Origin of the sequence: Aeromonas sp. R2-1 (genome assembly GCF_040908425.1) — a bacterium.
GTDB lineage: Bacteria > Pseudomonadota > Gammaproteobacteria > Enterobacterales > Aeromonadaceae > Aeromonas > Aeromonas caviae.
This window is the reverse complement of record NZ_JBFODR010000037.1, coordinates 1-57046: the sequence shown is the minus strand read 5'-3', so window position 1 is coordinate 57046 and position 57046 is coordinate 1. Positions and strand designations below refer to the sequence as shown.

Below are 57046 nucleotides of genomic sequence, written 5' to 3'. Positions count from 1 at the left end.
GCGGTCTCAAGACCGGTCTCGACATCATCAAGGCGGCCATCCTCGGCGCCGAGAGCTTTGGCTTCGGTACCGGCCCCATGGTGGCGCTCGGTTGCAAATACCTGCGTATCTGCCACCTGAACAACTGCGCCACCGGCGTCGCCACCCAGGATGAGAAGCTGCGCCGCGAACACTTCACCGGCCTGCCGGAGATGGTGATGAACTACTTCAAGTTCATCGCCGAGGAGACGCGCGAGCTGATGGCTGAGCTTGGCGTCACCCAGCTCACCGACCTCATCGGTCGTACCGACCTGCTGGAAGCCCTGCCCGGCCTCACCGCCCGTCAGGCCAAGCTGGACTTGTCCGGCATCCTGGCGGCCCCGGTTGCACCGGCAGGCTCCAGTCTGTTCAGCCAGCAGCACAACCCCACCTTCGACAAGGGGCCCTTGAACCTCAAGATGGTGGAAGACCTGCTGGAGGCGGTGGAAAACATGAGTGGCGGCGAGTTCCGCTACGACATCCGCAACACCGACCGCTCCGTGGGTGCACGTCTGTCCGGCGAAATCGTCAAACGCCACGGCAACCAGGGCATGGCGGCCGATCCGGTCAAGGTGCACTTCAACGGCACCGCCGGCCAGAGCTTCGGCGTCTGGAACGCCGGTGGCCTTGAGATGATCCTCACCGGGGATGCCAACGACTACGTGGGCAAGGGGATGACCGGCGGCAAGCTGGTGATCAAACCCCACGTCGGCGTGGCGTTCAAATCCCACGAGGCGGCCATCATCGGCAACACCTGCCTCTATGGCGCCACCGGCGGCAAGCTCTATGCCGCAGGGACCGCCGGCGAGCGGTTCGCGGTGCGCAACTCAGGGGCCTTGGCGGTGGTCGAGGGGATTGGCGACAACGGCTGTGAATACATGACAGGCGGCATCGTCACCGTGCTCGGCAAGACCGGTGTCAACTTCGCGGCGGGCATGACAGGTGGTTTCGCCTACGTGCTCGACGAGTGCGGCAACTTTTCCAAGCGCACCAACCCCGAGCTGGTCGAACTGCTGGAGGTGGCGGATCTGGCCATCCACCAGGAGCACCTGCGCGGTATCATCACGGCGCACCTCAACGAGACAGGCAGCTCGCGTGCCGAGGAGATCCTGGCCAACTTCGACTCCTATGTGCCCAAGTTCAGGCTGATCAAACCCAAGTCCAGCGACGTCAAATCGCTGCTTGGCCACACCAGCCGTTCCAGTGCAGAACTCAGAATCCAGGCGCAATAAGGAGGGAACCCTATGAGCCAGAACGTATTCCAGTTTATCGATGTCCAGCGGGTCGACCCGCCCAAGAAGCCGCTCAAGATCCGCAAGATCCAGTTCGTGGAGATCTACGAGCCCTTCAACCAGGCCCAGGTCGGCATGCAGGCGGATCGCTGCCTCGACTGCGGCAACCCCTATTGCGAGTGGAAGTGCCCGGTACACAACTACATCCCCAACTGGCTGAAGCTGGCCAACGAGGGACGCATCCTGGAGGCGGTGGAGCTCTCCCACCAGACCAACAGCCTGCCGGAGGTGTGTGGCCGCGTTTGCCCACAAGACAGACTGTGTGAGGGTGCCTGCACCCTCAACGACAGATTCGGCGCCGTGACCATCGGCAACATCGAAAAATACATCACCGACAAGGCGTTCGAGATGGGCTGGCGCCCGGATCTCTCCAAGGTGGTCAAGACCGGCAAGCGGGTCGCCGTCATTGGCGCGGGCCCCGCGGGCCTTGCCTGTGCCGACGTGCTGGCACGCAATGGCGTCACCCCTGTGGTGTTCGACAAGTACCCGGAGATCGGCGGCCTGCTCACCTTCGGCATCCCCTCCTTCAAGCTGGAGAAAGAGGTGATGCAACGCCGCCGCGAGATCTTCGAGGGGATGGGGGTGGAGTTTCGCCTCGAGACCGAAGTGGGCCGTGACGTCACCTTCGCCGACCTGCTCGGTGAGTTCGATGCGGTCTTCCTCGGGGTCGGCACCTACAAGTACATGAAGGGCGGCTTTGCCAACGAGGAGGCGCCGGGGGTCTACGACGCCCTGCCCTACCTCATCTCCAACGCCAACCGGCTGCTGGGCTTTGAGAAGGCGCAAGCTGACTACATCGACTTCGCCGGCAAGCAGGTAGTGGTGCTGGGGGGCGGCGACACCGCCATGGACTGCGTGCGCACCGCCATCCGCCAGGGGGCCGATCGGGTGATCTGCGCCTACCGCCGGGATGCCGAGAATATGCCAGGCTCCAAGCGGGAGGTGAAAAACGCCCAGGAGGAAGGGGTGGAATTCATGTTCAACCTGCAACCTGTCGGGGTCGAACTGGACGCCCACGGCCGCACCTGCGGCATCAAGGTGGTGAGCACCGAGCTCGGCGCCCCCGATGCCAATGGCCGCCGCAATCCGGTAGTCATTGAAGGCTCCGAGCAGGTGCTGCCCGCCGATGCGGTGGTGATGGCGTTCGGCTTCCAGCCCAACCCCCAGCCCTGGATGGCAGAGCACGGCGTCGAGCTCGACGGCCGGGATCGCATCAAAGCGCCCGAGAAGGCCGAGTACGCCTTCCAGACCAGCAACCCCAAGGTGTTCGCCGGTGGTGACGCGGTGCGCGGCTCGGATCTGGTGGTGACCGCCATTTATGAGGGTCGCAAGGCGGCCGAAGGGATCATGGACTACCTGGCCGTGTGATCTGCCGCCATAACCAAGCAGCCATGCAAACAGCCCCGCTCCTGCGGGGCTGTTTTTTTTATCTCGCTCTCAATCCGCCAGAACCGGCTAGATACTCCAGCTCTCCGGCAGCCGTTCGGTGAGGGTGGAGATGTATTCGAAGGTACGTGCCCGCTTGGGGGTGGTGAACATCTGGCGCGCACTGCCCGCCTCCACCACCTCCCCGGCCTCCAGGAAGATCACCTGCTGCGCAATCTGGGCTGCAAGACGCAAGTCATGGGTGGCGATCAGCATGGTGGTCCCCTCACTGGCCAGCTGGCGCAGCACGGCCACCACCTCCTGGGCAAGCTCGGGATCCAGTGCCGAGGTAGGCTCGTCACAGAGCAGCACCTTGGGAGATGGCGCCAGCGCCCGGGCAATGGCGACCCGCTGCTGCTGACCGCCGGAGAGGGTGGCAGGCACCGCCTCGGCCTTGTGCCTGAGCCCCACCTTGTCGAGCAGTTGCAGGGCGCGCGCCACTGCCCTCTCCCTGGGCCACTTCAACACGGTCACCAACCCTTCCATCACGTTCTCCAGCACCGTCATGTGCGGGAACAGCTGGAAATTCTGGAACACCATGCCGGTCTGCTGGCGCAGGGCCAACACGCTTTGCCGTGACAGATGCCGGGTAAAGTCGAGTTCGTTGCCCCCCAGCACCAACTGGCCTGCATCGGGTCGCTCCAGCAGGTTCACACAGCGCAGCAAGGTACTCTTGCCGCTGCCGGAGGGACCGATCAGGGCGGTGACGCTGCCCGCGGCCATCGCCAGCCCCACCCCTTTCAACACGCGCTGCCCCGCAAACTGTTTCTCGATGCCACTCAAGCGGATCATAGGGCGACCTCCCGGGTCTCTTTGTGAGCCAGTCGCTGCTCCAGCCTGTCTTGCAGGGTGGAGAGCACCGAGCTGAACATCAGGTAGATGAGGGCCGTCTCGATATAGAGGATGAGCGGCTCATAGGTGACGGAGGCGAGCCGCTGGGCCGCCTGAAACAGCTCGGGCACGGTCACCGCCGCCGCCAGCGACGTGTCTTTGACCAGGGAGATGAAGGTGTTGGAGAGCGGTGGCACCGCGATGCGCGCCGCCTGCGGCAGGATCACCCGCCACATGACCTGGGGCCAGTTCATGCCGATGGAGTAGGCTGCCTCCCACTGCCCCTTGGGGATGGCCGCCAGGGTGGCACGAATGATCTCCGAGCTGTAGGCACCGATGTTGAGGGTGAAACCGATGACGGCGGCGGTGAAGGCGTCCAGCACGATGCCGGCGCTCGGCAGACCGTAAAAGATCAGAAACAGCTGCACCAGCAGGGGCGTGCCCCGAATAAGCCAGACATAGAAGCGGACCAGCATCACCAGCGGGGCCGGACCATATAATCTGGCCAGCGCCACCGACAAGCCGAGCACGATTCCCAGCACGAAGGTAATCAGAGTGAGTGGCACGGTAAAAATAAGCCCCGCACTGAGCAGGGGCCAAAAAGAGTCGATCATTAACTGCAACCATGCCGGCACGTTAATATCCTCAGTTGTTATTATGTTGCCACGATATTATTGCGAGACGTCGGTGCCGAAATATTTCTGCGATATTTTCTGATATGCGCCATCCTGCTTGGCATTGCGCAGCGCCTGATTGATGGCAGCCAGCAACTCGGGTTGCCCCTTGGCGAGCAGGGCGGCAGATTGATCCCCCTTGGCCTCGCTGGCCGCCACCTTCAATTTGGCGTCCGGCTTCTGTTTCTTGAAGTCGAGGAAGGAGAGGCTGTCGTTGATGGTGGCATCCACCCGCCCGGTCAGCACCAGTTCGAGTGACTGGTTGAATCCCTCGGTGGCTACCACCTCGGCGCCCGATGATTTCGCCAGCTGGGCGAAGTTGCTAGTCAGGGACTGGGAGGATTTCTTGCCCTTCAGATCGGCAAAACTCTTGATGCTGTGGTTGTCGCTGTGCACCACGATCACCGCCTTGGAGGTGATGTAGGGGTCTGAAAAATCATATTTTTTCAGCCGTTCAGGGGTAATGGCCACTTCGTTGAGCACCAGGTCGTAGCGCTTGGCGTCCACCCCGGCGATGAGCCCGTCCCACTTGCCCTCGACGAACTGCGGCTTCACGCCCAGACCGCTTGCAATCAGCTCGCCTATCTCCACGTCAAAGCCCACCAGCTTGCCGCTCTTGTCGTGGTAGGTGAAGGGAGGATAGGTCCCTTCGGTGCCGATCTTGATCACTCCAGCCCGCTGGATCTCGGCGAGGCTTGACTGTGCCTGTACCGATGTCATCAGTGCCAGCGGAAGTGCCGCCATTAAAAACAGGGAGTGCCGTTTTTTCATTATTCACCTCGTTATATTTATGAACATCCAGAGCGCTTGCCAACCACCACAAAATAAAACCAGCCGGTTATCATGTTTAATTTAAATTAATTATCGGCAGAGATAACCTTCATAGTGCTTGCTGGCGGTATGGATGAAACATAACGTGGCTCATGGCATGACCCAACCATGAAATACGGGGATATTTAGCGAAATAATGAATAACGAATAAATAATGGCCGGGCTGGCCGAGGAATTGCCCCGCTGGCGGCGCTCAGCCAGCGGAAACCATATCAGGCGGGTTGCAGCTCCCGCGGGATGGCAGAGTGGCCCAATCACGACACAACGTATCAATCGGGCCAAAATTCAGTCTGATGGCAAATGGGATTGCCACGCACCACGTGGAAGGTAAAGGCGCGATGGCGCGCGCCTTGACGTCACCGTCGATGATCACCCCTTCGGTCACCACCTCCCGCCCTGCTCCAGCAGGCGGACGATGTCGACATTCCAAGGCCCGGCCGCCGGGTAGCGCCGATGGATCTCGACGAAGTTGACCCGCCCCTCGCGCCGCTCCCCCGACGTTGGCCAGTCACAGAGAAAGTCATCGCTCAGCCACCTGGGGGTCTTGACGAAATCGTTGCTTTGCATGGCCTGCCAGTAGGCCTCCACAACTGCTTTTGGTTCCATGGTCTTGTTTTCCATGCCTTTCCCCTACAACCGCACCACCAGCCACTCCCCCTTGCCCACCGGCACCAGGGAAGTCAGGAAATCGGGGTCACGCCGCACCTGTGCCATCCACTCCCTCATCTCGTCTTCATGGGAGATGGCATTGTCCACCACCAGCAGGCCACGAGGGGCAAGCAGGCGCTGGATATCGGGCCACCAGGCCTGGTAGTGGCGGCGCTCGGAGTCGAGGAAGATGAGCTGATAGCCCGCCGTCGGCAGGCAGGGCAACAGGCTGCCGGCCTCCCCCGCCAACTGCTCAATCCAGGGAGTAAGCCCGGCCCGCTCAAAGTTGGTCGCCGCCATGGTCCGTTTGCCCTCGTCCAGCTCGATGGTGGTAACCCGGCCCCCCAGCCGTTTCACTGCCTCAGCCAGCCAGAGGGTGGAGTAACCGTTGGAGGTACCGATCTCCAGCACAGCCTGCGCCCCCCTCGTCTGCACCAGCACCGCCAGCAGTTCGCCGGTGTCGCGGGTAATGTTGAGCATCTTGCTGCCACGGGAGTGTTGCGCGCCGTCATTCTGCTCGCCAAAGTGCTCCAGCTCCCGTTTCAGTTGTTCCAGTGCCATGTCTCCTCCTTGACGGTGTAAACGAGTCGGCCCGGTGCATGGCATGGCTGGACCGCCCCTCATGTTCATCATTTTGCTATCGACCCACTCGGTGGCCCATCCCCTGTGCCATCCGGATAAAGACCATACCCATGGATGACCATGTGATCACGCTGGTGCACTGCTGCTGGCGGGAAAGCCAATCGTCACGCGGTCTGGCGGTGGCCCCCGCGCCGTCGGGCTGCTGGATACCAAGGGCAAGCAGCAGATCGCCTAGGGGGCCACCCGGGTAAAGTCGACGGCGGGGCAGCTGGGCGCCACGCCCTTGGTCAGCGTCAGGGGCTGGGCACGATAGCTGAGCCGGTAGCGGCCCGGTTGGGACAGATCGTAGGCCTGCGCCAGGTCCGCATCGGCCTGGCTCTGCTCCCCCGCCCCCAGGTGCAGGAAGTCGCCGTCCCCGGGGGTACCTCGCTTGGCAAGCGGCCCTCGATAGTCCAGCGGCTGCCCATCGCGGGTCAGGTCGATGGCATCGGCAAACCACCCCTCGAAGGGGGTGAACCAGGTCAATACCTCGAGGGGCGTCTCCCCCCGGTTGGTCAGGGTCATCACCAGGGGCAGGGGTTCGTTCACCCCGCTCTCTGCGCTGACCGACAGCTCGCACTGCAAGGGCGCCAGTGCCAGGGTGGTGAGCAAGAGTGTCATCATGGTGCCTCCGTCAAAAAAGGGGCCATCCGGCCCCTGTTTGCAACTCAATTTTCGCTCGGGGTATTCTCGGCGAAATATTCGTGGTTGTCGGCGTTGTTCAGGGCCTTCTGGGGATCCGTGCTCGCCAGATTGCGCGCATTGGCCTGACCGTATCCCAGATCGTCGGTGCCCGCCACCACGTTGAAGTGGCTCAGCTCGTGGACAATGGTGCCGGCGCGGGAATCGGTCCCGGTGACCGGCGCAGTCCAGAAGCTCTTGCACAGATAGACCTTGTAGGGCTGGTCCGGATAGACATAGGCAAAGTAGCTCTGCTTGCAACCGCAGTCGAAGGTGAGCGGCTTGTTGTCGATGGCATCCTTGATCTTGCTGAAGTTGGTCTCGGCCTGGTTCCAGCGGGTGGCGTCATAGGCGCCAAACCAGCTGCGGTAGCGCTGCCCATTCGGCTTGTCCACCGCGAGGTAGCTGCTGGAGTTGTTGGCGATGCCACTCGCGGCATCGAGCGCCGCCAGGATGTCGCTCTTCTGGGTGTTGGTACAACGGCCGCTGAAGCTGACCGAGGCGCTCACTGCCTGGGGCTCGGCCACCGCCGCCTTGGCCAGCACCCGATCGTCGCTCACCCCGTCCACCCAGAGGGTCACGGCATTGGACTCGCTCGCCTGGGCATGTTTGGCCTTGGCCGCTTTCCCCTCCTGCGCCACGGTCGGCAGCAGGTAACGGATGCTGTACTGGCCCTGGGCGCTCATGTCGTAGAGACCGGAGACCTCCGCCTGGACTGTCAGGCTCTGGCCTGCCTTGAGCAGTTGGTAGTCCTTGTCACTCGGGGCGGCCCGCTTGATCAGGGCCCCTTCGTAATCCACCGGCTGGCCGTCACGCTCCACCTGGAACAGGGGAGCATCCTCGCTGCCTGGCAGTTGCCATTTGAGCAGACGAACCGGCTTCTCCCCGGTGTTGGTCAGGGTCAGGTTGACGCGCACATCGTCTGTGCTGCCCTCCACCAGGGTGAGCCGGGCATCGAGCCCGGCGGCGCAGAGCGGGGACGCCAGCACGCCGGCCAGCAACAGGGCAATTGGAGTCGCTTTCATCATGTTTCCTCATTCATTGAGTGTCGCCTTGTCAGGCGGTCTGCTTCCTTTAAGGCCCTCTTTGGGGCCCATCCACCCTAGAGCAGAAGCACCACCCCACCATCCCTCCATATGGGGGACGCCCCCCATCAGAGGGGGAGCCCCTTGGCTGCGACAAAGATTGCCCGCCCGGCCCCGGGCGTGCAGGCAACCCCGTGGGGTGCATTTGCCATAAAAAAACCCGGCGCAGGGCCGGGTGACGGAATGAGAAGGCGGGATCAGGAGGACAGCAGCGCCAGGGCAGGCTGCGCGTTGCCCGGCATCAGCCGATAGGCCTTGTGGTGCTTGACCAGGGTGGTTTTCTTGTTGCCCTGGCTCAGCAGCAGGCCCCGGGCAAATGCCGCCTCGGCCAGTACCTGCTCGTCCCCGCGCACATAGAGGGTGAGGGGCTTGACCAGCTCACCCCCCTCGATATGGCCCTGATACTCGCTGGCCGAGATGATCAGGCTGGATTGCCCCTGGCTCAGCAGCCGCTGCCGGGTGTTCAGTTCGCTGTCGGTGAACACCAGCCAGCCCGCCCCCTCCAGCGCCAAAAGCAGATCGGCAAGGCGCGCCCCCAGCTGTACCGGCTCATGCATGGCACGCTCATACTGGCGCTGCACCCGCTCAAGCAGCCCCTTGAGATCGGCCCCCGCCCCCAGCGTCCGCCCCAGTTGCACCCAGGTCTTGAGATCCTCCATCACCAGCCGGGAGAAGCGTTTCTCCTTGAGAGAATCCGCCATCCAGGTACAGAGAAAGTGGCTCTCCTGGGCGGGGGTGCGTTTGCCCGTCTTCTGGGCAGCGGTGCGCTCCAGCTCCGCCAGGCTCTGGCGGGCCATCTCGAGCAGGGCCTGATTGTAAGCAGGAAGGGTCATCTCGGATCCTCTGAAACGGGGCGGCCAGGGGCCGCGTCATCGACAGCACAAAGGCGCCAGTGGCGCCTTTGGAGAGTAAACGCCCCTCCCCGACCGGGAGGGTGCGACGTTGCCTTATTTCGGCTGACGGGGCTTCTTGGCCGCCGCCAGACGCTTGAGGCGCTGACCTTGCAGTTTCGCCTCGGCCATGGCCTGGGCGGCGGCATTGTCTTCACGCTGCGGGCGCTTGCCGAAGCGGCGGCGCTCCTGCAACTGCTTGATGAGGTCGTCACGGCTGCTCACCTCGTAACCCGGCACCATGATGCGGCGGATCTTCTGGCCGATGAGGGCCTCGATCTCCAGCAGGGTGCGCTCCTCCTCGCGACTGACGAAGGAGATGGCCATGCCGCTCTTGCCAGCGCGACCGGTTCGGCCGATACGGTGCACGTAATCTTCCGCGAGGAACGGCAGATCATAGTTGACCACGTATTCCAGGCTCGGAATGTCCAGGCCGCGGGCGGCCACCTCGGTGGCCACCAGCACCCGCAGCTTGCCTTCGGTGAATTCACGCAAGGCGCGGCGACGGCTCCCCTGGGCCTTGTCACCGTGCACCACGGCAGACTTGATGCCGTCGAGGTTGAGCTCCTCCACCAGTTCATCGCAGCTCTCGCGGGTGCTGGCAAACACCAGCACCTGCTGCCAGTTCTGCTTGCCGATAAGCTCGGAGAGCAGCTCGCGCTTGCGCTTCTGTTCCACCGGATAAACGGTGTGGCTCACGGTGTCGGCAGTGGAGTTCTGCTTGTCGACGGCCACCACCTGGGGTTTGTCCAGCATGAGGTTGGCCAGCTTTTTCACCGCCTCGGAGAAGGTGGCGGAGAAGAGCAGGTTCTGGCGGGTCTTGTTGACCGCCTGCAGGATCTGCTGCACATCGGCGCTAAAGCCCATGTCGAGGATGCGATCCGCCTCGTCCAGCACCAGGGTCTCGACCCCGGAGAGGCTCAGGTTGCAGGCGGTGAGGTGCTCGAGCAGACGGCCAGGGGTGGCCACTATGATGTGTGCGCCCGCTTTGAGCTTCTTGGCCTGCACATCCTGTTTGCCGCCACCCACGATGGTGAGGGTAGTGATATCAAGATACTTGGCGAAATCGTTGATATTGCTCGCCACCTGGGCTGCCAGCTCGCGGGTCGGGGTCAGGATCAGCACGCGGGCATTGGAAGGCTGCACCGGCGCCGGGTTGTCTACCAGACGTTGCAGGATGGGCAACGCAAAGGCGGCGGTCTTGCCGGTACCGGTCTGGGCACTGGCCAGCACATCGCGACCACGGCGAATGGCCGGGATGGCCTGGCTCTGCACAGGGGTCATCTCCTGATAACCGCAATCTGAGATGGCGCGCAAAATCTCGGGGGCAAAATCGAACGATTCAAATCTCATGTTGGGTTCCTGTGTTCCAGCGGAGCTGTAGTTGGCGTGGGTGGCCTGGGCCGGCGTGTGGCCTGGCATCGGCGAGGCATGAAGCCAAGGACGGCTGGGTCTGACATCAGATCAGAAGATGAGCCGGAAAATGGCGGGCGCGAAGTGTAACAGATAGGCGACAGGAATGCCGCCTCAAATGGCCTGTATTTTTCCGGGGGCTGCGCCCGCCACACGCGGCAGCAGGCGCAGCCCGGGCAGTGAGATCAGCGCACCCGCTTGCTCGGACGCTTGAGCAGCCGCATGCCGATGGCCGCCACCGCAATGACGAACAGCCCGAAAGAGGTGACAAGCAGGCACTTGGTCAGCAGCTCCTGATGATGGGCAAAGACCGGGGTCGCCATCACCATCTTGCCCACCATGCTCAATACCAGGGACCAGAGGAAGGCGCTGGCAAAACTCGCCACGGCCACCCGCAGCAGGTGCAGGCGGGAGACTCCCATCAACATGGGGGTCAACACTCTCACGAAGGGGATGAAACGGGACACGAACATGGCCCAGAAGCCGTAACGATCCAGCAGTCGGGAGGCCCTGGGCAGGCTCCCTTCCGGGATCATTCGCTCCACATGGCCCATGAAACGGGTGCCATGCAGTGCCTGCCCCTGCCAGTAGGCGAGCACGCTCCCTATCCCGGCCGCGAGCGGCAGATAGAGCAAGGTCACCTCGGGTCCCAGCACCCCCATGCCCACCAGACCGCCCGCCAGCAGCACCAGGCTGTCACCGGGCAGGGGCAGAAAGACGAAGCTCGATTCAAGGAAGAGGATCACCACCAGACAGGTGACGAGCAGACCGATTGCCTGCATTTGTATAAGCTGATCAAAATCCTGATGCCATATGGCAAGCAGCATGTCCTGCATCTGGTGTGACTCCCATCAACGTAATGCGCATTCGTCATGATGACCCGAAGGCCCCGTCTGGTAATCCATCCCTGCTACCACCCCAATGTTCGTATGGGAGGCCTCTTATACACCCGGGGAACTGAACAATAAATTAATGTCTGTGATTTCTGCCCAGCGGTTCACCCTTCTCGCGGCCCCCAGCCCCCGCCAAAGCGAGGGCAGCTTGGCCCATCAGGCCAATGCGCACACCCCAAAACAGGACGGGCCAGCCCTTGCCAGGCTGCCAAGCCAGATGAAACCCGTTACAGTGTGAACATGCCCCAATGGACGGGGTACTCATGGAGCCAGGTATGGCAAGACAGCTCTCTTCTCACACACTTTCCTTGCTGGCGGTGCTTGCCGGCGTCTCTGCCGGTCTTGTGACAAAGGCCCGTGCCAGCGACGAGAGCCTGGTGCAACAGCGCGCCAACGCCGTCGTCTCCCTCATGAGCTACGCCGTGGTGCCGGATATCACCGCCAGCAACCTTGATATCGGCAGCGGCACCAACGACACCTCCGCCCTCACCATCACCCAGCTCGGGGGTGGCGCCACCCTGAGCGAGGATGTTCCCCTCTATCTGGAGGGCACCCTGGGTTACAGCCGCTACGATCCCCAGTTTGTGTTCACCGATGGCAACGAGACCCGCACCATACCCACCAAATGGAACAGCCTGAGCGCCACCGGCGGCATCGGCTGGGATATCGGCGTCCACCGGGATCGCTTTGGTGGCAATCTGGTGCTGCGGCCCATCGCCAATGTCACCCTGGGCACGGTGGCCAGCGACCTTCGCATCGGGGCCGCCCTGCTCGAGCACAGGAGTGGCCAGAATCTGGACTTCCTCGACGGCGGCACCCTCAATGTCTACGGCCTCGGCGGCTCATTGATGCTGGACTATGAGCTCTTCTCCGCCGCCCAGGACATCGATGCCGAGCTGCGCTACTCCTACCAGCATCTGCAAAGCTTCACCGGCACCGCCGAGAGCGTCAGCGGTCAGGCCGATGCGGAAAACCTCGGGCTTTACCTGCGCCGCCGCGCCCCCCTGTGGCACTGGACCCTGCTGGACAGGCCCCTTCGCTACGTGCTGGAAGGGGCCAGAACCGAATACCTGGGGCAGCAACGGGGGCTGCTCGGTTTCAACAGCCTCAACTCCCTGGGACTTGGCCTCGAACTCGACAGCAGCAAGTACGACATCTTCATCACCCGCACCCGGCTGGTGGCCCGCTATATGTTCAGCAACAGTACCAGCGGCTACTCCATCGGACTGGCGATGAGTTTCTAATCGGATCAAAGGGGTACGCCACTCGGCACAGCTCAGTCAACCCAAAACAAGATTCAATTTGAACCTTCCAGAATGCTATCCTGACCGTCCCAATGCTTCTGGAAACCTCTAATGTTCATCACAACACTATTGGCCTCTGCACTCGGCTCGTTTACTGAAGGGCTCTCTTTTCAACACAAGGACTGGGAACTGGCCTGTGACAACACGCGCACATGCCGAGCGGCAGGTTACAGCGCGGAATTGGGTGGACTTTCGGTTCTGCTCACCCGAGAGGCTGGCGCCAAGGGCACACTGCATGCCGAGCTTGCCATCGCAGAGGTTGATCAGCGGGCTCCGGCGGCCCCCGCTGATGGTTTGATCACACTGCGCATCAATGGCGAGGTGCTCGGCATCGTAAAAGAGCGGACTCCGTTCACCCAGCCCCAAACTGCAGCGCTCGTCCGAGCAATCAAAGGGACTGGCAAGGTGGTATTTGAATGGAGCAAGCACCAAGAACCGTTATCCGGTGCCGGTGCCTATGCCATTTTTCTCAAAATGGATGAGTTCCAAGGCCGTCTCAATACCAGTACAGCCCTGACCAAACAGGGCTCGTTACCCACCACAACTATTCCCCCGGCCTTGGTGGCCCCCGTGATCCATGCAGGTGCCGTTGCCGCAGACAACCTATCTCGCCCACTCACCAAGCCTGAGCTACAGAGCATAAGGGCTTGGCTGAAACAACACGTCAATGAAGATGTCTGTCCCAGCGCATATGAGAATCAGGAAGATGGCCAGATCTATCCCCTGAACCAGGAACGAGCCTTGATCCGGCTACCCTGCTGGCTCGCCGCTTACAACGACGGTTCGGCATTTATTCTGATTGATACGGACCTTGATACCAGCAGTGCAACCCTCATCAGCACTTACGCAAACGGTTATGGAGAGGGCGAACTGAGTGCCTCGCACAAAGGAAGAGGAATAGGAGATTGTTTTTCTTTCGAAAGCTGGGTATGGGACGGCCAAACCTTCGTGCAGAGTGAGAAAAGCACCACTGGTAGCTGTCGCATGATCACTCTGGGGGGAACCTGGGAGCTACCGACCATGACCAGCCAGGTGGTCAAATCACAATAAACAAGGGCGGCCCATTGGCCGCCCTGGTTGTCTCTGGCTATCAGCGAATGGTCGCCATCTTTCTGACGCAGGATTGCTCCCTGTCATCCACCCGCTTGGCAAACCAGGCGGTGGTGAGGTTGCGGGTGATCTTGGGGCTCTTTAGCTGGATACCGGGCAAGATGGCGCGGGGTTGCCGTGTCCCGGCCTGTTTGTCGGCCAGGGCGAAGACCCTGTGGTAGAGATCGCTTTTGGCAAAGTCGCTGCTGTCCCCGAGCTTCAGGCTCTGGTGAATGGCCTGCTTGCTCATGTTGACGCGGCTGGCGATGCTGTGCACTGCGAGCTCGGTCTTGCCGGGCAGATCCGAGTCGTAGCGGATGAGATCCCCGTCCAGGGCCAGGGGCTTGCCACTCACCCGGCTTACCGCCGCCTGGAAGGCCGCATTGCGGCTCGCGTACCAGCCCGCATTGAAGTCGGCGAAGCGATAGAGGGTATCCGGGTAGTCCGCGGGATAGCCGAAGATGTGTTTGGTGCCAAACCAGATGCCGCCGCGACGAGTGAACACCTCGTAGCGAATGGACTCCTTCACGGGATAGGGGTACCCACGGGCGTTGGCTTCGGCAAAGGCGACGCTCACCTGCATGGGGCCGCCGGTGCGTACCGGGTTGAGATTGCCAAAGAGCTGCTTGCCCATGGGGACGCTGCCTATCATGTCTTCGAAGATCTCGCTCATCTCCCGCTCGGTGCGAAGTTTGTCGATGCGCTCGGCATAGCTCTTGCCGGTGGGGGATTGGATGGAGAGGGCCGTGCGCACCATGAACTCGGGGATGAGCAGCTTGCCGGCCCGGGCATTGATCTCCTTCCAGGCAATCTTGTTGAGGTTGGGCACCACGGGGTCCGCCTGATAGGTCGCCTCCTGCTCCGCCACCGCCAGCACGCTGCAGACGTTGTGATCGCTCACCGTCAGCCCCTGGGTGGTGAGCGCCGTCACCACGTCATTGGCCCAGCCTGGCTTGTCCACCACGTTGCGCGGCAGGAAGCGCACGATGCGGCTCTTCATGTCGGCCGGTTTTTGCGGCTGCATCGCCTTGGGAATGGGGCGCCCCGCCGGCGTCGCCGGGCTGGTCGGGGCGGGAGGCTCGCTGGCACAACCCGACAGCAGGGCAAGGGAAAGCAGTGACAGCCAGCGCCAATGGGCATCAAACAAGGAGTGAGAGGGGATCATGAAGGCTTCCTGAAGAGCGGGACCTGCCCCTCATCGCGAATGAGAGGGCTCGAATGCATGGAGGCGGACATTGTAGGGAACAAGTCTGACAAGATGAAGGCGGATGAACCTGCTGGCCCGCTGGCTGCGGCATTCCCTGGCGTCATCACGCCAGCTCCACCCGGTTGCGTCCCAGGTGCTTGGCCTGATAGAGGGCGAGATCGGTGCGCTGGAGCAGAGCATCCACCCCCTCCCCGCTCTGGCTGATACCCAGGGCAAGGCTCACGGTGAATCTTACCCCGTCACCTGAGACCAGCTCTTCGGTCGCGCACCTTATCTGCTCCGCCAGCGCACGGGCCTTGTCGCCCGTCATGCCGGGCAGCCAGATGGCAAACTCCTCTCCCCCAAGGCGTGCCACCACCCCATCCAATGGGCAGAGCTGGCGCAGCAGGGTGCTGAATTCACGCAGTACATTGTCGCCGATGGCGTGGCCATAGCGATCGTTGATCAGCTTGAAGTGATCGAGATCCAGCAGCAGGAGCGGCGTCCCCTCCTCTCCGTGCGCCTCCAGCACGGCGCGAAACGCCCGGCGATTGGAGAGCCCGGTCAGCTCGTCTGACATGGCGAGAGAGGAGAGCCGCATCTGGGTGCCATACATCTGTTGCACCATCAGCAGCACACCCCAGGCCGAGGCCAGCATGCCGATCGTGCGCAGGCTGTCTTCCACCGTGGAGAGCCACCAGGGCTGGAAATAGACCTCATCCATCAGATCGATGACGCCGGAGACGAGCCAGAGGGTCAGCCCGCCGGTGAGGGAGAGATAGGTTCTCAAGGTGATCTGGGCACACTGCACCACCCAGAACATGAACAGCAGGGTCAGCACGTTGAGCGCTTCGGCCAGAGCCCCGACGGTATAGAGGTTGTGCTCTGCCAGGGGATCAAAGCTGACCCCGGCCAGGATCCCCGTCAGCAGCAGCAGACAGGGCAGGCTCACCAGCGCGAGACGACGGCAGGGAGGAAGCGAGAAGAACCGGGCGGGGTGAACGGATAACCTGAGGGGAGTCTTCATCATGTTTTGGGCTCCAAGCGCGCATGTCTTCTATCCCGAATGGCAGCCGTTGGCTGCCATCGCCAGCGAACCCCGACGGCATTCCTGGTGGCAAATCACTGATATTGTGGGCCGATTTTTCCATAAAAAACAATCCCCTCACCATATGGGTCAGGGGATTGTTGCAACGGGGACGGCGCGATCTGCCGTGAATCCGGGCGGGCGGCCTTCCCTGCTCGCCCTCACGGCAAGCGGGCAGTGCCGCCTCAGGCGCTCTGGCGCAGGGCCTGATGCTGGGCGGCGCCGTTGATCACCGCCTGCAGGGAGGCGTTGACCACGTCGCGACCGACGGCGACGCCACACATCCGGGTGCCCTCGACGCTCAGCAGCACATAGGCGGCGGCGCGGGATTCGGTGCCGGCGGTGAGCGCATGCTCGGAGTAATCCAGCACATCGATGTGCATGCCGGTCTGACGCTGCCAGCCGTTGACCAGGGCGGTGATGGCTCCCTCCCCTTCACCGCACAGTTGCAGGGTGCCGTGGGGGGTCTGCAACTCCAGGCGCAGGCTCTCCTGACTGTCATGACCGAGCTGGAAGCGCCCGATGCGATAGCCGTGGGCAGGCTCGAGATAGTGCTGCTCGAACAGGGTGCGGATCTGCTCCGGGCTGATTTCGCTGCTGCTCGCCTCAGCCTCGGCCTGCACCCGGCGGCTGAAGTCGATTTGCAGCCAGCGCGGCAGTTGCAGACCGAGGTCACGCTCCAGCAGATAGGTCACCCCTCCCTTGCCGGACTGGCTGTTGATGCGGATCACCGCCTCGTAGCTGCGACCAAGATCGGCAGGGTCGATGGGCAGGTAAGCCACGTCCCAGTAGTGATCCGGTTTTTCTGCCGCGAGAGACTTGCGGATGGCGTCCTGGTGGCTGCCGGAAAACGCCGTGTAGACCAGCTCGCCGGCATAGGGGTGGCGCGGGTGCAGGGCAATCTGGGTGCAGGCCCCCACGGTGGCGACGATGGCATCCATGTCAGACAGGTCCAGCTCGGGGTCAATCCCCTGGCTGTAGAGGTTCATGGCCATGGTGACGATGTCCATGTTGCCGGTGCGCTCCCCGTTGCCGAGCAGGGTGCCCTCGATGCGATCCGCCCCCGCCAGCACCGCCAGCTCGGCGGCGGCCACCCCGCAGCCTCTGTCGTTGTGGGTGTGGATGGAGATGCTCACCTCGGGTCGCGCCTTGAGGTGTCGGCAGAACCACTCCACCTGATCCGCAAACACGTTGGGGGTGCTCACCTCCACCGTGGCGGGGAGGTTCAGGATCATGGGACGGGCAGCGGCACGCCACTCGTCGATGACGGCGTCACACACCTCGACGGCGAACTCCACCTCGGTGCTGCTGAAGCTCTCCGGAGAATACTGGAAACTCCACTCGGTGCCCGGATTGCGGGCCGCATACTCCCGCACCCAGCGCGCCCCCTGCACGGCGATGGCCTTGACCCCGTCCTTGCCTGAGTTGAACACATAGTTGCGCTGGGTCGGGTTGACCGAGTTGTAGACGTGAACGATGGCCCGCTTCGCCCCCTTGAGGGCCTCGAAAGTGCGGGCGATCAGATCTTCGCGCGCCTGCACCAGCACCTGGATGGTGACGTCATCGGGGATGAGGTTGCGCTCGATGAGTTCGCGCACAAAATCGAAGTCGGGCTGGGAGGCCGCCGGGAAGCCCACCTCGATGTGCTTGAAACCGATGTGGGTCATCAGCGCCCACATTTGCAGCTTCTGGGCCACCGTCATGGGCTCGACCAGCGCCTGGTTGCCATCGCGCAGGTCCACGGCGCACCAGAGCGGTGCCCGCTCCAGTACCCGGTTGGGCCACTGGCGATCCGCCAGGTTGATCACGGGGGCACGGCGGTATTTGCGATGATCGAAGCTCATATTCAGATTCCCTTGACGGATGGGCGAGGCGCCGGACGACCGGGCCGACAGGCGGGTGGGGCAAGGAGGGGAAGCGGGTTGGTGCGGTAACACCGTCCCTGACGAGTCGCGCGGCGGTAACCCCGCGACCGGTTTTCCTGCGGCCCCCGTCGGTCACCGGGGCCGGCCACGGCAGCCGGATCGGGCTGCGGGCGCTGATCCTCTCGCACGCCACCTTTCGGTGTGTCGGCGCAGACGACCTTGTTTGTATGAGCACCCAGTATAGGGAGGTCGTGGGGGCGAGAGATTGCGAAGATTGCACCCCATCATGCCAATTCAGCAATATTGATGCAGTGAAAGTTCATTCATGGGGTGAGTATCACCACCCATGATGAATTATTCGCCATCTCACCCATCTTCCTTGAAGGCGTTTCCCCGGGAGTGGCAGGGCGCAGGCAATAAAAAACCCCGCCATCGCTGGCGGGGTTTGCGTGCATCGAGCCGGCAGCGTGTTACCGGTGCTCTTAGCGGTTGTTCACCTTCTCGTGCAGCTCCTGCACCGAGTTCACATTGGCGGTGGCATCGACACTGATGGCCATGCAGGTGGCGAAGGCCGCGTGCAGCGTGGTGGTGTAAGCCACCTTGTGCTGCAGGGCGCCACGGCGCAGCTGCTTGGAGTCCTCGATGGCCTGACGACCCTCGGCGGTGTTGACGATGTAGGTGTACTCGCCATTCTTGATGCGATCCAGAATGTGCGGACGACCCTCGTGCACCTTGTTGACCAGACGCGGGTTGATGCTCGCCTCGCCCAAGGTCACGGCGGTCCCGTGGGTGGCGTCGAGGTCATAACCCAGCTCCAGCAGCTTGGCGGCCAGGTTGACCACCCGTTCCTTGTCGCCGTGGCGAACGGACAAGAGGGCGCGACCTTCGCTCGGTACCTGGTGACCGGCTCCCAGCTGCGCCTTGGCATAGGCCTCGGCGAAGCTGCTGCCCACTCCCATGACTTCACCGGTGGAGCGCATTTCCGGCCCCAGCAGCGGGTCCACACCCGGGAACTTGGCGAACGGCAGTACCACTTCCTTCACCGAGTAGTAGGGCGGGATGATCTCGGTGGTGAAGCCCTGTTCTTTCAGGCTCTGACCGGCCATGACGCGGGCGGCGATCTTCGCCAGCGGGGCGCCGGTGGCCTTGGAGACGAAGGGCACGGTACGGGCGGCACGGGGGTTCACCTCGATGAGGTAAATCTCGTTGTCTTTCACCGCGAACTGCACGTTCATCAGACCGACCACGCCGAGTTCCAGCGCCAGCTTGCGCACCTGCTCGCGCATCTCGTCCTGAATGGCCTTGGACAGGGTGTAGGGCGGCAGGGAGCAGGCGGAGTCACCGGAGTGGATACCGGCCTGTTCGATGTGCTCCATGATGCCGCCGATAACCACATCGGTACCGTCGCAGATGGCGTCCACGTCCACCTCGGTGGCGTCGTCCAGGAAGCGGTCCAGCAGTACCGGCGACTCGTTGGAGACGCTCACTGCCTCGGCGAAGTAGCGGCGCAGGTCCTGCTCGTCATAGACGATTTCCATGGCGCGGCCACCCAGCACGTAGGAGGGGCGAACCACCAGCGGGTAGGTGATGCGCGTGGCCAGTTGCACGGCCTGCTCCAGGGCGGTGACGGTGCCGTTTTCCGGCTGCTTGAGCCCCAGACGCTCGACGGCGGACTGGAAGCGCTCGCGGTCTTCCGCGCGGTCGATGGCATCCGGGCTGGTACCAATCACCGGCACGCCGTTCGCTTCCAATGCCCGCGCCAGTTTCAGCGGAGTCTGGCCGCCGTACTGGACGATGACGCCCTTGGGCTGCTCGACCCGCACGATTTCCAGCACGTCTTCCAGGGTCACCGGCTCGAAGTAGAGACGGTCGGAGGTATCGTAGTCGGTGGAGACGGTTTCCGGGTTGCAGTTGACCATGATGGTCTCGTAACCGTCTTCGCGCAGGGCTAGGGCCGCGTGCACACAGCAGTAATCGAACTCGATGCCCTGACCGATACGGTTCGGGCCGCCACCGATGACCATGATCTTGTCGCGGTTGGTGGGGTTGGCCTCGCACTCCTCGTCGTAGCTGGAGTACATGTAGGCGGTATTGGTGGCGAACTCGGCCGCGCAGGTGTCGACCCGCTTGTAGACCGGGAAGATGTTGTGGCGGGCACGCAATTTACGCACTTCACCTTCGGCCACGCCGAGGATCTTGGCCAGACGGGCGTCGGCAAAGCCTTTGCGCTTGAGGGCGCGCAGGAAGTCGGCGTCAAGACCGGCCATGCCGCGCTCTTTCACCTGCTCTTCGAGTTTGACCAGCTCTTCAATCTGCACCAGGAACCAGGGGTCAATCTTGGTCAGCTTGAACACGCCGTCCATGGAAAGACCGGCGCGGAAGGCGTCGGCGATGTAGAAGATGCGCTCGGCACCGGCATCCTGCAGCTCGTGACGGATGCGGGTCAGGGAGTCGGGGGCGTTCAGGTCAACCATGGGGTCGAAGCCGGTCTTGCCGGTCTCGAGGCCACGCAGGGCCTTGTGCAGGGACTCCTGGAAGTTACGGCCGATGGCCATTACTTCGCCGACGGACTTCATCTGGGTGGTCAGACGGTCGTTGGCGCCAGCAAACTTCTCGAAGTTGAAGCGCGGTACCTTGGTCACCACGTAGTCGATGGCCGGCTCGAAGGAGGCCGGAGTGCGACCACCGGTGATGTCGTTCATCAGCTCGTCCAAGGTGTAACCGATGGCGAGCTTGGCGGCGATCTTGGCGATGGGGAAGCCGGTCGCCTTGGAGGCCAGCGCAGAGGAGCGCGACACCCGCGGGTTCATCTCGATGATGACCATGCGGCCGTCTTTGGGGTTGATGCCGAACTGGACGTTGGAGCCGCCGGTCTCGACACCGATCTCGCGCAGCACCGCCATGGAGGCGTTGCGCATGATCTGGTACTCCTTGTCGGTCAGCGTCTGGGCTGGCGCGACCGTGATGGAGTCACCGGTGTGGATGCCCATGGGGTCGAAGTTTTCGATGGCGCAGACGATGATGCAGTTGTCGTTGCGATCCCGCACCACTTCCATCTCGTACTCTTTCCAGCCGATGAGCGACTCGTCGATGAGCAGCTCCTTGGTCGGGGAGAGATCCAGACCGCGCTCGCAGATCTCCACGAACTCTTCGGTGTTGTAGGCGATGCCGCCGCCCGAGCCACCCATGGTAAAGGAGGGACGGATGATGCAGGGGAAACCTACCATCTGCTGCACGCCCCAGGCCTCTTCCATATTGTGGGCGATGCCGGCACGGGGGCACTCGAGACCGATGCTGCGCATGGCCTTGTCAAAGCGGGAGCGATCTTCGGCCTTGTCGATGGCGTCGGCGGTGGCGCCGATCATCTCGACACCGAACTCCTTGAGCACGCCATGCTGCTCCAGCGCCAGGGCGCAGTTCAGCGCAGTCTGACCCCCCATGGTGGGCAAGATGGCGTCCGGGCGCTCTTTCTTGATGATCTCGCGCACCACTTCCCAGGTGATGGGCTCGATGTAGGTGGCGTCGGCCATCTCCGGGTCGGTCATGATGGTGGCCGGGTTGGAGTTCACCAGGATGACGCGGTAGCCCTCTTCTTTCAGGGCCTTGCACGCCTGGGCGCCGGAGTAGTCGAATTCGCAGGCCTGGCCGATGACGATGGGGCCGGCGCCGAGGATCAGGATGCTCTGTAGGTCGTTACGTTTTGGCATGGCTCTCTTTATCCTCTTAGGCGCGATACTGCTTAATCAATTCAATAAAGTGGTCGAACAGACCGGCACAATCGTGCGGGCCCGGGCTCGCTTCGGGGTGACCCTGGAAGCTGAAGGCCGGACGGTCGGTGCGATGGATGCCCTGGAGCGACCCATCGAACAGGGAGACGTGGGTGGCACGCAGGCACTCGGGCAGGGTCTGCTCGTCCACCGCAAAGCCGTGGTTCTGGGCGGTGATCATCACGGTGTTGTCGTCCAGACTCTTCACCGGGTGGTTGGCACCGTGGTGGCCGAACTTCATCTTGATGGTCTTGGCGCCGGAGGCCAGGCCCAGCAACTGGTGGCCCAGGCAGATACCGAACACCGGGGTGCTGGTATCAAGGAAAGCCTTGATAGCTTCGATGGCGTAGTCGCACGGCTCGGGGTCGCCGGGGCCGTTGGAGAGGAAGATGCCATCCGGGTTCATCGCCAGTACCTCGGCGGCCGGGGTCTTGGCCGGCACCACGGTCAGGCGGCAGCCACGGTCCACCAGCATGCGCAGGATGTTGCGCTTCACGCCGAAGTCGTAGGCCACCACGTGGTATTTCAGCTCATCGGCCGCCGGGGTGACGTGACCCTTGCCGAGCTGCCAGCTGCCTTCAGTCCAGCTGTAGGATTCGCTCACGGTCACTTCCTTGGCCAGGTCCATCCCCTTCAAACCGGGGAAGGCGCGGGCCTGTTCGAGGGCATGGGCTTCATCGAGCTGCTTGCCGGCCAGGATGCAACCGGCCTGGGCGCCTTTTTCACGCAGGATGCGGGTCAGCTTGCGGGTGTCGATGTCGGCGATGCCAACGATGTTGTGAGACTTGAGGTAATCGGAGAGGGATTGCTGATTGCGGAAGTTGGAGGCCAGTATCGGAAGGTCCCGGATGATGAGGCCCTGAGCATGGACCTGACTGGACTCTTCATCTTCGCTGTTGGTGCCGGTGTTGCCTATATGAGGGTAAGTGAGGGTAACGATCTGACGGGAATAGGAGGGATCTGTGAGGATTTCCTGATAACCCGTCATCGACGTGTTGAAAACCACTTCACCAACGGAACATCCCTCGGCGCCTATCGACACGCCTTTGAACACAGTTCCATCTTCCAGCACTAGCAATGCAGTGTGATTCAAGACAACCTCCAGTTATTTAGCTTTAAATTCAGCAATTTACCTGGGTGTTGCGGGCTCGGTTCCGGTCTTTGACAGGACTCGAACCCGGCAGATTTCTGGCAAATTGGGCGCATTCTACTTAAAAACGATCTCATTTCAACGTCTTTTCTCGTTTGAAATGCATCTAAATTCAATAAACAAGCAACATTACCCATTATCTATGCACTCACTCGCTTTGCAACCCCCTCTTCAAAAAGAAAAGCCAAACACAGACAACAAAGCGGCATCCGATGCCATGCAACGCACAAAAATCCATATTTATTACTTAATAAACAGCAAGATAGAAAATTAAAAAACAAACAACACAACAGCAAAAACACCATTTGAAGCCAGAAAAGTGAACGCAAAGAATAGAAAACGTTTTTCTTGGATTGCATTTTTAGTCTATTTCACATCAGGACAAAATGCCCCCCGCAGGGGAATATTGAGACCCAAAGCCGTTACCCCTTGATGACATTTTTGTCGCAAGAGGGTGGCAGGCTTGTAAGAATGGCAGGATTTAGCGAGGTTCACTCAAAAAGTGATGATTAAGGCTTATTTCTACAAAAAAGTGACAAAAAACCCCGGCGGACCGGGGTTTGGCAAACAGTACGGGAGTCTGCACTCCCCCTGAAGACGGTTTATTTCAGACCGAGCACATCCTGCATGTCATAGAGACCGGCCTCTTGCTGGCCGAGCCACTTGCCCGCCCGCACTGCACCGTTGGCGAAGGTCAAACGGCTGGAAGCCTTGTGGCTGATCTCGACCCGCTCGCCGATGTCGGCGAACATGACGGTGTGCTCCCCCACCAGATCCCCGGCGCGGATGGTGGCAAAGCCGATGGTGTTGCGATCCCGCTCACCGGTGATCCCTTCACGGCCATAGACGGCGCACTCTTTCAGATCCCGGCCCAGGGTTTTCGCCACCACTTCCCCCATGGAGAGCGCGGTGCCGGACGGAGCATCCACCTTGTGTCTGTGGTGCCCCTCGATGATCTCGATGTCGGTGTACTCCCCCATCACCCTCGCCGCCTGCTCCAGCAGCTTGAACACCAGGTTGACCCCGACCGAGTAGTTGGAGGCGAAGACGATGCCGATCTGCTTGCCCGCCTCGTGCAGGGCCGCCTTGCCCGCCTCGTCAAAGCCGGTGGTGCCGATCACCATCTGCTTGCCATGCGCCAGTGCAAAGGCGAGGTTCGCCAGGGTCACCTCGGGGCGGGTGAAGTCGATGATGAGATCGAATTCGTCCTTCACCTTCTCCAGACTGTCGCTGATGATGACGCCAAGGCGCCCCAGGCCGTTGAGTTCACCCGCATCCAGACCGATCACGGCAGAGCCCGGTCGTTCCAGCGCCGCTCCCACCACCACGCCCTCGGCGTTGGCGATAGCCTCCAGCAGCACCTTGCCCATACGACCATTACAGCCCATCACGGCCACACGGATCGGATTGTCCATCTCCACCCTCTCATCTCTTTATTATGGAAAGAGACCGTTTTACCAGCCCGCGTCCCCTTTGAAAAGCCCGATCTGGCCCGCCAAACCACCCCGACATTTAAACGATAAATTCAATAAAAACAGAATAAATAACGGAATAACCAGACAAGTCAGAATCACGAAGCAAAAAGCCCTATCCATCTGGACGGCTATCTTGACCCGGGCGGGCCGACTCACTACTGTTGGCCCCCCATGGTGGCAGGATGCCCGCCCTGTGCCCGCCCCGGAGGCGCCACAGGCAACGACAGGAGGTCATTGTTCAAGTTTCGAGGAACACATGATCCAGACCCAACCCCGTGCCAGAGCCCTGCTGCCCCTTCTGGTCTTTCTTGCCCTCTTCATCGGAACCGGTACCTGGCTGACCCTGCAGGGGGTCGAGTTTGCCTTCTACCAGCTCCCCGCCCCCGTTGCCGCCCTGCCTGCCGTCATGCTGGCCCTGCTGATGGGACGCGAGGGGTTCAACAAGAACCTCGAGACCTTCTTCAAGGGGGTGGGCGAGAGCAACATCATGGCCATGTGCCTCATCTATTTGCTGGCGGGCGCCTTCGCCACCGTGGCCAAGGCCACCGGCGGGGTGGATGCCACGGTCGCCCTCGGCCTCTCCCTCATTCCGGGCTGGTGCCTGCTGCCGGGGCTCTTCCTCATCTCTGCCTTCATTGCCACCGCCATGGGTACCTCCATGGGCACCATCGGCGCCGTGGCACCGGTGGCGCTGGGCGTCGCCCAGGCCGTCGGCATCGATCCGATGCTGATGGCGGGGACCATCCTCTCCGGCGCCATGTTCGGGGACAACCTCTCCATCATCTCAGACACCACCATCGCTGCCACCCGCAGCCAGGGCTGCGAGATGAAGGACAAGTTTCGCGAGAACATCAAGATTGCCGCCCCCGCCGCCGTGCTGGTGATCCTGCTCTATCTGGTGCTGGGCTCCACCGGTGAAGCGCCGGCCCCCACCGCCGAGGCTGACATGCTCAAGGTCGCCCCCTATCTGCTGATCCTGGTGCTGGCCCTCTCTGGCATGAACGTCTTCATGGTACTGGGGCTCGGCATCCTGGCGGCCGGTGGCGTGGGGCTGCTTGGCAGCTACTCCCTCGGCCAATTCAGCAAGGACATCTATCAAGGCTTCACCAGCATGCAGGAGATCTTCCTGCTCTCCATGCTCATCGGCGGTCTGGGTGCCCTGATGGAACGCCAGGGGGGGCTCGCATGGATAAGTGAGCGCATCGCCGCCCTGATTGCCCGCTTCACCCGCCACCACGATGGCGAGCAGAATGAGAAGGCGGCCGAGCTCGGCATCGCCGGCGTGGTGAGCCTCACCAACCTGTGCACCGCCAACAACACCGTGGCCATCATAGTCGCGAGCAAGGTGGCCAGGGATCTGGCGGACCATCACGGGGTCACCCCGCGCCGCGCCGCCTCCATGCTGGACATCTTCTCCTGCGTGGTACAGGGGCTGATTCCCTGGGGCGCCCAGGCGCTGCTGCTGGGTTCCATCTTCGCCCTCTCGCCGATCCTGGTCGTGAGCATGAGCTTCTACCCCATGGCGCTGGCACTGGCCGCCATCGTGGCCGTCTTCCTCAAGCACCAGATGGGCGCAGTGGCTCCCGCCCCCCACCGTTCCTGACACCCGACCTCAGGGGCCGCCCGGCTGGCGGCCCCGCCATCGGCTTTTCATCCCGTCGGCCCCTTGCTAAGGTAGCGCCAGCCCACCTTTGCCCAGGAGTCCCCATGCCGGATACCCAACCCGAACGTCAGAACCTGCGCCAGCTCATTCGCCAGCGCAGAAAAAGCCTGAGCCAGGCCGAGCAGCAGGCGGCGGCCCAGCAGCTGGTCGAGCGCTTCCAGGAACACCCCGGCATCCTCGCGGCCAAGCGCATCGCCCTCTATCTGGCCAACGACGGGGAGCTCGATCCCCTGCCCGCCATCCACTGGCTGTGGGCCCGGCAAAAGGAGGTCTACCTGCCGGTGCTGCACCCCTTCACCCCGGGTCACCTGCTCTTCTTGCGCTACACCGCCACCACCCCCATGACCCGCAACCGCTACGGCATCGCCGAGCCCGAGCTCGACGTGCAGCAGGTACTGCCCCACAGCATGCTGGACATCATCTGCACCCCGCTGGTGGCCTTCGATGAGGCTGGCAACCGCCTCGGCATGGGGGGCGGCTACTACGATCGCACCCTCGCCTGCTGGCACGAGCACCAGCTCGGCCCAAGACCCCTGGGGCTCGCCCACGATTGCCAGCAGGTGGATGCCGTCCCCCGGGAACAGTGGGACGTGCCGCTCCCCCAGATCATCACCCCCAGCCGCAGCTGGCACTTTGCCTGATCAGACGGGGCGCCCCCTTCGGTTCAATAAACAGGCAAACGATTTACATCTTGGGGATTTTTGCGCCGGAACGTGAGCACCATGGTCGCTCTGGGGGGGATGCTTGGATATAATGCGCCCGCTTTTTCCATAAGGATCCATCATGACTCAAGATGAAATGAAGAAGGCGGCCGGTTGGGCTGCGCTCAAATACGTGGTACCCGGCACCATCGTCGGGGTGGGCACCGGCTCTACCGTCAATCACTTCATCGACGCACTGGCGACCATGAAAGACCAGATCAAGGGCGCGGTGTCGAGCTCCATCGCCTCCACCGAGCGCCTCAAGGGTCTCGGCATCCCGGTGTTTGACCTCAACGACATCGATGCCCTCTCCGTCTACGTGGATGGTGCCGACGAGATCAACGCCAGCCGCGACATGATCAAGGGGGGCGGCGCCGCCCTGACCCGCGAGAAGATCGTCGCCGCCGTGGCCGACCAGTTCATCTGCATCATCGACAACACCAAGACCGTCGACGTGCTGGGCACCTTCCCCCTGCCGGTGGAAGTGATCCCCATGGCCCGCGAATACGTGGCCCGCGAGATCCGCGCCCTTGGCGGCAACCCGGTGTGGCGTGAAGGGGTGGTGACCGACAACGGCAACATCATCCTGGACGTCAAGGGCATGGCCATCACCGATGCCAAGGCTCTGGAAACCCGCCTCAACAGCATCGTGGGCGTGGTCACCAACGGCCTGTTCGCCCACCGTGGCGCCGACGTTGTGCTGATCGGCACCCCCGAGGGTGTGATCACCAACTAAGGCCTGCTCCCCGGACCTCTCCCTCCGGGCAAGCCCCCGCCCCGGTCAGTCAATCTGACTGCCCCAAATGGACAACGGCGCCTCATGGCGCCGTTTCTGGTTATCCCTCAATGGCTTGTAGCAGCACATCTGCAACAATCGTTGATAACTTCAAAGAATTTGACTTTCGTCACAAATATTCCCTCTCCCAAACGTTTTTGCTACTTTACGGTTTTCTTCACACTGCAAGCCTGAACGCATTTTTCAAAACAATAGAGGGAACGTCATGACAGCCAAGTTTTCGCTGGACAAGGATAAGATCAAGGTACTGCTGCTGGAGGGAGTCCATCCCAACACGGTGGAGACCTTTCGGGCAGCCGGCTACACCAATGTGGAATATCTGAAGACGTCCCTGTCGGAAGAGGAGTTGATCGAGCGCATTCGTGACGTGCATTTCGTGGGCCTGCGTTCACGCACCCAGATCACCGAGAAGGTGCTGGATGCCGCCACCAAGCTGGTGGCCATCGGCTGCTTCTGCATCGGCACCAACCAGGTCTCCCTCGACGCCGCCCACGTGCGCGGCATCCCCGTCTTCAACGCCCCCTTCTCCAACACCCGCTCCGTGGCCGAACTGGTACTGGGGGAGATCCTGCTGCTGCTGCGCGGCATTCCCGAGAAGAACGCCAAGTGCCATCGCGGCGTCTGGGAGAAGCTGGCCAACCGCAGCGTCGAAGCCCGCGGCAAGAAGCTCGGCATCATCGGCTACGGCCACATCGGCACCCAGCTTGGCATCATCGCCGAGATGATCGGCATGAAGGTCTATTACTACGACATCGAGAACAAGCTCTCCCTTGGCAACGCCATCCAGGTGCCGAACCTGGTGGAGCTGCTCAACATGTCTGACGTCATCAGCCTGCACGTACCGGAAACCGCCTCCACCAAGGATCTCATCGGTGCAGAGCAACTGCGCATGATGAAACCGGGCGCCATCTTCATCAACGCCTCCCGCGGCACCGTGGTGGACATCGACGCCCTGGCCGACGTCATCAAGAGCGGCCACCTCTCCGGCGCCGCCATCGACGTCTTCCCGGTGGAGCCCAAGTCCAACGACGAGGAGTTCCTCACCCCGCTGCGCGGCCTGGACAACGTGATCCTGACCCCCCACATCGGCGGCTCCACCCAGGAAGCCCAGGAGAACATCGGTCTGGAAGTAGCCAACAAGCTGGTCAAATACTCCGACAACGGCTCCACCCTCTCCGCGGTCAACTTCCCGGAAGTCTCCCTGCCCGGCCACAAGGGCTCCAGCCGCCTGCTGCACATTCACCGCAACCAGCCCGGCGTGATGAACCAGATCAACCAGATCTTCGCCGACGAGGGGATCAACATCGCCGGTCAGTACCTGCAGACCAGCAGCGAGATCGGTTACGTGGTCATCGACGTCGAAACCGAGCACAGCGAGAAGGCCCTGGCCCGTCTCAAAGAGATCAATGGGACCATCCGTGCCCGGATCCTGCACTGATAAGCCCTTATCTGCGCAGCAAAAAGCCCGTCGTGATGACGGGCTTTTTTATGTCAGGAGAAAGGTTGCTCTCGCAGCTTACCACCAGCCCAGCAGGTTGCGGCCCACCAGGGCACCCCACACCAGGGCATTGAGGGCCAGGGCGATGAAAACGGCGGCGGAGCCCAGATCCTTGGCGCGGCCCGAGAGTTCGTGATGCTCGGAGCCGATGCGATCCACCACCGCCTCCACGGCGGAGTTGAGCACCTCGACGATCACCACCAGCCAGCTGATGCAGACGAGCAGCAGGATCTCGTTGAGGGAGTCACCTATCCAGAATGCCAGCGGCATCAGCAGCAGGATGAGCAGCAGCTCCTGACGGAAGGCGGCCTCGTTGACCCAGGCCGATTTGAGACCTTTCATGCTGTAACCGGTTGCGTTGATGATGCGGGTGATCCCGGTCGCGCCTGGCTTTGCCACGATAACTACCTCATTTGAAATGGCTTTTGGGTTCACATCCTATCAGAGCCGCCCAAGGTTTCCATCGGGTGACTTTTGCTTTATTTTATTCCCTTGCATTTTGGCATCCCGCCCACCTTATCCACTCGAGAATTGAGTCGTATGTCCATTCACACCGATGAATTGCGCACCCGTCGCCTGGAGGCCCTGATCACCCCCAGCGAGCTGGCGCACGCCTTCCCGTTAACCGACACCATCGCCCAGAACCTGCTGGATGCCCGCCGCCAAGTGGAAGCCATTCTGTCCGGTGAGGATCAGCGCCTGCTGGTCATCGTCGGCCCCTGCTCCATCCACGATCCCGCCGCCGCCCACGAATACGCTCTGCGTCTGAACACCCTGCGTGAAGAGTACAAAGAGAGCCTGTGCATCGTGATGCGCACCTACTTCGAGAAGCCGCGTACCATCGTCGGCTGGAAGGGGCTCATCAATGATCCGCGCCTGGACGGCAGTTTCGACGTCAATGAAGGGCTGAAACTGGCCCGCAAACTGCTGGTGGACATCAACGAGACCGGCATGCCCACCGCCACCGAGTTCCTGGACATGGTGACCGGCCAGTACATCAGCGATCTCATCACCTGGGGCGCCATCGGGGCGCGCACCACCGAGTCCCAGGTTCACCGGGAGATGGCCTCCGCCCTCTCCTGCCCGGTGGGGTTCAAGAACGGCACCGACGGCAACACCCGCATCGCCATCGATGCGGTGCGCGCCGCCCGTCACAGCCACATCTTCTACTCCCCGGACAAGGACGGCAAGATGACCATCTACCGCACCGCCGGCAACCCCTACGGCCACGTGATCCTGCGCGGCGGCCACAGGCCCAACTACGACACCGCCAGCATCGACGAGGCGTGTGAGGCTCTGGCCCAGGTGGGCCTGCCGGAGCGCCTGGTGGTGGACTTCAGCCACGGCAACAGCATGAAGGATCACCGCCGCCAACTGCTGGTGGCCCAGGATATCTGCGATCAGCTGCGCCGCGGCCGCACCGGCATCGCCGGCATCATGGCCGAGAGCTTCCTGGTGGAAGGGCGTCAGGACGTGGAGAACGGCTGTGCCGCCACCTTCGGCCAGAGCATCACCGATGCCTGTCTGTCGTGGAGTGACACCGAAACCCTGCTGGCCATGCTGGCAGAAGCCGCCCAGGTGCGGCTGGACAAGCAGAAAGCCTGAGCAACCGCTCAACGCTCTCTCTACCAATTCAAAGAGCCAGGTATCACGGATGCCTGGCTCTTTTCATTTCCACAGTGATTCACTCGCTCCCCTTGGCTTCACTCCGCCTCTGCAGGTTTTCAATGCTGTATCCGTAGTCGACGGAGCGGCTCCCTTCTCCCGCTTGTTTCAAAAGAATGGGAGAAGGGCTGGGGATGAGGGGGAAGACCGCCTCACAGACTCGGCATAAACCAGGTGCGGCCAGCCGCCTCGATACGATCGGTACGGATCTGGAACACCCGCTCCAGCAGCGCCTCGTCGATGATCCCGACGCCCCCTTCCCCCACCACGCGGCCCTGTTGCAGGCAGAGCACGCGATCCGCCCAGTCGATGGCCAGATTGATGTCGTGGATGGCCACCACCACCAGCAATCCCTGCGCGGCCAGTTGCTTGAGCAGCCGCAGCAGCGCCATCTGGTGATGCAGATCCAGCCCCGCCAGGGGTTCATCCAGCAGCAGCACCCGCCCGGTCGGATTGAGGCTTGGCCACAGTTGCAGCAGGGTGCGGGCGATCAGCACCCGCTGCTGCTCCCCCCCGGACAAGCGGCTGAAGTCCCGTGCCAGCAGAGGAGCCAGTTCCAGGGCGTCGCACACATCCGCCACCGCCTGCGCCTGAGCATCGGGGTCCCCCTCCTCCAGCCCCAGGCTCAGCACCTGGAAGACCGGGATGTGGAACAGCTGGGGCTGGCGCTGGGGCAGCATGGCGCGCCGCGTTGCAAGCTCGGGCCAGCTCAGGGTCGTGATGGCCTCTCCTCCCAGCAAGACGGCGCCATCGGCGGGCAGCAGGCCCGCCAGGGCCCCGAGCAGGGAGGACTTGCCGCTGCCGTTGGGGCCGAGCAGGGCCACCAGCTGACCGCCGGGCCAGGCGAGATCCAGGGGGTCGAGGCGATGGGGGATGGCCAGGGCGCGGGCCTCCAGCCGCCAGGGGGCGGGATCAGCGGGACACATCGGCATCTTGCCTCAGCAGTAGATAGATAAAGAGCGGGGCGCCCACCGAGGCGGTGATGACCCCGATGGGCAGTTCACCGGCGTGCAGCGCCGAGCGGGCCACCAGATCGGCCCCGAGCAGCAGGGCGCCGCCCCCCAGCGCCGAGGCGGGCAGCAGGAAGCGCTGATCGCTGCCACCGCACAGGCGCAGCAGGTGAGGCACCACCAGGCCGACGAAGCCGATGACGCCGCACAGGGAGACCGCCACCCCGGTGAGCAGACAGACCGCCAGCACCAGGCGTACCCGCATGCTGTCCACGTTCAGCCCCATGAGGCGGGCCTGGGTCTCTCCCAACAGCAGTTGTTGCAGTGCCCGTCCCTGCCAGCAGAGCCAGCCGAGGGTGAGGGGCAGCACCAGCCACCACCAGGCGAGCTGCTGGCTGCCGTAGGCGAGACTCCCCATCATCCAGAACATGAATTCCCGCAAGGCGCCGTCGTCGGCGAAATACATCAGCCAGGTCATGGCCGCATTGGTGAGGATGCCGATGGCGACCCCGAACAGCAGCAGCCGCCCATGGCCGAGCCGTGCCCGGCGTGCGAGACGGATGAGCAGCATGGTCACCACCAGGGCGCCGCCAAAGGCCGCCAGCGACAGCCCCCAGCCCGGCAGATAGAGCCCGAGCCCCTTGGCCACCGCCATCGCCACCATGGCGGCCAGCCCAGCGCCGCTCGAGACGCCGAGCAGGCCGGGTTCCGCCACCGGGTTGTGCAGCATCACCTGGAGCACGGCACCGCCGCAGGCAAGGGAAGCCCCCGCCAGCAGGGCCAGCAGGGCGCGCGGCAGGCGCAACTCCAGCAGGATGCGCAGCTCCAGATCCCCCAGCGGCTGCCAGGGCAGCAGCACGAACTCCCCGAGGGCGAGGGAGAGCAGGAACAGGGCCAGGGTCAGCAGCGACAGCAGGAGCAGCCAGCGGCGCTGCCAGCGCTGCTGGCGACGGATGAGAGCGAGATACACGGGATCCCCAAGAAGCGAGGCCCGCCGGGGGGCAGGCAGGAAAGCTGCATGATAACAGCGCGTTACCACCCAAGGTCAAGGCTGGTAGGGCTTGGCCAGCGCCGCTATCTCGCCGCTCTCCACCATGGCTTGCAACGCCTGCGCCAGCTTGGGGCCCAGCTCGTGGTGGGGTGAGTGCTTGCTCATCCCGAGGTAGAGCACCACCGGGTTGGGGGGCTGGAAGGGTGCCTTGACGAGGCCGGCGTCGTTGCGCTGGCTCAGGGCGTAATCCACCTGGCAGTCGGTCCCTATCATCAGGGGCAGGTGGCCCCGCTCCACCATGCGCTGCAACTGGTCTTCGGTGGGGACCCCGTGCTTGTCGAGCTGGGTGTCGCCATCGAAGGGGGGGAAGTAGGCGGAGTTGAGCACATAGCCAATCTCGCGGCCCCTCAAATCCTCGTAGCGCCTGAGGCCGGCCACGGCGGCGGGCTTGCCATAGAAGGCAGGCCGGCACTGGTAATAGGACGGCTGCAGGTAGTCGATGAAAGCGGCCCGCTCCTCGGTGTGAGCCAGCCCTATCATCAGATCCGCCTGACCGGTCTGCATCTGTTTGAGTGCCCGTCCCCAGGGCACCCGTTTGAGGGTAAGCACAATGCCGCTGCGTGCCTGCAACTGGCGCAGAATGTCGATATCCAGCCCCTGGAAGTCGTCGTTCTCTGCCAGCATGCGAAACGGCGGCCAGACATCGGTGGCCACCGTCAGGGTCGGCGCACCTTGCGCCCAGCAGGCAAACAACAGACAAAGCGCACCCCAGCTTGTCTTGCCCATCCAGCATTCGCCTTCTTTTGTTACATCCTTGTGAGCTAAAAATACCCTCAAGCACCACTTATGAAAACCCATGGAGTCGAGATAAAATGCATTGATTTAAAAGGAGAACCTAATGAACCCCATCATGACCAGTATCGGCCTGCTCATCTGCAGCAACGTCTTCATGACGTTTGCCTGGTACGCCCATCTCAAGAGCATGAATCACAAACCCTGGATCATCGCCGCCCTGGTGAGCTGGGGGATAGCCCTGTTCGAATACCTGTTGCAGGTGCCCGCCAACCGCATCGGCCACACCGTGCTCTCCGTCGGCCAGCTCAAGATCCTGCAGGAGGTGATCACCCTCACCGTGTTCGTTCCCTTCTCCATCTTCTATCTGAAAGAAGATCTGAAGTGGGACTACCTCTGGGCGGGTCTGTGCATCCTGGGCGCGGTCTTTTTTGTGTTCCGCGAAAAACTGACCGGCGCCTGAGGCTGTACACTCAAGCCATTCATCATCCCCCAGCCCTTTGAGCGACGAGGCCCCTCATGGAATTGAGAGACATGCTGCAGATCCTGGCCAAACAGGACGGTTCCGATCTCTATCTCTCCACCGGCGCCCCCCCCTGCGCCAAGTTCAACGGCGCCTTGCGCCCCCTCACCCAGGAGCCCTTGGGGCCGGGCGAGGTGGCCCGCATCGCCTACGACATCATGGATCTCGAGCAGAAACAGCAGTTCGAGAAAGAGCTGGAGATGAACCTCGCCATCTCCCTGCCCCAGATAGGCCGTTTTCGGGTCAACATCTTCAAGCAGCGCAATGAAGTCTCCCTGGTGGCGCGCAACATCAAGACCGAGATCCCCCGCTTCGAGGATCTCAAACTCCCTCCGGTGCTCCTCGACACCATCATGGAGAAGCGGGGTCTGGTGCTCTTCGTCGGCGGCACGGGGTCCGGCAAGTCCACGTCGCTCGCGGCCCTCATCGATCATCGCAACCGCAACAGCGGCGGCCACATCATCACCATCGAGGATCCGGTGGAGTTCGTCCATCGCCACCAGAAGAGCATCATCAACCAGCGGGAGGTGGGGGTGGATACCCGCAGCTTCCACGCGGCCCTGAAGAACACCCTGCGCCAGGCGCCGGACGTCATCCTCATCGGTGAAATCCGCGATCGGGAGACCATGGAGCATGCCCTCGCCTTCTCGGAAACCGGGCATCTGGCCATCTCCACCCTGCACGCCAACAACGCCAACCAGGCGCTGGATCGCATCATCAACTTCTTCCCGGAAGAGCGCAGACCCCAGCTGCTCAACGACCTTGGCAACAACCTCAAGGCCTTTGTCTCCCAGCGGCTGGTGAAGACCACGGACGGCGGGCGCCGGGCGGCGGTGGAGGTGATGCTCGGGACCCACACGGTGCGCGATCTCATCAAGCGCGGCGAGTTTGGCGGCCTCAAGGAGATCATGGAAAAATCCAGGGCCCTTGGCATGGTGACCTTCGACAGCACCCTGTTCGATCTGGTGGTCGAGGGGGTGATCGACGAGGAGGAGGCGGTGAAGAACGCGGACTCCCAGAACAACCTGCGCCTCAAGATCAAACTCTGGCGGGAGAAGGGTCAGATAGGCAACAGCGCGGCGGCGAGCGGCTGGAGCCTGGAGCCCACCAAGGACGAGGGCGACCTCTTCTAAGACCGGGCCCGGCGGCCACGAAAAAGGGAACCCTTGGGTTCCCTTTTGCATATGGGCAGGCGTCAGCCCTTCTGGACCAGCCCTATCTGGCCGGGCTCGCACCACTCGAACGTCACCTCTTCGTGCTTGCCGCAGCAGGAGCCGCCACACAGGCGGCTCTCCCGCTTGGCGACGCGCCCCTTGCGCATCCAGACCCCGAGCATGGCCTCTACCGCATCCTCGGAGGTGTGGAAGTGGCGGGCCAGCGCCCGCCGGCTCACCTTCTTGTGCAGGGCCAGATAGTCCCCCAGTTCACGCAGGATCACAGAATACCCTCCCTCTCGGCGCACTCGCCCCTGACCATGAGCCCCTTCACAGGGTCACCACCTTGCGGGCGACGATGTCGCCGTGACGACGCCCCAGCCACCAGAGCAGCACCAGGGAGAGCAGATAGCTCAGGCTCCAGACCAGGCTCTGCGCCGGGTGGGCGGCGAAGGTCGCCAGTTGATAGAAGAGGGTGGCGCACAGGAAGGCGACGTAGTTGCACCAGGCGGCGGTGAACAGGGCCCACTGGCGACCGGTCTCTCGCACCAGAGCCCCCATGGCGGCGGCGCAGGGCATGTAGAGCAGCACGAACAGCAGGTAGGCGAAGGCCCCGGCCACGCCGTCGAAGTGGGTCTGCATGTTGCCGTAGGTGGAGGTGTCCACCTCCTGGGCCTCGGCTGCCGCCTGCTTGTCCTCCAGATCCCCCACCTTGATCCCCATGGGATCGGCGGGGTCGATGTCCGCCAGGTTGGCGGGAATGGTGGCCAGCGCCGCTTTCAGGCTGCCCAGCAGGGAGTATTCACTCTCCTCCTCATCACCGGCGCCGCCGGCGTAGAGGCTGTTGAGGGTAGCGACCACCGCCTCCTTGGCAAAGATGCCGGTGAGGATGCCCACCGTGGCCTGCCAGTTGTCGTCCCGCACGCCTATGGGATGCAGCACCGGGGTCACGGACTGGCTCAGCTTGCTCAGCACCGAGTTCTCCTGATCCTGGTTGCCGAAGCTGCCGTCGGTGCCGAGGGAGTTGAGCACGCTCAGCACCGCCACCATCAGGACGATGGTCTTGCCCGCGCCGAAGATGAAGCCCTTGAGTTTCTGCCAGGTGCGCAGCCCCACGTCCACCGGACGGGGCCACTCGTAATCGGGCATCTCCATCACCATGGAGTCGCTCTTGCCCGGCAGCAGGGTGCTGCGCAGGAAGAGGCCGGTGAGCACCGCCACCAGGATGCCGAACAGATAGAGACCGAACACCAGGTTCTGCCCCGACTCGGGGAAGAAGGCCACCGCGAACAGGGCGTAGACCGGCAGACGGGCACCGCAAGACATGAAGGGCGCCATGGCTGAGGTCATCAGCCGCTCGCGCTCCGACCCCAGGGTCCGGGTTGCCATCACCGCGGGCACGGTGCAGCCAAAGCCCATCAACATGGGGACGAAGGCCTTGCCGGGCAGGCCGAGGCGACGCATCAGGGCGTCCACCACGAAGGCGGCGCGGGCCAGATAGCCGGAGCTCTCCAGCACCGCGAGGAAGAGAAAGAGGCAGCCCACCACGGGGATGAAGGTCGCCACCGTCTGCAAACCGGCACCCACGCCGTCCGCGAGCACGGCCCCCAGCCAGTCGGGGGCACTCATCAGCCCCAGCAGGTGGTGCACCCCGTCCACGAAGAGGGCCCCCCCGAGGATGTCGAAGAAGTCGATGAAGGCGCTGCCCACCTTGATGGCGAACATGAACATCAGGTACATCACCAGCAGGAAAAAAGGGATGCCCACCCAGCGGTTGAGCAGCACCCTGTCCAGCCGTTCGCTCTGGGCGACGGTGAGCTTGTCCTGATGGCGGCACGCCTGCTGGCACCAGTGGTGGATATGGCCGTAGCGCAAATCAGCAAGTTGCAGGTCGATGTCCTGGGCGTGGTGGGCGCGACTCACCACGTTGTCGGCCGCCGCCTGCTGCCCCGCCGCCAGGGTCTCCTGCATGGCAATGTCTTCCTCCAGCAGGCGCAGGGCGCGGCCACGGCGATGCAGATGATGGGGGGCGAGCAGGGTCTCCAGCTCGGCGATGTCTCCCTCGAGGGGCTGACCGTAGTTGAGCACCAGGGCGGGCTGGGACTGGCCGATAAACTGGTGGATCCCCTCTTTGAAGGCCGCCACCTGCTGGCGATTGTGGGCCGAGAGCGACACCACGGGGCACCCCAGCGCCTTGGCGAGCAAGGCCTCGTCGATGGTGATGCGTCGCTTTTGCAGCAGATCCATCTTGTTGAGCACCACCACCATGGGCAGCCCCAGCTCCCGCAATTGCAGGGTGAGGTAGAGGGAGCGCTCCAGGTTGGCGGCATCGATGACGTTGAGCAGCAGATCCGGCTGCTGGCGCTGGACGAAGCGGCTGGCGATCTGCTCGTCCAGGCTCGCCTCCTGGTTGGCCAGGGCATAGATGCCGGGCAGGTCCACCAGGGTGTATTCCTGCCCGCGGGCAGCAAAGCTCCCCATCTTCTTGTCGACGGTGACCCCGCTCCAGTTCCCCACCTGCTGGCGGGAGCCGGTCAGGGCGTTGAACAGGGAGGTCTTGCCGCTGTTGGGATTGCCCACTGTGACCAGGTTGTAGCTCATACCGGCTCCACCTCGATTTGCTGGGCCAGACTCCGCTGCATGGAGAGGCAGATGCCCTGGCACTGGATCTGGAGCGGGTCCCCCAGGGGGGCGACCCGCAGATAGAGGATCTCGGTCTGGGGCAGCAGCCCCATCACCATCAACTTGCGCCGCAAGGCGCGGCCAAGGTGGTTCATGTGCGTGATGCGAGCGCTCTGTCCCGGCGACAGCTCTGTGAGTACCATGACGGGCTCCTGAAGTTAAACAAGAATAATTCGCTTTTAATGGGGGGATTATAAGCTGTGCCCTCAACATTTATTTGCGTAAAATCAAACTCCGCTTAGCTAACCGACAAAGTATTGCCATGAGTCACGACAACAACAGCCGCCTGGTCTACAGCACGGACGGCGGCATGATCAAGGAATCCGCCCCCGCCCAGCACGCCTCCCCCTTCCCCGCCGACGGGGTCGTGCGCATCCGCCGCGAGACCAAGGGACGCAAGGGGGCCGGGGTCATCAGCATCCACGGCGTTCCCGCCGACCAGCAGAAGGCCCTCGCCACCCTGCTCAAGAAGAAGTGCGGTACCGGCGGCGGTCTCAAGGAGGGGGTCATCGAGATCCAGGGGGACAAACGGGACCTTATCAAGGCCGAACTGGAGAAGGCCGGCTTTCAGGTCAAACTGGTGGGGGGATAATTCCCCATCCCGCGCCTTGCCTCACCGGAGGTTTTTCCCTAGAATGCCCGCTCCCATCGAGGGGGAGTAGTCTCGCCACGGACCCGTTCCGTGCGCGATCCTGATCAACATACTTGGTGCCAACTCACCATGGTCAGGGTGATCCGGGCAATGCCGGATTTGACAAGACCTTTGACGGGCCAGTGCCAAAACCGGGGACGGATGGCGCAGGCTTGTCTTTGGTTTATAACAATTCCGTCCCCCGGTCATTTTTATGGAAGCCTTGTTAACCTCCACCATCAGCGTTGCCATCGCCGAGATCGGCGACAAGACACAGCTGCTGGCCCTGTTGCTCATCTGTCGTTTTCGCAAACCCTGGCCCATCATCGCCGGCATGCTGGCTGCCACCCTGCTCAACCACGCAGGGGCCGCCTGGATAGGGGAATTCATCAGTCGCTGGATGGATCCCAAGGTGATGACCTGGCTGGTCGCTGGCGCCTTCATCGCCATGGCCGCCTGGATCCTGGTGCCGGACAAGATGGACGATGAAGAGAGTTCCCTGGACAAGTACGGCCCCTTCATGGCCACCTTCGTGCTCTTCTTCATCGCCGAGATCGGTGACAAGACCCAGATAGCCACCGTGCTGCTGGCAGCCAAGTACGACTCCCTGATCCAGGTGATCACCGGCACCACCCTCGGCATGATGCTGGCCAACGTGCCCGTGGTGCTGCTCGGCAAGCTCGGGGCCGACAAGCTCCCCCTCAAGGGGATCCGCATTGCCTGCGCCATCCTCTTTGCGGGGCTTGGCATCTCCACCCTGATCTTCGCCTGACCTCCATAGAAGCCGGCGGGGGATCAGCGTGAGCACTGATCGCCACCGCCGCCCCGGACGTCCTTCAGGCCCCCTCCTCACGGCGGGGGCCTTTTTAGTGCAAAGACATGGCCCCGTGCCGCTACCTGTGTCGCAGCGCCGACGGCGCCCCTGCCCCGAGACGCGTCGCCGTGCCATAATGCCTTATCTTTCAGGCATCACGGCTTCAGGAGCCCCCATGCACCTCACCTCAAGACAGACCCTGCTCGACTGGGTCAGGCGCGGCCGCCTGCCACGGGCCTCGCTGCCTGCCGCCCTGGCCCTGTGCGATCTGCCCCCCGGCCCTGCCCGCTGGCAGTGGCTGTTCGACAGGCTGCTGCTCTGGCTCGGCTGCCTCTGCCTTGGCGCCGGCCTCGTCTTCTTCGTCGCCTTCAACTGGCAGGCCCTGGGGCGCCTCTCACGTCTCGCCCTGCTGGAGCTGCCGTTGCTCGCCATGCTCCTGGTGCTCTGGCGCAAACCCATGAGTGACACCCCGCGCCAGGCCCTGCTGCTGGCCCTGGCCCTCAACCTCGGCGCCCTGCTCGCCCTGGTGGGCCAGACCTACCAGACCGGCGCCGACCCCTGGCAGCTCTTCGCCACCTGGGCCCTGATGTTGCTGCCGCTGGCGGCACTTGGCAGAAGCCCGCTGCTCTGGACCCTGGCCTGGCTGCTCGGTCAGCTCGCCCTGGTGCTCTACTGGCGGCTCGGCCTTCTCGATCTCTTCTTCTCCTTCAACGAGGAGGCCCTCGGCTGGTGCCTGACCCTGCTCAACGCCGCCCTCTGGGGTCTGCTCATCCTGGTGCCCGCCCGCTACGCCCTGATGCCCTCCTGGCTCGCGGGGCTGGCCGCGGGGCTCGGCATCACCCTGCTCACCCTGCTGGCCCTGTTCGATGCCGCCTCTCCCTGGGTCTGGCCTGCCTGGCTCGCCTGGCTCGGCGCCGCCTACCTGCGCTGGCACCACAGGTTCATCGCCGGGCTCGCCATGGGGTGCCTGAGCCTTATCGCCGTGATCCTCGCGGCCCTTGGCAAGTGGATGGAGCCGGACATGAACGGCTTTTTGCTGCTGGCCCTCATCGCCATCGGCCTGTCGGTGATGGCCAGCCGCTGGCTGCAACAACAACGGAGGCAGCATGTCTGATCTCACCCCCTGGGAGCGCCTGCGTGCTGCTCAACTTGTGGAAGGGGATGCCCCCCGGGATGAACAGCCCCACTGGTCGGGCCGTTTTCTGCTCGGCATGGTGGGCTGGATAGCCGCCCTCTTCCTGCTCTTCTTCCTCTTCATGGCCTTCGAGCAGCTGACCCGCGACCCCAACAACGCCCTCACCATGGGGATGGTACTGATGGCCGCCGCCCTCGGTCTCAACCGTATGGCGACCCGCAGCGATCTCTGGGATCAGTTCGTGCTGGCGCTGGCGCTGGCGGCAGATGCCTGGCTGCTCTACGGCCTGCTGGACAGGCTGGACCTGAACGTCGCGTGGCTCTGGTTCGGTCTGACCGCCTTCTCCCTCGGGGTGGCCGCCCTGTTCGAGCACTGGCTGATCAGGCTGTTCCACAGCTTCGCCGCCGCCATCCTGCTCACCCTCGCCCTCGCCTGCCTCGGCCTGCACCTGCTGGCCCTGCCGCTGGTGATGAGCGCCGTCGCCCTGTGCTGGCTGCAGGCGGAGCGCGATCCCGCCCGCCATCTGCTCTATGAATCCCTCACCCTGGGGCTGGCACTCTCCCTGCTGGTGCTGGGACGGCTGCACCACCCCCTGTGGGAGGGAGGCACCAGCGTGCTCAATGAGCTCGGCAGCTCCCGCCTGCCCCTCTGGCTCAATCCCCTGCTCTGCGCCGCCCTGCTGCTCGCGGTCATGGTTCGCCTCAGGCTGCCGCTGCGCTACGGGCTGCCGCTGGTGGTGATCAGCGCCATCATTCCCGGCATGGGGGCTGGCGCCCTGGTGCTGGTGCTCGGCTTCTACGCCGGCAGCCTGGCCCTGATGACCCTGGCAGGCCTCATGCTGCTCGGCTTTGGCTCCCTCTATTACTACGATCTGGGGCTGACCCTGATGACCAAGTCCTGGCTGCTGCTCGCCTCGGGGGCCCTGCTGCTCGGTACCCGTCAGTGGCTCAAGCACCTTCACAACGGGAGCCCCTCATGAGACGCCTCGCCTTTTTGCTGACCGGTCTTGCCCTGCTCGCCGGCATCAACGCCACCGTCTGGCGCTTCGAGCACGCCATGAGCCAGGGGGAGGTGGTGCTGATCGAGCTGGCACCGGTCGACCCCCGCTCCCTGATGCAGGGGGACTACATGCGCCTGAACTACGCCCTCGCCCGCCAGCTGGCGGGCCGCCAGGCCGCCGTCGGCCCCCACACCCTGGTCGTTCGCCTGGATGAACATCAGGTGGTGCACTGGGTAGAAGAGGGCAAGCCCGAGGCCCCTGGCCCGGGGGAGCGCCTGCTCAAGGTGCGCCAGCGCGACGGCCAGTGGTTTATCGGGCCTGACGCCTTCTTCTTCGAAGAGGGCACGGGAGATAAATATGAGTCGGCCCGCTACGGCGAGTTTCGTCTGCAAGAGGATGGCAGCACCCTGCTGGTGGGACTGAGGGACGAGGCGTTCACCCCCCTGGGTCACACCCGCCCGGCCTGGTAAAAAGGGGGCGCCGACACGGTTGTGAGTGGCAAGATGATGACGGCCCCCGGCGGATAACGTCTGCGCCGGGTGGCGAAACGCCGTGACTTGGCAACACTTGAAACTGGGCACTCGGCAGCAGGACGGTCAGGATGAACATAGACATTGCAGTCCCCCTTCGCAGACTGGTCGCCTGCGCCGCCCTCGCGGCCATGGTCTGGGGCACTCCCGCGACCCAGGCCAGCCCGGCGCTCGCCAGCCTGCACTACCTCACCGAAGAGTACAAACCCTACAACTTCACCGGGGAGGATGGCGCCCCGACCGGCTTTGCCATCGACCTGCTGCACCTGGTGTGGCAAAAGACCGGCACCCCTGTCCAGCCCGTCAGCATCCTCCCCTGGGCCAGGGGTTACTACCTGCTGACCCAGAAACCCAATGTGGTGCTCTTCTCCACCGCCCGCACCGAGGCGCGCAATCCCCTGTTCAAGTGGGCCTGCCCCATCGGCTATGCCGAGATAGTGTTGATGGGGCTCGCCAGTCGCCCCCTGACCCTGACCAGGCTGGAAGATGCCCAGCGCTACACCATAGGCGCCGTGCGATCCGATGTGGGGGAGCAACTGCTGCTCAACGCCGGCTTCGACGAGCAGAAGATCATGACCGCCAACCGCCTCTCCCAGGCCCTGCGCATGCTCACCTCGGGCCGGGTCGAGCTGATCTCCAGCAACAAGTCCACCCTGCAGGATCTCATCAAGACCCAGCAGCTGGATCCCGCCCAGTTCGAGGTGCGCTGGATGTTGAGCTCCGAGCAGTACTGCTTCGCCTTCAGCCACCCGGTGGACGATGCCCTGGTCAGGGAGTTCCAGCTCGGCCTGACCCAGGTGCTGGCCAGCAGCGACTTCCAGCAGCTCCAGCACAAATACTTCCCCTCCCCCTGACCCCTTCCCCGCCGGGGCCGCCAAGGCCCCGGCCCGCCTTTGAGCCAGCGCACGAAACCCGTTTAATGTTCACCACTTGCAACGACAAGGGGTGACGCAGACCGTCCCGGGTCCGTAATATAGGGCGCAGGAGCCTGTTGGCCCCTTTTTCACGGCAAGGGGCAAGGCGCACGGTGGCAGCGACAGTCAGGGGCGGCAGCGTGGCCGCCGACCGCCTTCATCGGGCAGCGCCGCGCTCACGCCCTTTCCCGCCATCTCTGCGATCTCTTGGGAATACACATGCACAACAGAGCGAAATGGTTGATGAGTCTCTCGGTCTGCGCCCTTCTGATGGCCTGCGGCGGTGACAAGACCACCGGCAAGGCCTGTCTCGGGTCAAACAACGACACCCTGGTGGAGGGGATGCAGGACAAGTGCAAGGCGGGGGACATTGTCGCCACCAAGCACCCGGCCTATTTCTGCGATTTCAACTACGCGGTCACCTTCAACAGCTACAACTCCGCGATTTGCGTCTACTCCGGCGGTCTGAAACCGGAGAGAACCACGGAAAAATCATGACTGGCGACCCATTTGCCCCGTCTGACACGAAGAGGGCGGCAGGATATGTGGTCAATGCCCGGGCGGCGGTGCCGCTCAGGCCATCCGGGGGCGGCTTCGCCCCTATTTCACCCGCATCAGACGGTGATGCTGCCCGGCGCACTCGAGCTGGAGCACCTGGGATCGGGCCATGGCCTCCACCCTGGCCAGCATCTCGGCGCTGTAGCCCTTGCGGCGCATCCATTGCAAGGGCTCCTCGAAGCCCCCTTCGTTGACCACGAAGGTATCTGTGTAGGACTCCTTGACGATGCTGACCACCCAGATGCGCTGCTGAAACTCGCAGAGTCCGGCCACCAGGGTGGCCGCCCGCCCGGCCAGGGCGCGCACACGGCGGACAAGAAGATGAACCATGGTATGGGCTCCGAACCGATAAAAGGGAAAACAGACTGGCACCCGGGTGGACGCGCCACCCTGTGCCCTCTCAACCCGCCCCGCTGCTATCGCGGGGCAGACACCTGACTGGAAGGAGGCAGGTTCCCCCCCTCCCCTGCGGCCCGGCGCTGGCGCTTGACCGCATACATGCTCGCATCGGCCCGGTTCAGCGCCTCCTCGACGCTGACCTCGGCCGGCATCACGGCCACCGCCCCCACGCTGGCACCGGGATAGTGGATCACCTTGTCCCCCACCGGCAGTGACAGCACGCTGTGCTCGAACAGGCGCTGGCGAAACGCCGCCACCGCCCCGTCCAGCGTGTCGGCGTCCGGGAAAGGCCCCATGCCCACGGCCACGAACTCGTCCCCCCCGAAGCGGGCCAGCAGATCGCCGCCGCGCAGGGTCTCGCTCAGTTGCCGCGCCATGGCGGTGAGCAGCCTGTCCCCCGCCTCGTGGCCATGCTCGTCGTTGATGGCCTTGAAGCCATCGAGATCCACAAAGGCGATGAGCACCGGATGCCCCGCCCGCTCCGACAACGAGAAAAGGCGGGTGAGCTCCAGCATCAGGGCGCGGCGGTTGGGGAGCCCGGTGAGGGGGTCGGAGAGGGCCAGGCGCGAGAGCTCGTCGTTGGCCTGCTGCAATTGCCGCAGCAGTTGCTCCCGCTCCACCTGTTCGGCAATCAGGTGCGCGAAGAAGGCGATGAGCTGCTGCGCCCCCGCCACCGCGGGCTTTTGTTCGGTACTGGCGCCGCACAGGGTGCCATAGAGGGAGCCGGTCGAGGTGCGCACCGGGCTGCTCAGATAGGAGCGAATGCCGAGCTCGCTGGCCGCCTGGGAGTCCCCCCACAGAGCGGCGACGTCGTCGGTGTAGCCAATCTCATCGTCGATGGCACGGCGACACAGGGTATCGCTCCACTCCACCGTCATCCCCTCGGGGATCAGCAGCCCAGCCGCATTGCGGGCAAACAGAACATGCTGGCTGCTTTGCCCGAGGTCAATCTCGGTGAGATAGGTCGACTCCAGCCCGGTCACCGACTCCAGCATCTCCAGCAAAGGGCGGGTCAGGCTCTCCAGATCCCGCGCCTTGATCACTTGCTCCGAGAGCGCCAGCAATAACTTGTCCATGCCTACCTCCACAACTGCGTGCATGTAATGGGCGACCACCTTAGCCAACTCGGGGCGGGCCCGACAAGCGGGAGACCACGATTGACCGGGGGAAAGATCGATTTGTTCACATTTTGGCATAACCGCCCCCCAAGCGGCGTCGCCATGCGAAACACAGGGACACAACCCTGCCCTCGCCCCTGGGTGCCGGGTCGATTCCCGCCGCGTATTCGCCCACGCTAATCATCCCCTCGCTCCTTGGGGGAGAAGGTCTGGGTGTGGAGTCACTTGCCGTCATTTGGCATGGCTACGCCTGTAGGGTCGATTAGCGAAGCGTAATCGTCCGCGGTAACCGTCCCCTCTCCCTTATGCGGGAAAGGGGTAAGGTGCCAATAAGCCTGTTGGGTGCAATAAGCGTGTAGGGTCGATTAGTGCAGCGTAATCGTCCGCGGTAACCATTCCCTCTCCCCTTGCGGGAGAGGGTCAGGGTGAGGGGTCGGTAACATCATTGCATGGCGAATGCCGCCCCACGCCTCAATGGCACGGCTTCGCCGTGCAGGACACGAGGACTCCGTCCTCGACGGGGTTTCGCCCGCGAGCCTCGGAGACTTCGGTTTGCCCCCCTCTCCCCTTGGGGGAGAGGGCTAGGGTGAGGGGTGGGTAACAGCATTGCCTGGCGAATGCCGCCCACGCCTCAATGGCACGGCTTCGCCATTCAGGACGTGAGGACTCCGTCCTCGACGGGGTTTCGCCCGCCAGCCTCGGAGACTTCGGTTTGATCCCCTCCCCCCTTGCGGGAGAGGGTTAGGGGGTCGGTAACGTCATTGCCTGGCGAATGCCGCCCCACGCCTCAATGGCACGGCTTCGCCATTCAGGACGCGAGGACTCCGTCCTCGACGGGGTTTCGCCCACCAGCCGGTTTGATCCCCTCTCCCCTTGCGAGAGAGGGCTAGGGTGAGGGGTGGGTAACGGCATTGCCTGGTGCAATGCCGCTCCACGCCTGAATGGCACGGCTTCGCCGCGCAGGACACGAGGACTCCGTCCTCGATGGGGTTTCGCCCGCGAGCCTCGGCGACTTCGGTTTGATCCCCTCCCCCATTGCGGGAGAGGGTTAGGGTGAGGGGTCGGTAACGTCATTGCCTGGCGAATGCCGCCCCACGCCTCAATGGCATGGCTTCGCCGCGCAGGACGCGAGGGCGCTGCCCTCGACGGAATTTCGCCCGCCAACCTCGGAGACTTCGGCTTGATCCCCTCTCCCCTTGGGGGAGAGGGCTAGGGTGAGGGGTGGGTAACGGCATTGCCTGGTGAATCCCGCCCCACGCCTCAATGGCATGGCTTCGCCGCGCAGGACGCGAGGACTCCGTCCTCGACGGGATTTCGCCCGCGAGCCTCGGCGACTTCGGTTTGATCCCCTCTCCCCTTGGGGGAGAGGGTTAGGGTGAGGGGTGAGTAACGTCATTGCCTGGCGAATGCCGCCCCACGCCTCAATGGCACGGCTTCGCCGCGCAGGACACGAGGGCGCGGCCCTCGACGGGGTTTCGCCGCCGCTGCGCGGCTGGGGCGAGTGACTTTGGAAAGACCCAAAGTCACCAAAGGTCTTCTCCCCCGCTTGTTCGCCCTCCTGCGTCGGGTTCCCTCGGCTCACCCGTTTGTCCCACGGCACGCGCCGATGGGCCATCCATGGCCCAGCGGCGCTCGCTCGGCGTCCGGCCTCGCGGCCTGGACAAACGGGCTCACCTCGGCGAACAACAGGGGGCAACACCCAACCCGCAGCACCGAAACCAGTTAATTGACCATGACCTTGTGTTTACGGGGTCAGGGTCGGGAGGGCTGTTCTCTCAGAGACAACCCCTCGCCCACCCCGTGACGAGAGCAGATTGTCGCACCTATGCAACAAGCGCCATCAACATGATTGCATAGGTGAAAAAATCATGACGGATATAACAACAAGCAGCAGATATCCCTATCGGGAAACGGTTTTATATTGAAAGCCCGATAGAGAGTATTTCAACGTGATAACACCTTATTTCTCAAACGTCCGATTACGCTTCGCTAATCGAACCTACGGCCCTAAGTCGAATAAATTCAGCTACTAGAGAGAAGCAATATGAGCAGGATACCTTTAGACGAAATATATCAACAAAGAATAAATTTTCTTATCGGTGCTGGAGCCTCTAGTGGATTATTTCCAACATTATGGTTAGCAATCAAAGATTCTAACAACCCAGAAAAAGAAGAGACAATAGAAACTCTGGCGACCAAATTGGAGCAGCTTGGTCATGAGTACAGATCTCATCAAACCTTACTTTTTATGTATTACTATCAAAACATTATCTCACCAGTATGTAACTTCAAATTAACCAATTTCGATATTCAACATGCGGATTGTATAGGTGTCGATTGTGAAATATGCAAACAAGAAGAACGCCAAAAAGAGGCGATTAGTAATTATGAAACATTTATAGACTCTATAGTAAGGCTATTGCAAAACAAAAACGAATTTCAAAAACGATGTAACCTATTTACGACAAACTATGATGGTTGCGTGCCACTAATTGCAGATAAGTTGATTAAAAAAGGAGAACTTGAATTTTTTATAAATGATGGGGCTTGTGGTTTTCTAGACAGAACATTATCGGCACGAAACTTCAATAATTACATATGCCAATCTGGTGTTTTCGGAAGAAATTCATCAGATATCCCTCAAATTAATTTCATTAATCTTCATGGCTCTGCTTACTGGCGAAAGTCTGACAACAACATCGCTGTAGACTACAAGAACACTGATACCAACGTAATAATCCCTGAGGAAGCACTTGAACCACTGACAACTTTACATACAATATTGAACAATAAAGACAAGACAACGAAAGACGTATTAAGCATTGATGTGAAATTCCCAGAAGCAATAATAGATTCCTTCTGGAGCTCTTACAATAAATTACCAATAGTGAACCCTACAAAATGGAAATTTCATGAAACTGTGTTTGAAGAGCATTATTATCAGATGCTCCGTTTACTCAGCTATCAGCTAGAAGAGCCTAACTCCATATTAATTAGCTTTGCGTTTTCATTCGCTGATGAGCACATCCTCAACTTGGTAAAACGTTCATTATCCAACCCTAAGCTGCAAGTGTTTATTTGTTGCTTTGATAAAAAAGAACACCAAGTTATGAGCGACCGATTCAGGGGTTATAGAAACATTTCATTAATATCATTTGATGATGCAAAGTTAGATTTCACCAAGTTCAATAAAGAGGTTTTCAATGCTGACTTACTTAGAGGTGAGTTAGAATGAGCATTAACGTTGGTGAAGTTATTGCGGTCCGAGGTACTCAAGTCACACTCCGTATATATGAAGAGTCCAGTTTAGAGACTCTTTTCTACGATGGAAAAAAGTACAAGGGTGTATCCATACGTGAGTATCTTGGTATTAAGCGAGGTTTTTGTATCATAGTTTGTATTGTTGAAGGTGAATATCTGGATGAAAAACGCTTTGAAAATGAAGACAACAAAATACAGTACATCAGAAAAGTAGAAGCAAAACCTATTGGCTATTTTGAGAAGAGTAAATTTAATGATGGCATTAAATTAATGCCAATGATAAAGGATAAAGTTTATCTACTTAACGAGCACCAAGTACTCAGCATATTTAGCCAAGGTACTGATGGGAACTTTAAAATAGGAAGTATGTTGAAAGAGGAACTCCCTATTTCACTACCTTGGAGCAAGCTATTTAATAGCCACATTGGTATTTTTGGCAATACTGGTAGCGGTAAATCAAATACTCTGACTAGATTATACGCAGAGTTGTTTTCTAATTATGGCAATAAGCTAATAGGTAAAAGCTTGTTTCTATTAATTGACTTTAATGGCGAGTATACTGGTGACCAATTAGTTGCAGACTTAGACCATAAAAAATCATTTAATCTCAGCACAGGTAAAGCCTCTGGTGATAAACTACCATTAGTAAGCTCTCAATTCTGGAATACAGAGATATTAGCACTTCTATTTCAAGCAACAGCAAATACGCAGACTCCATTTTTGAATAGAGTAATTGAAAAAAGGGAGAAGAGTCAAGATGAACCGAATAGCTTAAATGACTACATCATTAGTACTTTTTACCTATGCTTGGTGAATCCAGCACAAAATAAAGAGTCACTAATTCAGCTTAAGGTAATATCTGAACATCTACAACATGATCCCCTCATTAAAAAACTAAATGATATCTTTTGGTTTGATAAACATGAGGAAAAAGCAAAGTTTGCATGCAAAGCAACACCGAATTGGGAGTTTTTTGATTCTAAAGAAGGTTTCGATAAAAACCTAAGGCCATTATTAAATGGAATAAACACAACAAACATTGATCCTTTCGATGAATTGGTTATTCGAATTAACATTCAACTGCTTAGGGATCTTTTATATGGATATATACAGTATGATCATATTCAGCCTCTTTTAAAAAGGGTTGAAAGCACCATAAATGGACTACGGAAAATATTTACTATAAAAGATAATATTGATGATGAGTTCAAATTATTAAATGTGATTTCCTTGAGATCCTGTAATCAGTCTGCGAAAAAAATCGTGCCTTTGATTCTGGCAAAAATGTTCTATCAGGATCACAGAGATAAAGTTGATGCGCCCCCCAAGAATACTCTTCATTTCATTATTGATGAAGCTCATAACATTTTGTCGCAACAGTCAAACCGAGAGCATGAAAGCTGGAAAGATTACAGACTGGAGATGTTTGAGGAAATAATTAAAGAGGGACGTAAGTTTGGAATGTTTCTGACCTTATCTAGCCAAAGGCCAGCTGATATTTCGCCAACAATAATGTCCCAACTTCACAATTTTTTCATACATCGCCTCGTAAATGATAAAGACCTCTTCTTAATCGAGAATACGATCAGTACATTAGACAAAATGTCTAAAAACTTGATCCCTACTCTATCAAAAGGAGTTTGCGTTATAACTGGCACAGCCTTCGAACTACCTATTATTATGCAAGTAGATTATATTGCAGAAAAAAATAGTCGTCCAGCTAGTGATGATGTTGATTTAGCCGAATTGTGGGGTGTTAAATAAACTAAATAATTTTATGAATCTCGCTTAGTTAAATGTGAATAACATCTCCATACATATTGGTCCCCCCCTGCAAACCTTCGAGAAAGCGAGCGGTTCGCAGGGGAATGACGTTAGCTCCCCCCACCCTGACCCTCTCCCGCAAGGGGAGAGGGATCTGAGCGAAGGATGCCGAGGCTTCGGCAAACCACAAACAAAAACCGCAGCCTTGAGCTGCGGTTTTTATTTCTATTCCCCAAACACTTTTTCACTCAAGCCAAAGCCCTATTTCCCCAACCCCTTGCACTCCTCTCCTCCTGCGGCGGGATAGGCGGTGAGCGTCTCATAGAGGGCGGCGCGCAGGCTGCCGGATTGGCAGAAATCACAGCTGCCGCCGGCGTCGATATCGGTGATGCGGGCGCCCTGCGGCCCTTCCTGTACCAGATAGGTGCTGACAAAACGGTAGGTGCCGCTGGGGGCGTCGAGCGGGGTGCCCGGCTCGCCAAAGGTGAAACGCACCTTGACCTCGCTGCGATCACGGCTGCCGGCGATGGCGCGCGACGAGAGGATCTCCGAGCCCAGCAGGTGATCCCAGGCATTGGGCAGGAAGGGGTTGCCCTCGACGAAGGGGGGCTTCTCGTCCGGGGCTGCGCGGGTGGCTATTTCGCGCGCCTTGGAGGCGGCATTGAGCAGGCAGAGCAGCTCGGGGGAGACGATGTTGGGCAACGCACCGCCCAGGTCTGCCTGATAGAGGCCGCTCGGTTTGACTTGGCGCTCCCAGTCGAGAAACTCGGCCACCTTGGCCCGTACTTGGGCCTGCATATCGGGGGCAGTGGCGGCCACAGACAGCCCGAACGCCAGCAGAGGCAGGGCCAGAAACGGCCTCCAGTTCAATTTCATGACGTCATCTCCTTGTTATTCTTGAAAAACAGAGCCGCCATCGGGCCGGTTTATGCCGTATATTGGCCCTCTCCCTACCACAAAGGAACTGCCTCTTGAGACCCTATCCCGCCCTGTTGCTCTTGCTGGCAACCACTGCCGTTCAGGCCGAACAGGATTGTACTGCGCCGGTGACACAAACCGACATGAACATCTGTGCGTTTCAGGATTACCAGCGAGCCGATGCCAAGCTCAATGCCGCCTATAAAAAGCGGGTTGCCTCCCAGGAGAAGGCACAGCTGGAGAGGCTGAGAACCGCACAACGGGCCTGGATCACCTTTCGCGATGCCCAGTGCCGCTACGAGGCCGGCGTCTATGAAGGGGGATCAATGGCGCCCATGGTCCACAGCAGTTGTCTCACCCAATTGACCGAGGCGCGCACCAAAGACCTGAACACACTGCCGGACCAGCCATGATCAGAGGCGCCAACCAGGTCAGGTAGGAACTGGGGCAAGCAACAGACGGCTTGCAGGCACTCCGGTGAGTAATGACGCGAGCTCCCCTCACCCTTGCCCTCTCCCCAAGGGGCGAGGGGATCAAACCGCAGGATGCCGAGGCTTCGGCAGGCCACAAACAAAAACCGCAGCCCCAGGGCTGCGGTTTTTTTATTGGCTCAACCTGTTGGCCTAGGCGCCAACAAGGCCACCGGCCTTAGGCACGGCGCCAGCTGGTCTTGCCAGCGCTGTCTTCCAGCACGATGCCCATCTCGGTGAGACGGTTACGGGCGGCATCCGCCGCGGCCCAGTTCTTGTCGGCGCGGGCCTGATTGCGCTCGGCGATCAGGCGCTCGATTTCGGCGACCTCTTCGTCTGCTTCGTCACCCTTCAAGAAAGCATCCGGATCCTGTTGCAGGATGCCGAGCACGGCGCCCAGTTCCCGCAGGCGGGCACCAAGGCCGGCGGCGACCGCGATGTCTTCGGCCTTCTGGCGGTTGATCTCGCGCACCAGGTCGAACAGGGCGGAGTAGGCTTCCGGGGTGTTGAAGTCATCGTCCATAGCATCAACGAAGCGGGCCACCTGCTCGTCACCACCGGCAGCTGCGGCCAGCGGCAGATCGCGCAGGGCTGTGTACATGCGCTCCAGGGCGGCGCGGGCTTGCTTCAAGTTATCTTCCGAGTAGTTGAGCTGGCTGCGGTAGTGACCGGACATCAGGAAGTAACGGACGGTTTCGGCGTCGTAGTGGGCCAGCACGTCACGGATGGTGAAGAAGTTGCCAAGGGATTTGGACATCTTCTCTTTATCCACCATCACCATGCCGCTGTGCATCCAGGTGTTGACGTAGTCGCCGCCGTGGGCGCAGCAGGACTGGGCTATTTCGTTCTCGTGGTGCGGGAACTGCAGATCCGAGCCGCCGCCGTGGATGTCGAAGTGGTTGCCAAGGTGCTTGGAGTTCATGGCGGAGCACTCGATGTGCCAGCCAGGGCGACCCGGGCCCCAGGGGCTGTCCCAGGTCGGCTCGCCCGGCTTGGACATCTTCCACAGCACGAAGTCCAGCGGATTGCGCTTGGCATCCACCACGTCGACCCGGGCGCCGGCCTGCAACTGCTCCAGATCCTGGCCGGAGAGCTTGCCGTAGTCGGCGTAGGACTCGACGATGAACATCACATCGCCGTTGTCCGCCACGTAGGCGTGCCCTTTTTCCAGCAGGGTTTCAACCAGGGCGATGATCTCGCCGATGTGCTGGGTGGCGCGGGGTTCGATGTCTGGGCGCACCATGCCGAGGGCGTCGAAATCCTGGTGCATGTCACCGATGAGGCGCTCGGTGAGATCGTCACAGGTCACGTGCGTTTCGGCGGCGCGCTTGATGATCTTGTCGTCCACGTCGGTGACGTTGCGCACATAGGTGAGGTCGTATCCTGCATAACGCAGGTAGCGAGCGACGACGTCGAAGGCGACGAAGGTACGGCCATGGCCGATATGACAGTGATCATAGATAGTGACGCCACACACATACATGCCCACCTTGCCCGGGTGGATAGGTTTGAATTCTTCTTTTTGACGAGTGAGTGTGTTGTATATCTTCAGCATCTTATGACCACTGCCTGTGAGTAAAATGGCCTGCCATTCTAACCGCATCCGGTATAGAAAACGAGGCAGAAAAAGCCCCCTCTCCCCCCTGCCATCTATGCCGCAGGGCCTTGATGGGCTAGAATTGCCACCACTTTATGCCATACACCTGCGGGCACCTTGCTGCCCGCGTCAAAATGAAAGGACAACTCATGGTTACTCTGCACACCAACCACGGCGACATCACCCTGACCCTGAACGCGGAAAAAGCCCCGGAGACCGTGGCCAACTTCCTGCAATACTGCCGTGACGGTCACTACGACAACACCATCTTCCACCGCGTCATCGACGGCTTCATGATCCAGGGCGGCGGCTATGCCCCGGGCTTCGAAGAGAAAGAGACCCGCGCTCCCATCAAGAACGAGGCGGCCAACGGTCTGTCCAACAAGGTCGGCACCATCGCCATGGCCCGCACCATGGAGCCGCACTCCGCCAGCGCCCAGTTCTTCATCAACGTGAACAACAACGACTTCCTGGACTTCAAGTCCGCCACCACCCAGGGCTTCGGCTACTGCGTGTTCGGTGAAGTGACCGCCGGCATGGACGTGGTCAACAAGATCAAGGGCGTGAAGACCGGCAACTACGGCCGCATGCACCAGGACGTTCCGACCGAAGACGTCGTCATCACCAAGGTGACCCTTGCCGAGTAATCCCTGCCGGCCAGGCTCTGATACCACTGCGGCCCCGGCCGCAGTTTTTCCATCTGCCGCCCCCAACTGGCGCCGCCTCGACTATCTGGCCCAGGGCAACGAACGTCAGCGCTCGGCCCACGCCCTGCTGAGCGGCGGCCTGTGGGATGAGCTTGGCCCCCTGTGCAACGATCTGGCCCTGGTGAGCACGATCGCCATCGGGCTGGATAGGCCCGGCAGCGATCTCGACATCCTCTGCCAGCATCCAGACCCGGCCTTCCTTGCCGCGACACTGGCAGCACAAGGCTGGCAGGTGCGAAGCAAGGACGAGCAGGTCTGGATCGCCGAGCAGCGACGCCACGGGCCAGATGGCCAGTGCTGGCCAGTCGAGCTCTACCTCACCCCTGATCCCCTCGAGATGTGTCATGGCTGGCGCCACCTCAGCCTGATGGCCGCCCTGCTTGAGCGCTTTGGCGCCCCCTTCCACCGGGAAGTGCTGCGCCTGCGTTTTGATGAAGGGCTCAAGGGGGAAGCGGCCATGTGCCGCCTGCTGGGTCTGTCCGGCGACCCTTACGAGGCGTTGCTGACCCTGGAGGGCGTCAACCTTGCGGGGCTCTGCTGCCCTTCCCTCCCCCACCCGCTCGACGTGCAAGGTCACAGGCCTTGTCCGCACCCAGGCGGGACTCTCTTACCATGATGCCCAGGAACTCATGAGCACCCTCTTTATCAGTGACATTCACCTCAGCCAAGGCAGGCCCGACATGACGGCGGCCCTGGTGCGCTTTCTGGCCGAAGATGCGCCCGGTGCCGACGCCCTCTATGTGCTGGGGGATCTGTTCGAATTCTGGATTGGGGACGACGACCCCAACCCGCTCCACCGCGAGGTGGCCGATGCCTTTCTCGCCCTGAGCCAGCAAGGGGTGCCCCTCTATTTCATTCACGGCAACCGCGACTTCCTCTTGGGGCGCCAGTTTGCCAAACGGGCCGGCATGACCCTGCTCGGCGACCCCTGCGTCATCGAGCTGTACGGCGAGCGGGTGCTGCTGAGCCACGGGGATCTGCTCTGCACTCGAGATGAGGGCTACCAGAAGTTTCGCCGCATCACACAACTCAAATGGCTACGCTGGCTCTTCCTGCGCCTGCCGCTCTCGCGCCGCCAGGCCATCGCCCACAAGATGCGCGGCCAGAGCCAGATGGAGAATGCCCAGAAGAGCCAGATCATCATGGACGTGACCCCGGAGGCGGTGGACGACATGCTGCGCCAGCACGGCTGCCGCCTGATGATCCACGGTCACACCCACAGGCCCGCCATCCACGACTTCACCCTGGATGGGCGTGCGGCGCGGCGCATCGTGCTGGGAGACTGGTTCGAGCAGGGGTCGGTGCTGGTCTGCTCCCCCGCCGGGCAGCGCCTCGACACCCGCGCGCTCGGCTGAGGCCCTCTGCCTGCCATGGTCATGAGCGAGTCTCATATGACCGTTTCTGACTCACGCCGTGCTGTGGCGGGATACAAGCTGGATCCCTGCATATACTCTGGTTCTCTGCACACAACGAGGAGAAGACCATGGGATTTCTTACTTGGGTGGTACTGGGGCTGATCGTCGGCATTCTGGCCAAATGGATCATGCCGGGCAAGGATGGCGGCGGTTTCTTCATGACGGTGATCCTGGGGGTGGTCGGTGCCATGGTGGGGGGCTATGTCAGCACCCTGCTCGGGATGGGAACGGTCACCGGCTTCAACCTGCCGAGCATCATCATCGCCACCGTTGGCGCCCTGATCGTGCTGTTTGTCTACAACAAGCTGCGCAGCTGAGACGCAGCCAAACATCGATGCGAGGGCGCCACTGGCGCCCTCGCTGTTTTCAGCCCCGCTGGCGCCAGCTTGTCTCGACTACCCGATCTCATCCACTCGTTTCGTCCGTTCGATGCCGCGCTTGCATCATTTCTAGTTGAGGCGTCTAATAAGCCCCATGCAAGCCAATGACCCCCTGCCTCGCCGCCCTCGCGGCCGCCCTGCCCAGCACGGGCACACTTATGCCGATACCCGGGATCTGTTGATCCGCCGGGGCATGGAGCTGCTGACCGAGCAGGGCATCGCCGCCACCTCCATCGAGCGGGTGTTGCAGTCGACCGGGATCCCCAAGGGCTCCTTCTATCACTACTTCGCCACCAAGCACGACTTCACCCTGGCGGTCATGGATGCCTATCACCACTACTTCTGCCGCAAGCTGACGCGCTATCTGGAGGATGAGAGCCTGCCTCCCCTGGCCCGCCTTGTCGCCTTCGTCGACAGCGCCTGCCGGGGCATGACCCGTTATGGGTTCCAGCGGGGCTGCCTTGTGGGCAATCTGGGTCAGGAGGTGGTGCAACTGCCCCCCGAGCTGCGCCTGCGCCTCGAGCAGATCCTCCTCGACTGGGAGGCGCTGCTCGCCCGCTGCCTGAGGGACGCGGTGACGGCGGGGGAGCTGCCCCCTGATTGTGACTGCCCCGCCCTCGCCCATCAGTTCTGGATCGGCTGGGAAGGGGCCGTACTGCGCGCACGCCTGGTGGGCGACACCGAGCCCATGCTCTCTTTTCTCAATTTTTTCATGAAGTTAGCAAAGTGATTTTTTTACGAAGATTAATAGTCAGTCAGTCCAATTAATGGGAGTAGACAAGATGTTCAACGGTATTCTGATCGAGAAAGACGAGGCGGGTTATCGCGCCAGCTACCAGAGCCTCTCCGAGGAGATATTGCCTGCCGGGGATGTGACCGTGGCGGTAGAGTGGTCTTCCCTCAACTACAAGGATGGCCTGGCCCTCACCGGCGCCTCCCCTGTGGTACGCCGCTTCCCTCTGATCCCCGGCATCGACTTTGCCGGTACCGTGCTGGAGAGCCAGCATCCCGACTGGCACCCCGGCGACAAGGTGGTGCTCAACGGATGGGGCGTGGGCGAGACCCACAGTGGCGGGCTGGCAGAGCGGGCACGGGTCCGGGGCGACTGGCTGGTCGCCCTGCCTGAGCGCTTCCAGCCCCGGGACGCCATGGCCATCGGCACCGCAGGGTACACCGCCATGCTCTGCGTGATGGCGTTGGAGAAGCACGGCATCACCCCCGGTGACGGTGACATTCTGGTGACGGGCGCCAACGGCGGTGTGGGCAGCGTGGCGATCACCCTCCTGGCCAAGCTGGGCTATCGGGTCGTGGCCGCCACCGGGCGGCTGCACGAGGCCGACTATCTGACGTCCCTCGGCGCCGCCGAGGTGATCGATCGCGCCGAACTGGCCACGCCGGGACGCCCGCTGGGCAAGGAACGCTGGGCCGGCGTCATCGACACCGTCGGCAGCCACACCCTGGCCAATGCCTGCGCCACTACCCGCTACGGCGGCGCCGTGGCTGCCTGCGGTCTGGCGGGAGGGATGGACTTCCCCTCCACCGTCATGCCCTTCATCCTGCGCGGCGTCACCCTCTATGGCATCGACAGCGTGATGGCACCGCGCCCGCTGCGCCAGCAGGCCTGGGCCCGACTGGCCGAGGATCTCGACCTGACTCGCCTCAACCTCCTCACCCGGGAAGTGCCCCTCTCCCAGGTCGTGACCCTGGGGAATGCCTTCCTGGCAGGCCAGGTGCGCGGCCGGATCCTGGTCCATGTCCAGGGGTGATGACTGACGCGATATGAGCCGGCTCGCCT

General features: G+C 61.5%; 53 protein-coding genes and 1 pseudogene (1 of these 54 cut by a window edge). 27 read left to right on the top strand and 27 right to left on the bottom strand.

Features of this window, described 5'->3' with window-relative positions:
* Together gltB and AB5Y80_RS14495 are read left to right on the top strand one after the other, a co-directional pair.
* Positions 1-1250 carry the end of a glutamate synthase large subunit gene (gene gltB, locus AB5Y80_RS14500; protein ID WP_323941098.1) on the top strand. The gene continues 3208 nt to the left of window position 1, outside the view, so only the last 1250 of its 4458 coding nucleotides appear in the window; its start codon lies beyond the left edge, outside the window; the stop codon is at positions 1248-1250.
* A gap of 12 nt (positions 1251-1262) precedes the next feature.
* The gene (locus tag AB5Y80_RS14495; protein WP_039040371.1) at positions 1263-2678 is read left to right on the top strand and encodes an FAD-dependent oxidoreductase; all 1416 of its coding nucleotides are present in this window, start codon (positions 1263-1265) and stop codon (positions 2676-2678) included.
* 87 nt (positions 2679-2765) lie between these two features.
* Here AB5Y80_RS14495 and AB5Y80_RS14490 read toward each other — a convergent pair whose 3' ends face one another.
* The 10 genes and pseudogenes from AB5Y80_RS14490 to AB5Y80_RS14445 form a co-directional block, all read right to left on the bottom strand.
* Complete coding sequence (locus AB5Y80_RS14490; RefSeq protein ID WP_323905360.1) at positions 2766-3527, bottom strand: amino acid ABC transporter ATP-binding protein; 762 nt, start codon at positions 3525-3527, stop codon at positions 2766-2768.
* Positions 3524-4180: an amino acid ABC transporter permease gene (locus AB5Y80_RS14485; protein ID WP_174217478.1), complete on the bottom strand. Its 657-nt coding sequence runs from the start codon at positions 4178-4180 to the stop codon at positions 3524-3526. The genes AB5Y80_RS14490 and AB5Y80_RS14485 overlap by 4 nt, the downstream gene beginning before the upstream one ends.
* A gap of 57 nt (positions 4181-4237) precedes the next feature.
* Positions 4238-5011: an amino acid ABC transporter substrate-binding protein gene (locus AB5Y80_RS14480; protein ID WP_102948561.1), complete on the bottom strand. Its 774-nt coding sequence runs from the start codon at positions 5009-5011 to the stop codon at positions 4238-4240.
* Between the two features lie 332 nt (positions 5012-5343).
* A pseudogene (locus AB5Y80_RS14475) lies at positions 5344-5692 on the bottom strand (nuclear transport factor 2 family protein); the annotation flags it as partial.
* 9 nt (positions 5693-5701) lie between these two features.
* The gene (locus AB5Y80_RS14470; RefSeq protein ID WP_323890814.1) at positions 5702-6280 is read right to left on the bottom strand and encodes an O-methyltransferase; all 579 of its coding nucleotides are present in this window, start codon (positions 6278-6280) and stop codon (positions 5702-5704) included.
* Positions 6281-6532: 252 nt separating this feature from the next.
* A complete protein-coding gene (locus AB5Y80_RS14465) occupies positions 6533-6964 on the bottom strand; it encodes a hypothetical protein (protein ID WP_029314737.1) in 432 nt (143 codons plus the stop codon).
* A 44-nt stretch (positions 6965-7008) separates the two neighbouring features.
* Entirely contained in the window at positions 7009-8049 is a 1041-nt protein-coding gene (locus AB5Y80_RS14460) for a M35 family metallo-endopeptidase (protein ID WP_368173110.1), read from the bottom strand.
* Between the two features lie 254 nt (positions 8050-8303).
* A complete protein-coding gene (locus AB5Y80_RS14455; protein WP_069652571.1) occupies positions 8304-8939 on the bottom strand; it encodes a DUF2913 family protein in 636 nt (211 codons plus the stop codon).
* Positions 8940-9053: 114 nt separating this feature from the next.
* Positions 9054-10349, bottom strand: a complete 1296-nt coding sequence (locus AB5Y80_RS14450) for a DEAD/DEAH box helicase (RefSeq protein WP_010675179.1) — start codon at positions 10347-10349, stop codon at positions 9054-9056.
* A 245-nt stretch (positions 10350-10594) separates the two neighbouring features.
* Complete coding sequence (locus AB5Y80_RS14445; protein WP_010675180.1) at positions 10595-11245, bottom strand: DedA family protein; 651 nt, start codon at positions 11243-11245, stop codon at positions 10595-10597.
* Between the two features lie 332 nt (positions 11246-11577).
* Here AB5Y80_RS14445 and AB5Y80_RS14440 point away from each other — a divergent pair, with 332 nt between their 5' ends.
* Together AB5Y80_RS14440 and AB5Y80_RS14435 are read left to right on the top strand one after the other, a co-directional pair.
* Positions 11578-12546, top strand: a complete 969-nt coding sequence (locus tag AB5Y80_RS14440) for an autotransporter domain-containing protein (protein ID WP_128313826.1) — start codon at positions 11578-11580, stop codon at positions 12544-12546.
* A 111-nt stretch (positions 12547-12657) separates the two neighbouring features.
* Positions 12658-13656, top strand: coding sequence for a DUF1176 domain-containing protein (locus AB5Y80_RS14435; protein ID WP_042014678.1), 999 nt, complete (start codon positions 12658-12660; stop codon positions 13654-13656).
* A 40-nt stretch (positions 13657-13696) separates the two neighbouring features.
* On the opposite strand, the gene AB5Y80_RS14430 is transcribed toward AB5Y80_RS14435, so the two are convergent.
* The 6 genes from AB5Y80_RS14430 to dapB all read right to left on the bottom strand — a co-directional run bounded on the left by AB5Y80_RS14430 (position 13697) and on the right by dapB (position 24165).
* Complete coding sequence (locus AB5Y80_RS14430; protein ID WP_368173109.1) at positions 13697-14860, bottom strand: DUF1615 domain-containing protein; 1164 nt, start codon at positions 14858-14860, stop codon at positions 13697-13699.
* Positions 14861-15005: 145 nt separating this feature from the next.
* Positions 15006-15911 (bottom strand): GGDEF domain-containing protein, encoded by a 906-nt coding sequence (locus AB5Y80_RS14425; RefSeq protein WP_052130408.1) that lies wholly within the window; start codon positions 15909-15911, stop codon positions 15006-15008.
* Between the two features lie 242 nt (positions 15912-16153).
* Positions 16154-17812, bottom strand: a complete 1659-nt coding sequence (leuA, locus tag AB5Y80_RS14420; RefSeq protein WP_041213099.1) for a 2-isopropylmalate synthase — start codon at positions 17810-17812, stop codon at positions 16154-16156.
* 503 nt (positions 17813-18315) lie between these two features.
* Complete coding sequence (carB, locus tag AB5Y80_RS14415) at positions 18316-21540, bottom strand: carbamoyl-phosphate synthase large subunit (RefSeq protein ID WP_041213100.1); 3225 nt, start codon at positions 21538-21540, stop codon at positions 18316-18318.
* Between the two features lie 16 nt (positions 21541-21556).
* Positions 21557-22693, bottom strand: coding sequence for a glutamine-hydrolyzing carbamoyl-phosphate synthase small subunit (carA, locus tag AB5Y80_RS14410; RefSeq protein WP_010675189.1), 1137 nt, complete (start codon positions 22691-22693; stop codon positions 21557-21559).
* A 659-nt stretch (positions 22694-23352) separates the two neighbouring features.
* A complete protein-coding gene (dapB, locus tag AB5Y80_RS14405) occupies positions 23353-24165 on the bottom strand; it encodes a 4-hydroxy-tetrahydrodipicolinate reductase (protein ID WP_041213393.1) in 813 nt (270 codons plus the stop codon).
* 316 nt (positions 24166-24481) lie between these two features.
* Between dapB and AB5Y80_RS14400 the strand changes: the two genes are divergently transcribed.
* The 4 genes from AB5Y80_RS14400 (at position 24482) to serA (ending at position 28823) form a co-directional block, all read left to right on the top strand.
* A complete protein-coding gene (locus AB5Y80_RS14400; protein WP_368173108.1) occupies positions 24482-25828 on the top strand; it encodes a Na+/H+ antiporter NhaC family protein in 1347 nt (448 codons plus the stop codon).
* A 104-nt stretch (positions 25829-25932) separates the two neighbouring features.
* Positions 25933-26529, top strand: coding sequence for a 5-formyltetrahydrofolate cyclo-ligase (locus tag AB5Y80_RS14395; protein WP_368173107.1), 597 nt, complete (start codon positions 25933-25935; stop codon positions 26527-26529).
* A 142-nt stretch (positions 26530-26671) separates the two neighbouring features.
* Positions 26672-27325, top strand: coding sequence for a ribose-5-phosphate isomerase RpiA (rpiA, locus tag AB5Y80_RS14390; protein ID WP_039040383.1), 654 nt, complete (start codon positions 26672-26674; stop codon positions 27323-27325).
* A 265-nt stretch (positions 27326-27590) separates the two neighbouring features.
* Positions 27591-28823 carry a phosphoglycerate dehydrogenase gene (serA, locus tag AB5Y80_RS14385; RefSeq protein ID WP_039040384.1) on the top strand — a complete coding sequence of 411 codons (1233 nt, stop codon included), beginning with the start codon at positions 27591-27593 and terminating at the stop codon, positions 28821-28823.
* Between the two features lie 78 nt (positions 28824-28901).
* Here serA and AB5Y80_RS14380 read toward each other — a convergent pair whose 3' ends face one another.
* Positions 28902-29282 (bottom strand): diacylglycerol kinase, encoded by a 381-nt coding sequence (locus tag AB5Y80_RS14380; protein ID WP_052816484.1) that lies wholly within the window; start codon positions 29280-29282, stop codon positions 28902-28904.
* Positions 29283-29423: 141 nt separating this feature from the next.
* Here AB5Y80_RS14380 and AB5Y80_RS14375 point away from each other — a divergent pair, with 141 nt between their 5' ends.
* Positions 29424-30488, top strand: a complete 1065-nt coding sequence (locus AB5Y80_RS14375; protein ID WP_010675196.1) for a 3-deoxy-7-phosphoheptulonate synthase — start codon at positions 29424-29426, stop codon at positions 30486-30488.
* 212 nt (positions 30489-30700) lie between these two features.
* Here the strand turns inward: AB5Y80_RS14375 and AB5Y80_RS14370 are convergent, their stop codons facing one another.
* The 3 genes from AB5Y80_RS14370 to AB5Y80_RS14360 form a co-directional block, all read right to left on the bottom strand.
* Positions 30701-31474, bottom strand: coding sequence for an ATP-binding cassette domain-containing protein (locus tag AB5Y80_RS14370; RefSeq protein WP_368173114.1), 774 nt, complete (start codon positions 31472-31474; stop codon positions 30701-30703).
* On the bottom strand, positions 31461-32468 hold the full coding sequence (btuC, locus tag AB5Y80_RS14365) for a vitamin B12 ABC transporter permease BtuC (protein WP_039041213.1): 1008 nt from the start codon (positions 32466-32468) through the stop codon (positions 31461-31463). The genes AB5Y80_RS14370 and btuC overlap by 14 nt, the downstream gene beginning before the upstream one ends.
* Positions 32469-32543: 75 nt before the next feature.
* The gene (locus tag AB5Y80_RS14360; RefSeq protein ID WP_039041212.1) at positions 32544-33275 is read right to left on the bottom strand and encodes an ABC transporter substrate-binding protein; all 732 of its coding nucleotides are present in this window, start codon (positions 33273-33275) and stop codon (positions 32544-32546) included.
* Between the two features lie 112 nt (positions 33276-33387).
* Here AB5Y80_RS14360 and AB5Y80_RS14355 point away from each other — a divergent pair, with 112 nt between their 5' ends.
* On the top strand, positions 33388-33744 hold the full coding sequence (locus AB5Y80_RS14355) for a DMT family protein (RefSeq protein WP_010675200.1): 357 nt from the start codon (positions 33388-33390) through the stop codon (positions 33742-33744).
* A 56-nt stretch (positions 33745-33800) separates the two neighbouring features.
* Complete coding sequence (gene tapW / locus AB5Y80_RS14350) at positions 33801-34937, top strand: type IVa pilus ATPase TapW (protein WP_029314740.1); 1137 nt, start codon at positions 33801-33803, stop codon at positions 34935-34937.
* A gap of 62 nt (positions 34938-34999) precedes the next feature.
* Here tapW and AB5Y80_RS14345 read toward each other — a convergent pair whose 3' ends face one another.
* The 3 genes from AB5Y80_RS14345 to AB5Y80_RS14335 are packed head-to-tail and all read right to left on the bottom strand — an operon-like array spanning position 35000 to position 37783.
* Positions 35000-35242 carry a FeoC-like transcriptional regulator gene (locus AB5Y80_RS14345; protein ID WP_039041210.1) on the bottom strand — a complete coding sequence of 81 codons (243 nt, stop codon included), beginning with the start codon at positions 35240-35242 and terminating at the stop codon, positions 35000-35002.
* 46 nt (positions 35243-35288) lie between these two features.
* On the bottom strand, positions 35289-37559 hold the full coding sequence (gene feoB, locus AB5Y80_RS14340; protein WP_368173106.1) for a Fe(2+) transporter permease subunit FeoB: 2271 nt from the start codon (positions 37557-37559) through the stop codon (positions 35289-35291).
* A complete protein-coding gene (locus AB5Y80_RS14335) occupies positions 37556-37783 on the bottom strand; it encodes a FeoA family protein (protein ID WP_368173105.1) in 228 nt (75 codons plus the stop codon). The genes feoB and AB5Y80_RS14335 overlap by 4 nt, the downstream gene beginning before the upstream one ends.
* Positions 37784-37902: 119 nt before the next feature.
* Between AB5Y80_RS14335 and AB5Y80_RS14330 the strand changes: the two genes are divergently transcribed.
* The 7 genes from AB5Y80_RS14330 to AB5Y80_RS14300 all read left to right on the top strand — a co-directional run bounded on the left by AB5Y80_RS14330 (position 37903) and on the right by AB5Y80_RS14300 (position 43162).
* Positions 37903-38232 (top strand): translation initiation factor, encoded by a 330-nt coding sequence (locus AB5Y80_RS14330; RefSeq protein WP_042864056.1) that lies wholly within the window; start codon positions 37903-37905, stop codon positions 38230-38232.
* Positions 38233-38485: 253 nt separating this feature from the next.
* Entirely contained in the window at positions 38486-39043 is a 558-nt protein-coding gene (locus AB5Y80_RS14325) for a TMEM165/GDT1 family protein (RefSeq protein WP_010675206.1), read from the top strand.
* 217 nt (positions 39044-39260) lie between these two features.
* The gene (locus AB5Y80_RS14320; protein ID WP_042014993.1) at positions 39261-40199 is read left to right on the top strand and encodes a DUF2157 domain-containing protein; all 939 of its coding nucleotides are present in this window, start codon (positions 39261-39263) and stop codon (positions 40197-40199) included.
* On the top strand, positions 40192-41199 hold the full coding sequence (locus tag AB5Y80_RS14315; protein ID WP_368173104.1) for a DUF4401 domain-containing protein: 1008 nt from the start codon (positions 40192-40194) through the stop codon (positions 41197-41199). The genes AB5Y80_RS14320 and AB5Y80_RS14315 overlap by 8 nt, the downstream gene beginning before the upstream one ends.
* Positions 41196-41690, top strand: coding sequence for a GDYXXLXY domain-containing protein (locus AB5Y80_RS14310; protein WP_368173103.1), 495 nt, complete (start codon positions 41196-41198; stop codon positions 41688-41690). Before AB5Y80_RS14315 ends, AB5Y80_RS14310 begins: the two co-directional genes overlap by 4 nt.
* Positions 41691-41881: 191 nt before the next feature.
* Positions 41882-42604, top strand: a complete 723-nt coding sequence (locus AB5Y80_RS14305; RefSeq protein WP_368173113.1) for a substrate-binding periplasmic protein — start codon at positions 41882-41884, stop codon at positions 42602-42604.
* 279 nt (positions 42605-42883) lie between these two features.
* Positions 42884-43162 carry a hypothetical protein gene (locus AB5Y80_RS14300; protein ID WP_368173102.1) on the top strand — a complete coding sequence of 93 codons (279 nt, stop codon included), beginning with the start codon at positions 42884-42886 and terminating at the stop codon, positions 43160-43162.
* Between the two features lie 102 nt (positions 43163-43264).
* Here the strand turns inward: AB5Y80_RS14300 and AB5Y80_RS14295 are convergent, their stop codons facing one another.
* Together AB5Y80_RS14295 and AB5Y80_RS14290 are read right to left on the bottom strand one after the other, a co-directional pair.
* A complete protein-coding gene (locus tag AB5Y80_RS14295) occupies positions 43265-43552 on the bottom strand; it encodes a hypothetical protein (protein ID WP_042864058.1) in 288 nt (95 codons plus the stop codon).
* A gap of 86 nt (positions 43553-43638) precedes the next feature.
* On the bottom strand, positions 43639-44697 hold the full coding sequence (locus AB5Y80_RS14290; RefSeq protein WP_368173101.1) for a GGDEF domain-containing protein: 1059 nt from the start codon (positions 44695-44697) through the stop codon (positions 43639-43641).
* Positions 44698-46783: 2086 nt separating this feature from the next.
* On the opposite strand from AB5Y80_RS14290, the gene AB5Y80_RS14285 reads away from it, so the two are divergent.
* Positions 46784-47974 carry a hypothetical protein gene (locus AB5Y80_RS14285; RefSeq protein ID WP_368173100.1) on the top strand — a complete coding sequence of 397 codons (1191 nt, stop codon included), beginning with the start codon at positions 46784-46786 and terminating at the stop codon, positions 47972-47974.
* The gene (locus AB5Y80_RS14280) at positions 47971-49764 is read left to right on the top strand and encodes an ATP-binding protein (protein ID WP_368173099.1); all 1794 of its coding nucleotides are present in this window, start codon (positions 47971-47973) and stop codon (positions 49762-49764) included. The genes AB5Y80_RS14285 and AB5Y80_RS14280 overlap by 4 nt, the downstream gene beginning before the upstream one ends.
* A gap of 261 nt (positions 49765-50025) precedes the next feature.
* Here AB5Y80_RS14280 and AB5Y80_RS14275 read toward each other — a convergent pair whose 3' ends face one another.
* Positions 50026-50640 (bottom strand): hypothetical protein, encoded by a 615-nt coding sequence (locus AB5Y80_RS14275; protein ID WP_368173098.1) that lies wholly within the window; start codon positions 50638-50640, stop codon positions 50026-50028.
* A gap of 95 nt (positions 50641-50735) precedes the next feature.
* On the opposite strand from AB5Y80_RS14275, the gene AB5Y80_RS14270 reads away from it, so the two are divergent.
* On the top strand, positions 50736-51095 hold the full coding sequence (locus tag AB5Y80_RS14270) for a lysozyme inhibitor LprI family protein (RefSeq protein ID WP_368173097.1): 360 nt from the start codon (positions 50736-50738) through the stop codon (positions 51093-51095).
* A gap of 235 nt (positions 51096-51330) precedes the next feature.
* On the opposite strand, the gene cysS is transcribed toward AB5Y80_RS14270, so the two are convergent.
* The gene (gene cysS, locus AB5Y80_RS14265) at positions 51331-52707 is read right to left on the bottom strand and encodes a cysteine--tRNA ligase (protein WP_201927804.1); all 1377 of its coding nucleotides are present in this window, start codon (positions 52705-52707) and stop codon (positions 51331-51333) included.
* Between the two features lie 191 nt (positions 52708-52898).
* Here cysS and AB5Y80_RS14260 point away from each other — a divergent pair, with 191 nt between their 5' ends.
* The 6 genes from AB5Y80_RS14260 to AB5Y80_RS14235 all read left to right on the top strand — a co-directional run bounded on the left by AB5Y80_RS14260 (position 52899) and on the right by AB5Y80_RS14235 (position 57017).
* Entirely contained in the window at positions 52899-53396 is a 498-nt protein-coding gene (locus tag AB5Y80_RS14260; protein ID WP_010675220.1) for a peptidylprolyl isomerase, read from the top strand.
* Positions 53386-54072: a DUF4269 domain-containing protein gene (locus AB5Y80_RS14255; protein WP_368173096.1), complete on the top strand. Its 687-nt coding sequence runs from the start codon at positions 53386-53388 to the stop codon at positions 54070-54072. Before AB5Y80_RS14260 ends, AB5Y80_RS14255 begins: the two co-directional genes overlap by 11 nt.
* Positions 54073-54085: 13 nt before the next feature.
* On the top strand, positions 54086-54811 hold the full coding sequence (lpxH, locus tag AB5Y80_RS14250) for a UDP-2,3-diacylglucosamine diphosphatase (protein WP_104454368.1): 726 nt from the start codon (positions 54086-54088) through the stop codon (positions 54809-54811).
* 128 nt (positions 54812-54939) lie between these two features.
* Positions 54940-55188 carry a GlsB/YeaQ/YmgE family stress response membrane protein gene (locus AB5Y80_RS14245; protein WP_010675223.1) on the top strand — a complete coding sequence of 83 codons (249 nt, stop codon included), beginning with the start codon at positions 54940-54942 and terminating at the stop codon, positions 55186-55188.
* Between the two features lie 157 nt (positions 55189-55345).
* Positions 55346-55981, top strand: coding sequence for a TetR/AcrR family transcriptional regulator (locus AB5Y80_RS14240; protein WP_323907825.1), 636 nt, complete (start codon positions 55346-55348; stop codon positions 55979-55981).
* A gap of 52 nt (positions 55982-56033) precedes the next feature.
* Entirely contained in the window at positions 56034-57017 is a 984-nt protein-coding gene (locus AB5Y80_RS14235) for an MDR family oxidoreductase (protein WP_368173095.1), read from the top strand.
* Positions 57018-57046: the final 29 nt, after the last annotated feature.

Bases quoted from the DNA above. Each gene is read 5' to 3' on its own strand.
- AB5Y80_RS14495 (WP_039040371.1), top strand. From the start codon at position 1,263: ATGAGCCAGAACGTATTCCAGTTTATCGATGTCCAGCGGGTCGACCCG.
- AB5Y80_RS14490 (WP_323905360.1), bottom strand. From the start codon at position 3,527: ATGATCCGCTTGAGTGGCATCGAGAAACAGTTTGCGGGGCAGCGCGTG.
- AB5Y80_RS14485 (WP_174217478.1), bottom strand. From the start codon at position 4,180: ATGATCGACTCTTTTTGGCCCCTGCTCAGTGCGGGGCTTATTTTTACC.
- AB5Y80_RS14480 (WP_102948561.1), bottom strand. From the start codon at position 5,011: ATGAAAAAACGGCACTCCCTGTTTTTAATGGCGGCACTTCCGCTGGCA.
- AB5Y80_RS14470 (WP_323890814.1), bottom strand. From the start codon at position 6,280: ATGGCACTGGAACAACTGAAACGGGAGCTGGAGCACTTTGGCGAGCAG.
- AB5Y80_RS14465 (WP_029314737.1), bottom strand. From the start codon at position 6,964: ATGATGACACTCTTGCTCACCACCCTGGCACTGGCGCCCTTGCAGTGC.
- AB5Y80_RS14460 (WP_368173110.1), bottom strand. From the start codon at position 8,049: ATGATGAAAGCGACTCCAATTGCCCTGTTGCTGGCCGGCGTGCTGGCG.
- AB5Y80_RS14455 (WP_069652571.1), bottom strand. From the start codon at position 8,939: ATGACCCTTCCTGCTTACAATCAGGCCCTGCTCGAGATGGCCCGCCAG.
- AB5Y80_RS14450 (WP_010675179.1), bottom strand. From the start codon at position 10,349: ATGAGATTTGAATCGTTCGATTTTGCCCCCGAGATTTTGCGCGCCATC.
- AB5Y80_RS14445 (WP_010675180.1), bottom strand. From the start codon at position 11,245: ATGCAGGACATGCTGCTTGCCATATGGCATCAGGATTTTGATCAGCTT.
- AB5Y80_RS14440 (WP_128313826.1), top strand. From the start codon at position 11,578: ATGGCAAGACAGCTCTCTTCTCACACACTTTCCTTGCTGGCGGTGCTT.
- AB5Y80_RS14435 (WP_042014678.1), top strand. From the start codon at position 12,658: ATGTTCATCACAACACTATTGGCCTCTGCACTCGGCTCGTTTACTGAA.
- AB5Y80_RS14430 (WP_368173109.1), bottom strand. From the start codon at position 14,860: ATGATCCCCTCTCACTCCTTGTTTGATGCCCATTGGCGCTGGCTGTCA.
- AB5Y80_RS14425 (WP_052130408.1), bottom strand. From the start codon at position 15,911: ATGATGAAGACTCCCCTCAGGTTATCCGTTCACCCCGCCCGGTTCTTC.
- leuA (WP_041213099.1), bottom strand. From the start codon at position 17,812: ATGAGCTTCGATCATCGCAAATACCGCCGTGCCCCCGTGATCAACCTG.
- carB (WP_041213100.1), bottom strand. From the start codon at position 21,540: ATGCCAAAACGTAACGACCTACAGAGCATCCTGATCCTCGGCGCCGGC.
- dapB (WP_041213393.1), bottom strand. From the start codon at position 24,165: ATGGACAATCCGATCCGTGTGGCCGTGATGGGCTGTAATGGTCGTATG.
- AB5Y80_RS14400 (WP_368173108.1), top strand. From the start codon at position 24,482: ATGATCCAGACCCAACCCCGTGCCAGAGCCCTGCTGCCCCTTCTGGTC.
- AB5Y80_RS14395 (WP_368173107.1), top strand. From the start codon at position 25,933: ATGCCGGATACCCAACCCGAACGTCAGAACCTGCGCCAGCTCATTCGC.
- rpiA (WP_039040383.1), top strand. From the start codon at position 26,672: ATGACTCAAGATGAAATGAAGAAGGCGGCCGGTTGGGCTGCGCTCAAA.
- serA (WP_039040384.1), top strand. From the start codon at position 27,591: ATGACAGCCAAGTTTTCGCTGGACAAGGATAAGATCAAGGTACTGCTG.
- AB5Y80_RS14375 (WP_010675196.1), top strand. From the start codon at position 29,424: ATGTCCATTCACACCGATGAATTGCGCACCCGTCGCCTGGAGGCCCTG.
- AB5Y80_RS14370 (WP_368173114.1), bottom strand. From the start codon at position 31,474: ATGTGTCCCGCTGATCCCGCCCCCTGGCGGCTGGAGGCCCGCGCCCTG.
- AB5Y80_RS14360 (WP_039041212.1), bottom strand. From the start codon at position 33,275: ATGGGCAAGACAAGCTGGGGTGCGCTTTGTCTGTTGTTTGCCTGCTGG.
- AB5Y80_RS14355 (WP_010675200.1), top strand. From the start codon at position 33,388: ATGAACCCCATCATGACCAGTATCGGCCTGCTCATCTGCAGCAACGTC.
- tapW (WP_029314740.1), top strand. From the start codon at position 33,801: ATGGAATTGAGAGACATGCTGCAGATCCTGGCCAAACAGGACGGTTCC.
- feoB (WP_368173106.1), bottom strand. From the start codon at position 37,559: ATGAGCTACAACCTGGTCACAGTGGGCAATCCCAACAGCGGCAAGACC.
- AB5Y80_RS14335 (WP_368173105.1), bottom strand. From the start codon at position 37,783: ATGGTACTCACAGAGCTGTCGCCGGGACAGAGCGCTCGCATCACGCAC.
- AB5Y80_RS14330 (WP_042864056.1), top strand. From the start codon at position 37,903: ATGAGTCACGACAACAACAGCCGCCTGGTCTACAGCACGGACGGCGGC.
- AB5Y80_RS14325 (WP_010675206.1), top strand. From the start codon at position 38,486: ATGGAAGCCTTGTTAACCTCCACCATCAGCGTTGCCATCGCCGAGATC.
- AB5Y80_RS14320 (WP_042014993.1), top strand. From the start codon at position 39,261: ATGCACCTCACCTCAAGACAGACCCTGCTCGACTGGGTCAGGCGCGGC.
- AB5Y80_RS14315 (WP_368173104.1), top strand. From the start codon at position 40,192: ATGTCTGATCTCACCCCCTGGGAGCGCCTGCGTGCTGCTCAACTTGTG.
- AB5Y80_RS14310 (WP_368173103.1), top strand. From the start codon at position 41,196: ATGAGACGCCTCGCCTTTTTGCTGACCGGTCTTGCCCTGCTCGCCGGC.
- AB5Y80_RS14305 (WP_368173113.1), top strand. From the start codon at position 41,882: ATGGTCTGGGGCACTCCCGCGACCCAGGCCAGCCCGGCGCTCGCCAGC.
- AB5Y80_RS14300 (WP_368173102.1), top strand. From the start codon at position 42,884: ATGCACAACAGAGCGAAATGGTTGATGAGTCTCTCGGTCTGCGCCCTT.
- AB5Y80_RS14295 (WP_042864058.1), bottom strand. From the start codon at position 43,552: ATGGTTCATCTTCTTGTCCGCCGTGTGCGCGCCCTGGCCGGGCGGGCG.
- AB5Y80_RS14290 (WP_368173101.1), bottom strand. From the start codon at position 44,697: ATGGACAAGTTATTGCTGGCGCTCTCGGAGCAAGTGATCAAGGCGCGG.
- AB5Y80_RS14285 (WP_368173100.1), top strand. From the start codon at position 46,784: ATGAGCAGGATACCTTTAGACGAAATATATCAACAAAGAATAAATTTT.
- AB5Y80_RS14280 (WP_368173099.1), top strand. From the start codon at position 47,971: ATGAGCATTAACGTTGGTGAAGTTATTGCGGTCCGAGGTACTCAAGTC.
- AB5Y80_RS14275 (WP_368173098.1), bottom strand. From the start codon at position 50,640: ATGAAATTGAACTGGAGGCCGTTTCTGGCCCTGCCTCTGCTGGCGTTC.
- cysS (WP_201927804.1), bottom strand. From the start codon at position 52,707: ATGCTGAAGATATACAACACACTCACTCGTCAAAAAGAAGAATTCAAA.
- AB5Y80_RS14260 (WP_010675220.1), top strand. From the start codon at position 52,899: ATGGTTACTCTGCACACCAACCACGGCGACATCACCCTGACCCTGAAC.
- lpxH (WP_104454368.1), top strand. From the start codon at position 54,086: ATGAGCACCCTCTTTATCAGTGACATTCACCTCAGCCAAGGCAGGCCC.
- AB5Y80_RS14245 (WP_010675223.1), top strand. From the start codon at position 54,940: ATGGGATTTCTTACTTGGGTGGTACTGGGGCTGATCGTCGGCATTCTG.
- AB5Y80_RS14240 (WP_323907825.1), top strand. From the start codon at position 55,346: ATGCAAGCCAATGACCCCCTGCCTCGCCGCCCTCGCGGCCGCCCTGCC.
- AB5Y80_RS14235 (WP_368173095.1), top strand. From the start codon at position 56,034: ATGTTCAACGGTATTCTGATCGAGAAAGACGAGGCGGGTTATCGCGCC.